Genomic DNA, 54,294 nt, shown 5'->3' with positions numbered 1-54,294 from the left:
GTAGTTCGTGAAGAGCACGAAGTTCTGGAAGTGCTCGGGCGAGGTGCCGGTGTAGTGGCGCAGCCGGTGCAGTGAGTAATCCACCCGCGGCGCCGTGAACAGCGCCAGCGGTTTGGAGGCGCCGGCCTTGACGTTGTGCGTGCCGTTGGCGATGCCGTCGTCCATCGAGGCCAGATCCGGCAGGTCGAACAGGTCGCTGAGCATCACGCGGCGCTCGGGCGTGAGGCTGCCCTCGATGTAGTCGTTCTCGGCCAGCGAGAAGTGCACCGGGATGGGCTCGCTGCTCAGGCCCACTTCGAGGGTGACGTTGTGGTTGTTGAGCAGCAGGCTGAACTGCTCGCGGTAGTAGTCCTCGAACAGGTCGGGCCGCGTCAGCGTGGTCTCGTAGGTGCCCGGCCCCGCCACGAAGCCGTAGGACAGCCGTGAATCGGCGCGCGCCACCGTGTCGGTGTGGATGCGCACGAAGGGGTACTTGGCGCGCACCGGCTCGTCGAAATGCTCGCCGGCCACGAAGCGCTTGAGCGCTTCACGCAGGTAGGCGATCTGCCCGTTGTAGAGCGCCAGCACCTGGTCGTAGGCGGCCTGCGCGTTGTCGAATCGTTGCGAGGCGCTCTTGGGCGCCTCCGGAGAACCTGCACTCATCCGAGCTTTCCGGGCGTCTGTGATGGTTCATTGTCCACCCGGCGGTGGCGCCGCGCCACGCCCTGCGCGCTTTGTGGCCAACGCCCGACAGCGCCGTGCGCAGAAATCCCCCTAGGATGACAATCAATGATTCCCATGCCGTGCAATATGCCCGCCCATTGGGCCGGCAGGGAGGGTGACAAGCGCGGCGGTTTACGCTGAAATGCTGGAACGCTGTCTCACGGTGTGAAGCCCGGTCGATTTCGGGCAGCGTGCCCCGGCCCGGCTCAGAGGCCGCCCGTCGTCAAAGGCGCTCGGCCGACACCCCATTACAGATCCAGGTGGACTTGAAGTGATGTTGTCGTGATGAGCGAGCGCCCCTCCCGCGCGGGAGGGGCAGCCGCCACAACGGCCATCCCATCAGGGGGCCGATGCGGCCCGCCCCGCCCCTGAAATGCCCTGCTGCGCGCCCACCGGATCGGCCATGAAGGCCACACGGTGCAGTTCAGCCTTCTGCAGCGCCCCCAGCACCTCGGCCACGCGGCCATACGGCACGGCCTTGTCGGCGCGCAGGTGCACCTGGGTGTCGCCCCCGCGCAGGGGTTCGAGCCGTGCACCCAATGCTTCCAGCGCCACCGCCTCGTCGTCCACGAACACCTCGCCCGAGGCCGACAGATCCAGGCGCACGGACTGCGGCACGGGCTCCTGCGGCGTCGTGCCTTCGGTCTGCGGCAGGTCGAGCTTGAGGCTGGAGGTGAGCAGCGGCGCCGTGAGCATGAAGATCACCAGCAGCACCAGCATGACGTCGATCAGCGGCGTCATGTTGATCTCGCTCATCGGCTGCGAGCCGCGGGGGCGTTCGAGTCGTCCGAAAGCCATGATGGCGCCGCTACCCTGGGGGCTTACTCGTTGTCGAGCGCCGGGCGCTCGCGCCGGCTGCCGAGCAGGGTCTCGCGCAGGTCGTGGGCGAAGCCTTCCAGATCGGCCTCGCAGGAGGACACCAGCAGGCCGAACACGTTGTAGGCCAGCACGGCCGGGATGGCCACGGCCAGGCCCACGGCGGTCATGATCAGGGCCTCGCCCACGGGGCCGGCCACCTTGTCGAGCGTGGCGGCGCCTTCGGCGCTGATGGCCATCATGGCGTGGTAGATGCCCCAGACGGTGCCCAGCAGGCCCACGAAGGGCGCCACCGCACCGACGGAAGCCAGCAGCACCTGCCCGGCGCGCAGGCGCGAGAGCACACGGTGCAGGCTGTCGCGCAGGGCGCGCGTGAGGCGTGCCTCGGGGTCGGCACCCGCGCCGATGGAGCCTGGTGACGGCGGCTGGGCCGCGGCATCGACCAGCGGCAGCAGCACGCGCTCACGGTCATTGGCCAACAGTTGCTGGCGAGCGGCCTGCATGTCGGCGGCATCCCAGAAGCGGGTCATGCCGGCGGTCAGATCACGGCGGGCACGGCTGAGCACCAGGCCCTTCCAGACGATGGCCACCCAGGAGGCCACCGACATCGCCAGCAGCACGATGGCCACGGCCCGCGACACCGCGTCGCCCTGCGTCCACAGGTGCTGCAAGCGGTCCATGGAACTGCCGCTCCGGCTCAGCGCAGGCCGAGCACGTCGTCCATGCCGAACAGGCCGTGCGGCTGGTTGGCCAGGAAGCGCACGGCGCGCAGGCTGCCCTGGGCGTAGGTGGCGCGGCTGGAGGACTTGTGCGTGATCTCGATGCGCTCACCGATGCCGGCGAACAGCACGGTGTGGTCGCCCACGACATCACCGCCACGGATGGTGGCAAAGCCGATGGTGCTGGGATCACGCTCGCCGGTGACGCCTTCGCGGCCGTAGACGGCGCATTCCTTGAGGTCGCGGCCCAGGGCCTCGGCCACCACCTCGCCCATCTTGAGCGCGGTGCCGCTGGGCGCATCCACCTTGTGGCGGTGGTGGGCCTCGATGATCTCGATGTCGTAGCCCTGGTTCAGGGCCTTGGCGGCCTGGCGCAGCAGCGTCAGCACCACGTTCACGCCCACGGCCATGTTGGGCGCCATCATGATGGCGATATCGCGTGAGGCGGCCTCGATCTCGGCCTTCTGCTCGTCGCTGAAGCCCGTGGTGCCGATGACCAGCTTGATGCCGTTGTCGCGGCAGTGGCGCAGGTGCGCCAGCGTGCCTTCGGGGCGGGTGAAGTCGATCAGGAACTGGGCATTGGCCAGGCCCTGGCCCAGGTCGGAGGCGATGGTCACACCGCTGTTCTGGCCCAGGAAGGCGGTGGCGTCCAGGCCCACGGCCGGGCTGCCGGGCACATCGAGTGCGCCGGCCAGCGCGCAGTCGGGCGCGGCCAGCACGGCCTCCACCAGCATGCGGCCCATGCGGCCGGAGGCCCCGGCGATGGCCACGCGGTGGGCGGAAGGATCGGAGTTCAGCGGGTTGGGCACGGTCGGCCTCGTCTTGGATGTTGTAGCGGGGAACAGCGGCGGCGCAGGCTCAGGGGCGGCCAGCCTCGAGCGGCGGGTAATCGCGCGCGGCGCCTTGCGGCACCTTGACCTGCGCATCCACCTTCGGGGGCACGGGCAGCGCGGCGATCTGCTCGGCGGTCAGGTCCGGATCCACCTTCTTGAGCTTCTGCTCACGGGTGATGGAGGCGACGAACTCGCGCTCGGAGGGCAGCGTGTCGGCCTCGAAACGCTCAACCACGTCGTTCTTGAAGAAGATGCTGACGCGGCGCTGCTGCGGGGCGACGCCCTGGCGCGCGATGGTGAAGACGTAATCCCAGCGGTCGACGTGGAAGACATCGGTGAGCAGCGGCGTGCCCAGGATGTCGCGCACCTGGTTGCGGCCCAGGCCCGGCTGGATCTGCGCCATCACCTCTTGCGTGACCACATTGCCCTGCACGACCTCCTGGCGGTAAGGCTTGAGCAGGCCGAACAGGGTCTCGGGGCTGGACAGCGCGCCGGTCTTGATCGAGGAGCACCCCGTCAGGGCCAGCAAGGCACCGAGCACGGCCGCGCCAGCGGCTGGCCGGCGGATGAGAGAGGTCAAAGGCACAGGACGGCGTCCTTTCAGCGGAAAAAATGGAGGGTTTTGGACACGTCTACACGCAGGCAGTCGCTTGAAACGGCCAAGCCCGATATCATCTGACATTCTAGCGGGCCACCCTGGGGCTTCGCTTCGATTTGCGAGAACCGTCATGAACAACGCCGAAGAACTCAAAAACAGCGGTCTGAAGGCCACGCTGCCCCGCATCAAGATCCTGGAAGTCTTCCAGCAATCGAGCCAGCGGCACATGACAGCGGAAGATGTCTTCAAGGTCCTGCTCAATGAAGGCTCGGACATCGGTCTGGCCACGGTCTACCGTGTGCTGATGCAGTTCGAGCAGGCAGGCATCCTCAGCCGCAACCACTTCGAGGCCGGCAAGGCTGTCTTCGAGCTGAACGAAGGCAAGCACCACGACCACATGGTCTGCGTGGTGTGTGGCCGTGTCGAGGAGTTCTACGACCCCGAGATCGAACGCCGTCAGCAGGCCATCGCCAAGGAGCGGGGCTACGCACTGCAGGACCACGCCCTGGCCCTGTACGTGGTGTGCAACCGCCCCGAGTGCCAGAAGAGCCACCAGCATCACCGCTGATGGCCGCAAGGCCACCGCGGCCGCTCAGTCGAGCGTGCCGCGCTCCATGGCCTTCTGGTGGCGCTCGATGAATTCCTTGTAGGTGTCGATGCCGCGCAGCTGCAGCACCGTGTTGCGCACGGCGGCCTCCACCAGCACCGCCAGGTTGCGGCCCGCGTCCACCGCGATCACCACCTTGCGGATCTGCACGCCCAGCACCTCTTCGTACAGAGGCTCGTAGGGCAGGCGCTCGAACTCGCGCTCCATGGTTTCCTTGCGGACCAGGTGCACCATGAGCTTGAGGCGCATCTTGCGGCGCACCGCCGTCTCACCAAAGATGGACTTGATGTCCAGCAGGCCGATGCCGCGCACTTCGAGCAGGTTGGCCAGCAACTCGGGGCAGCGGCCCTCGATGGCCGAGCGCGAGACACGGTACAGGTCCACCGCGTCGTCGGCCACCAGGCCGTGGCCACGCGAGATCAGCTCCAGGCCCAGCTCGCTCTTGCCCAGGCCGGATTCACCGGTCAGCAGCACGCCCAGGCCCAGGATGTCCATGAACACGCCATGGCGCGTGATGCGCTCGGCAAAGTGCTGCGTGAGGTAGCTGCGCAGCACGTCGATCACGTGGCCGGCGGGCTCGTGCGTGACGAACAGCGGGATGCCAGCGCGGCCGCACATGGCCACCAGGCGGTCGGACGGGTTCTGGCCGTCGGCCACCACCACCACGGGCGGCTCCAGCGTCACGATGCGCTGGATGCGGCGCTCCTGGTCTTCCGACGTGGAGTTCTCGAAGTAGGCGTGCTCGCGCCGCCCCACGATCTGCACGCGGTAGGGGTGGATGTAGTTGAGGTAGCCCACCAGATCGGCGGCCGACTGGGCCGTCTGCACGGCCTCTTCGTCGAAACGGCGTTCGGGGTGGGCGTGCCCGGCGATCCATTCCCAGCGCAAGGCGCCGCGGTTGGCTTCGAACAGGACTTCGGCGCTGACGATGGCGAGGTCTTGGGCGCTCACGTTGGCCTGGGGTGGGGTTGTGTTCGCTGGGCGCCGCCGGGCTTGTTCACGCCACGGACTTCAGGGGCTGCCAGCGCTCGATCAGGTCGTGCACCGTCTTGGCCTCTGACTCGGTCTTGAGGCGTTCGCGCAGGTCACGGTCCGACAGCAGCTCGGCGATCTCGGAGAGAATCTCGAGGTGTCGCTGCGTGGCGGCCTCGGGCACGAGCAAAAAGATCAGCAGGTTGACGGGCTCGTCGTCGGGCGCGTCGAAGGGGATGGGCTGGCTCAGGCGGATCACCGCGGCCAGCGGGTTCTTGAGGCCCTTGATACGGCCGTGGGGAATGGCCACGCCGTGGCCGAGCCCGGTCGAGCCCAGGCGCTCGCGGGCGAACAGGTTGTCCGTCACGGTGGCGCGTGCGATGGCATGCTGATTCTCGAACAGCAGACCGGCGTGCTCGAACACGCGTTTTTTACTGCTCGCATCCACATCCACCAGCACTTGGGGGGCAGGCAGGATGGCGGAAAGTCTGTTCATCTTGTTTCAGCGGGGGCGACGGTGATGACCTTGTCCCCCACTCCCGAGACGGCTGAGCGGCGGATTATAGGAAGCCACAGGTAGAACCGACAGTACCGTGGTACCACCGGGTTGGGGGATTCTGCACCCATTGCTGCACCGCAGCAAGTGTAAGAAGTTCCATTGTGAGCACAAATTCGCCTATCTCTGCAACGCAGCTGCAGTATGCCGGGATGACAAGAGGGATGGCGCCATGAAAAACGGCCCCTAAGGGGCCGTTGTCAATCGCTCGGTGCCTCGCTGTGCGGGCGACCCACTACCAGGTCACACCAAGCAGTAGCTTGTTCGTATGCGGCTTGTGTGACTCATCTTCATTGCGTGGCATCCCAGGCTTCTCCCTGACGCTTTAGCGAGGTGTGGTGGTGGTCTTGCACGCGGTCCTTGTGGCGGCAGACTTGGCGGTCGAGCTTGTCCATCAACTGGTCAATGGCGGCGTAGAGGTCTTCGTGAGCAGTCTCGACGAAGATGTCTTTGCCCTTGACGTGAAGGTTGACTTCAGCACGCTGGCGGCGCTCCTTCTCCTTCTGCTTTTCAACCGTGAGTAGCACCGTCACGTCCACCACCTGGTCGAAGTGTCTGGTGACGCGATCCAGCTTGGTGAGAACGTACTCACGCAGGGCGGGGGTCACTTCCAGATGATGGCCACTGATCGTCAGATTCATACTGCGCCTCCTTCATGGGAGCAGGGGTTGATACAGACCCGGTGACCGTCTGAGCAGTTGTCAGAAAGCGCTTTCTGGCGCTGCTGAAAACCGTCAACCGGAAGGTCAGTGTGCCCCCTAAATCGGTGGGAGACAAGCCCATGCCATCAGTGTTTGTATCGACTCGTTGACCCCTGTGAAGGAACGACGAAATGCCGCGTTTTGGCGTGATTTCGCGGGGTTTCCCGATGAGGCCGGGCAAAGAAAAAGCCCCCGAGCTGTGCTAGGGGGCTTTCAATCAGCGCGAGGGTGACATACGAACCTCATTGCTACACCATGCTTAGTGGGCAATTTGGCTTTTTCGTACCCCCATACGCGCCCCCAACCGCTGTGGATGTCGTGGGACGACTTGAAACGGCAAGCGTCATCAGCGCCGCTCAATCCTGCGTCCCAATTCGAATCCCATGACATCGCCCGCGCTCTTGGTACACCGACTCGATCGCCATCAGCGCTCACTCCAAAGAAGGGCATGGCGCCACAAAGCGGAGTTCCTGATCGACTTACTGAGGACGCACGATCATCGTGTCGCAATCGAGCGTGTGCAACAGGTTTTCCGCTGTGCTGCCAAGCAGGGCTTTGAGCAAGCCGCTGCGGCCGTTCGTGCCCAGAATCACCAGATCCACATCTGCGAAGCGCACGTAGTCAGGCAGCAAGACCTCGGGGTGCCCCCGCTCAAGGATGAGCGAGATGCCTTGCGACACCTCTGCACTGACCCCGGATTCGCTGAGGAAGGTGTCGCATTGGCTGGCTGCGACGGCGCGCCAAGCGTCGGCAATGGCATGCCCACCATCAAAAGTGGAACCGGTGGATGGGTAGGCATGAAACAGTGAAAGCTTGCCATCGCCGAACCAGCGAACGGCGGTTTCCAGTGCGGCACGCGAGGCTGGTGAGAAATCCGTGGCCACCACCACGTGACGATAAGGACCTTGGACCCGGCGACGTACCGTCAGAACCGGTGCCTCTGCTTCGCGTGCCAGTCTGTCTACCGTGCTGCCCAACTGGATGCGTCCAATCGGGTCATCTTTGGCAATGCCGCCGATGATCAGGGCGACATCGTGCTGCTTCGCCGCGCCGAGCACCGCGCTGGCGGGTGTGTCATCCACCACCAAGACGCTCGCCGAGATGCCTTCATCCTGAAGATCGGATTGCAGGCGGCGGGTCACGGTGGCGGTCCATTGTTCGGGCTGACGCCACGACGGCAATGCACCTGCAAATCGACTGGCTTTTGCCGCTTCCGATGGATCGATGGCATGCACGACGAGCAACTCGCCACCCCATTGCTTGGCCAGTTGGCTCGCTCGATCCAGCGCACGGTCGCAACGCGCGCTCATGTCTGAGGCCAGCAGCAACCGAATCGTCTCGTTACCTTGTGTCATATGGACCCTCCACGCCAATGGCCGAATGATGGCATGGGCAGTTGTAGCGCGGCCACATTTGTCGGACTTGCTGTGCGTCAAGTTTTCGAGCGATGCGCCCAAGCCATCGACAGGGCAACGCATCTGCCATTTGGCTGCGGAGTAGACTGAGGCGAGCTCGGTTTGTCTCGCCAAATGAAAGCGTCAAAGGATCTGACCGCACATGAAAGACTCGCCTGAAGGGACTGCATGGCACCAGTGTGAGACCCATGAGGTTGCGCGCGAGCACGGGGTCGATCCGGCCGTGGGGCTGCCGCTGGCGCAAACGCAAGAGCGAACCGAACGCTATGGCGCCAACGCCTTGCAAACCCACGAGCGCCGAGGGTGGGTCGCCTTGCTGGCTGACCAGTTCAAGGACTTCATGGTGCTGGTCCTCATGGCCGCCGCCGTCATCGCAGGCGTGATTGGCGAGTTGACTGACACCCTGGCCATCGCGGTCATCGTCTTGCTCAATGCGGTCATCGGCTTTGTGCAGTCGTGGCGGGCCGACAAGGCGATGGCGGCCTTGCGCCAGCTCGCGGCAGCGCAAGCCACGGTGCTGCGCGGGGGTGAAGTTCAGGTGGTGGCCGCCAGCACCCTGGTGCCTGGCGATGTGGTCTTGCTGGAGGCGGGCAACCAGATCCCTGCCGACCTTCGCCTCATCGAATTGGCTCGGCTGCAGGTGGACGAGTCGGCCCTGACCGGCGAGTCCGTGCCCGTGGACAAACAAACCGATGCACTGCCCCAGACGGATGGTGCCGCCTTGGGCGACCGCCTCAACATGGTGTTCAAAGGCACCACTGCCACGCATGGGCGTGCACGCGGCCTGGTGGTGGCCATCGGCATGGACACCGAGCTGGGCAAGGTGGCTCGACTGCTCGACAGTGAAGACCGCAGCACCCCGCTGCAACGGCGCCTGGCCGCGTTTGGCAAGCGGCTGGCACTGGGCGTGATCGGCATCTGCCTGGTGATCTTTGCCGTCGGGGTGCTGCGTGGCGAGGCGCCTTTGCTGATGGCCTTGACCGCGATCAGCCTGGCCGTGGCGGCCATCCCCGAGGCCCTGCCTGCGGTGGTGACGGTGTTGCTGGCGCTGGGCGCGCGCCGCATGGTGTCCCAGCACGCCCTGGTGCGACGCTTGCCATCGGTGGAGACCTTGGGCTCGGTCACGGTCATTTGCTCCGACAAAACGGGCACGCTGACGCAGAACCAGATGCATGCCGAGTTGCTGCTGGCGGGCGGGCTGCCCTGGGTGCCGGGCGATGCGCTGCCAGGCCCGGTTCACCGCGAGGCCTTGCAGGCCGCCGCACTGTGCAATGACGCCCGCCAGGGGCATGCGCCCCCGGCGGACTGGGAGGGCGACCCGACAGAAACCGCGCTGGTGCTGGCCGCCTTGAGCGCCCAGATCGACAAGGCGGCGCTGGATCTGGCCATGCCGCGGGTGCAAGAGCAGCCCTTCGATTCCGAGCGCAAGCGCATGACCACCTTCCACCGTAGCGCGGATGGGTTGGTGGCTTACACCAAGGGCGCGCCGGAATCAGTGTTGCCGTGCTGTACCAGCCGGTGGACACCTGATGGCCCCACCGCCATGGACGGTGCGACCGTGCTGGCCAGCGCCACTGAGCTGGCTGCAAAAGGGTTGCGCGTGCTGGCTCTGGCGCGACGCGACCATGCCCGCTTGCCGGACACGAACGCGCTGGCCTCGGTCGAGAGCGAATTGCAGTTCCTGGGCCTCATCGCCCTGATCGACCCGCCACGCCCCGAAGCCGCCGCCGCTGTGCGCGACTGCATCGCAGCGGGCATCACCCCAATCATGATCACGGGCGATCACCCGGCCACAGCGCGGGCCATCGCGCACCGCCTGGGGATCGTGGCCGACGCACAGGCCGATGTGCTGACCGGCCAGGACCTGCGCACGCTGGACGAGGCAACCCTGCAGCAACGTGTCGCCCATGTGCGTGTTTATGCCCGTGTGGACCCGGCGCAGAAGATCCGCATCGTCGAAGCACTCCAGTCGCTGGGGCACTTTGTGGCCATGACGGGCGATGGCGTGAACGATGCGCCGGCCCTCAAGCGGGCGGACATCGGCGTGTCCATGGGCAAGGGCGGCACCGACGTGGCACGTGAAGCCTCCAGCCTCGTGCTGCTCGATGACAACTTCGCCACCATCGTGGCGGCGGTTCGGGAGGGGCGCCGCATTTACGACAACATCCGCAAGTTCGTGCGTTACGCCATGACGGGTAATTCAGGCGAAATCTGGACCCTCTTTCTGGCGCCCATGTTGCTGCTGCCCATTCCCCTGCAGCCAATTCACATCCTGTGGGTCAACCTGGTCACCGATGGCCTGCCAGGCCTGGCGTTGGCCGCCGAGCCTGCCGAGCGCGGCGTCATGCAGCGCCCACCTCGCGCACCGAACGAAAGCCTGTTTGCGCATGGCATGTGGCAACACATTCTGGGCATTGGGCTGCTGATTGGCGGGCTGTGCCTGGGCCTGCAGGCCTGGGCCTTGCACAACGGCAACACGCACTGGCAGACCATGGTGTTCACGGCACTCACGCTGTCGCAGATGGTTCATGTGCTGACGATCCGCTCGGAAACACAATCCTTGTTGCGCCTTGGTCTGGGCAGCAACCGCCCCTTGTTGGGGGCGGTGCTGCTGACCTTCTTGCTGCAGATGGCCACGATCTACATCCCCATCTTGCAACCCATCTTCAAGACCCAGGCCCTGAGCCTGACCGAGTTGGCCATCTGCCTGGGGGCCGCTTTGGTCGTGGGTGTGGTCGTTGAGCTGGAGAAAGCCTGGCGTCGCCGGAAAGCCCAAACATGCCCCCCATCCTTTTGATCTGGCTGAAGTTTGCCGCCTGTGTCTGCGTGATCGGCGTGGCCGGTGTGCGCCTGAGCCGCTATGGCGATGCCCTGGCCACGCTCACGGGGCTCTCACGCAACTGGGTTGGCTTGATCCTGGTGGCCACGGTCACATCCCTGCCTGAGTTGGTGACCGGCATGAGCGCTGTCACGGTCGCCGCAGCACCCGATATCGCTGTGGGCGATGTGCTGGGCAGTTGTGTGTTCAACCTGGCGATCCTGGCTTTGATTGACCTGGTCTACCGCGAGAAGGTGATGTACTGCGTGGCGGCCAGTGAGCATGTGCTGTCGGCGGGCTTCGGCGTCATCTTGCTGGCCGGTGTGGCCTTGGTGCTCATGTTGGCGACGCAGGGCCAGATACCGACCATTGGGCATGTCAGCCTGGCCAGTGTGGTCATCCTGGGGCTCTATCTGGTGGCCATGCGAGCGATTTACAAGGCGGAGCAACGCCATGCCAGCAGCCAGGTGACAGCGCGGCGGTCAGAGATGACGCTCAAAGCGGCCTTGTTGGGTTATGGGGTGACCTCGGCCGTCATCGTGGGCGCAGGCATCTGGCTGCCCTTCATTGGCGTCGAACTGGCGCAGATCATGGGTTGGTCCAACTCCTTTGTGGGGACGCTGTTTGTGGCTTTTGCCACCTCGGTCCCGGAGCTGGCCACCACCTGGGGGGCGCTGCGCATCGGCGCCATTGACATGGCCCTGGGCAGTCTGCTGGGCAGCAATTTGTTTGATGTGGTGATTCTGGCTCTGGATGATTTCGCCTACTTGCCGGGCGCCATCTATCAACAGGTGTCACCCATCCACGCTGTCACGGCGATCACGGCGTGCATGATGAGCGGTGCGGTTGTGGTGGCCTTGGCATACCGGCCTGTATCGAGGGTATGGCACACGGCGAGTTGGGCCAGCCTGTCCTTGCTGGCCATGTACCTGCTCAATGCCGTGATCCAGTATCGGCACGGGTTGTAGGATCGCCTGTAACAAGCGCATTGGGCGGCCATCATTTTGTTTGCCCCGCGCGGCAGCGCATGACCTGAATCCACATGACACGTTCAAAAAGTACCTCGATCCTGTCCGCTGCCACGCTCAGGGCCTTCCTGCAAAGCCAGAGCGCTGGCGGCATCTTGTTGATGGCTGCTGCGGCATTGGCGATGGTGGTCGCCAACACGGGCTGGGCAGATGTTTACTTCAGCGTGCTGGAGCAGCATGTAGCCGGTCTGAGCGTGCTGCACTGGATCAACGACGGGCTCATGGCCATTTTCTTCCTGCTGGTTGGGCTGGAGATCAAGCGGGAGTTCGTGGACGGTGAATTGTCGACATGGGATCAGCGCATCCTTCCTGGATTGGCCGCATTCGGCGGGGTGCTGGTGCCCGCACTGGTCTACGTTGGCTTCAATCTGCAAGGGCAGCAAGCGCTGCGCGGCTGGGCTGTCCCGACCGCCACCGACATTGCCTTTGCCCTGGGCGTCCTGTCCATCTTGGGCTCTCGGGTTCCGGCGTCGCTCAAGGTCTTTCTGGCGGCGCTCGCCATCATCGACGACCTGGTGGCTGTGCTCGTCATCGCGTTCTTTTACACCGCGCAAATCAACGCCCTGTTCCTGGGCCTGGCAGGTGTGACCCTGGTCGCGCTGGCTTTGTGCAACCGCGTGGGTGTTCGCAGCCTCGCCGTGTATGTGGTGCTCGGAGCTTTGCTCTGGTTCCTGGTGCTACGCTCTGGCGTGCACGCGACGCTGGCCGGTGTGGCGCTGGCCATGATGGTGCCCATGCGCACGGGGCCTGCGCCAGCAGGGTTCTCGCCATTGCATCGGCTTGAACACGGCATAGCCCCTTGGACGGCTTTTGCCGTGGTGCCGCTCTTTGGCTTCGCCAATGCTGGCGTGTCGCTTCACGGCATGACCCTGGAGACGCTCGCCCAACCCGTGACGCTGGGGGTTGCTGCCGGGCTGTTCATTGGCAAGCAAATTGGTGTCATGGGCGCGGTGGCCGTGGCACGCATGACAGGTGTCGCGCCATTGCCGGTGGGCGCCTCCTGGGTTCAGGTGTACGGCGTGGCCCTACTCTGCGGCATTGGGTTCACCATGAGCCTGTTCATTGGGTTGCTCGCTTTTGACGGGCCTGAACTGCAGCAAGCGACAAAGTTGGGCGTGTTGGTCGGGTCCTTGCTGTCGGGGGTTGCTGGGTGGCTTGTCCTTCGGCTTTCCCATGCGAAAACGGCGTAACGTCCCGAGTCGGCGGCTTGATTGGATGCCCTCATCATGAATGCGCAATAATGCATACCGATGGAGCGACCATCACCCAGCGGTCTGACCAAACGCAACAGCGCTACAAGACGAACGCTTTTGCCGCCTGAATTGCTCAGGCGGTTTTTTTATGTCGGGGTGCAGAACATCGGTTGAAAGCCACCCGAAACTGAACGCATACCAGGATGTTTTCGGAGCGCGGCTTGACCCCGTGCAACGATGCCTGTTGACACTGACTTGAGTCCGATGTCAACTGAAGGCTCTCCAAGGGCTCCTTGTCCCATCCATCGCGGATGAAAAGGCGTTGCGGTCGTTACCCGCCTTTAAAGCCACCCATGCGGCCCTGCCGCATAGTGTTCAGATGGCTTGCCGCCCGTTGACCAGATCAACAGCGCCGCCATGTCGCATGTCACCTTGATGACATACCAATGCAGCACCAACATGCTTGGCCGTGGAAGCGCAGCGACCGCCACCCACCTTGACTGCATCAGACACCTCGCGGTGTTTGCATGCAGCAAAGCGGGCCAGCCGGTGCGCTGCATCAGAGCAGGTTCGTCGCCAGCGTCGTTACTGGCAGCTTGCTGACAGTGACGACGCCAGTAGCACGACCGAGCGCCTTGTCAACCACAGTGACGTGCGCCAGTGATGCTGCGCAGTGATGCCAGCAAAACGATCAACGTCAAGGCGCTGATCGAAGTGGATCGAAGGATGGCCAGACCACCTTCAGTGATCCGGTGGGCCCCGAGCCCATTCATCAGGCACAGCATGCCGACATTGGGCTGCAAGCCTAGTGTCAGTTGCTGAATGCAATGGGCCCTGAGCCTGTTTGTACTGACAGCATGAATCCACTGGGCTGCAAGCCCATTGACATTCAACTGTGCCGTGCCTTAGCGGCCCGACCGCAAGGCACCGTCAGGCTACCCGTCAGATGGCCACCCCGGACGTGTGTGAGACGCACACCCCTTGGACCCTGGGTCAATGGTCCCTGCGCATCGCGCTATGCCAACAGGCAAGCCAGCGCAGTGCCACAGCGACGTGCAACGCAGGCAAGCAGTCAACAACCTTGCACAAAACGGGAGTGGTGTCCCGCGTCCCTTGTAGTCCCCATCGCGCTGCGGCGTGAGGGGCGGACAGAAACACTTACCAGACCTCTTCACACCCACACACAAGTCCGTGCTTTCACTGACACCGAAGCCCGGCCAGCGGATCGATGAACAGTCTTTAAAGGCCTCGCCCATGCGCACCCTCAACCGCGATTTCAAGCTCATGTGCCAACGCAATCGCGATGGTTCTTTCGCTACCCAGCATGACCGCGAACGGCTGCTGACCATGGTGGCGAACCAGCTTCATGAGGATGGCTTCAAGAACCTGCGGGCTCAGGGCATCCGCACCAAGCACATCGAGCACCTGGTGAACCGCTGGCAAGCCGAAGGCGCAAGTACCGGCACGATGAAGAACCGCATGTCGGCACTGCGCTGGATGGCCGAGAAGATCGGCAAGGAAAACATCGTGGCCCGCGACAACGCGGCCTATGGCATCGCCGACCGGCGTTTCGTAACGAATGAGTCCAAAGCGAAAGAGCTGGACCAGGGCAAGCTAGACAAGGTCTCCGATCCATACACGGCCATGTCATTGCGGCTTCAAGAGGCCTTTGGCCTGCGCCGTGAAGAAAGCATCAAGTTCCAGCCAGGCTGGGCCGACCGTGGCGACATGCTCGTGCTCAAGTCCACATGGACCAAGGGCGGCAAGGAGCGGGAAATTCCGATCATCAAGGAGACGCAGCGGGAGCTACTGAACCAGGCCAAGGCGCTGGCTGACAAGGGCAGCTTGATCCCGGTCGAGATGTCCTACATAGACCAGCTCAACCGTTTCAAGGCTCAGACTGCCTTCGCCGGAATCGACCGGGTACACGGCTTCCGCCATGCGTATGCACAGGCGCGATACGCTGAGTTGACCGGCTGGAAGGCACCGGCTGCTGGCGGGCCCACATCGAAGCAATTGGGCCCCGAACAAAAGGCCATCGACAGGCAGGCTAGGCTGACCGTCTCACGTGAGCTGGGGCACGAACGAGAACAGATCACGGCGGTCTACATAGGACGTTGAGCGTTGCTACCGCTCACCAAATCGGGTCATTCGCCGCCCGCATCTTCAATAGCTGGTTCAGCCGACTAAGCAGCTTTGCCGGCACGTCGTTACGCCTTCCGTTTGTACGCAAGGGATGCGCGAACTGCTCGTGAAGGTAACGCTTCTCGCCTGTGCCTCGCACAGGCTCAATGCGGCCTCCAAGTAGAAGCCATATACGGTCGGCTTGATGTGGGTTCGAGGTGTGGATAGAGGTATGGTTCATTTCTTTGTCCTCCGAGCCTTGCTCGGGCTCTTTGCAGGGATGTCTTCCAGCATGGCCAGCAGTTCATTGCCCAGCTTTTGCTGACGGCGGTAGGCAGCAGTGCCTGGGATGTCCTCGTCCGCGAGATAGCAAGCAGCCCAGTCCAATTGGCGAGGCAGCGGCACCCTGTATATGCCCACCTCATGGACGGCCTCCACGTGGAAGCGCACGTAAAAGAGCGGGTCGTCACGAACCGCCTCCATGGCGCTTAGCGGGCTGGCTGGCATCTCTTCGAGGTACGCATCCGTTCCTCGACTGGAAGCGATGCGGGGTACATCCAGATACTTTAAGAACGCGTCTGTACTGCGAAGGAAGATGAGCAACCGGGTCATGAACGCGTCTCGCACGAGGTTGTGTACCTGCATCGCCTCGCGAAGTGCCGCAGCGGTTTCTGGCCGTACATCAATGTTCACTGAAGTCGGCCCCTGTCTCTTCATGGCACCAGCGATATGGCGCTTGGCCCGCAGTGAGAGCTTGAGTCCATCCAGTTCATTCCGAAGGTGCGGGAGCTCATTGGCAATCATGTAGTCGAGGAACGGTGCCCGCGACAGGAAAAGGCCGTCTGCCTGTGCTTTGAACGCCTCCCAGAGCACGGGGGGCACGTTGAAGCTGATAGCTGTCTTGGGCATTTCGTCTATCCGTTTTCGTTGCGATGCCCAAACTATGACCCAGAGTGTTTCCTCTGTGAAGATGCGATTTTCAGAGGACTAGCCCCGTAATTCGAATGCTATCGACACCCTGCTATTTGGCGCAACACTGCGAGTGATCTCGACGCCCACTTTCGACAGAGCGGATAACCGCTTCGGTGGTCCCGCCATCTGGATGCGTTGATCGCCGGGCTCGACGCGTGGTCGTAGTGAGCTGGAATCTGCTATGCCGTGCTTGCAGCCTTAAGCGGCAGCACCTTGGCACCCACGAGCATCACATCCAGCTTGTCAGCCCAGGCTTGCATCATCTCGGCGCGTCGTTCAAGGTGGACGCCGCGCAGGTAGGCCGCATCGGTCAGGTTGTCTTTGGCGTGCGACAGCTGCGTCTTGATGATCTCAACGGGATAGCCCATCTCTTCAAGCCCGGTCGAGACCGCAGCGCGCAAACCATGGCCGGTGAGTTGCCCCCCGTAGCCCATCCTCTTGATGGCCTGCAAGACGATGTTTTCACTGGCCATCGACTGGTGCATGGGCGACGGGAACATGTAGCGCGAATCAGCGTTCAGCGTCAGCAGTTCGCGCAACAGGAGCACGGCCTGGCGGGGCAATGGCACAACGTGTACCCGGCGTTTCTTCATTCGCTCGGCAGGAATGCGCCACACCCCGGCATCCAAATCAAATTCATCCGGCGTGGCGCCACGAACCTCGCCCGTGCGGCTGCCGGTCCAGAGAATCATGCGGATGATGCCAAGGGTGTTGGGGTGGCCTGCGTAGGCCTCCAGCGCGTCCAAAAAGGCAGGCAAGCCCTTCGGGCCAATGCTGGCAAAGTGTTCGCGTGTGGGGGCCTGGAAGGCGCCCTGCGTGTCACGGATCGGGTTATCCGTGCGTCGGCCTGTTTGCACCGCATATGTCAACACCGAGCCGATGCGCTGGCGCACCCGCCGCAATGTCTCCAGCTTGCCTGCGGCCTCCAATGGCTCCAGCACACGCATGATGTCTTGCGCGGTCAAGCTGGCTACGGCGCGCGTGCCGATCTTGGGCAACACGTAGTCGCGCAGGCTTTGAAGGTTTTGTTCGAGGTGGCCTTCGGTCCATTTTTTGGCCTTCTTGCCCAGCCACTCTTCAGCGATCACGGCAAAGGTCTGCTGCGCCGCGTTCACGCGCAAGGCCTTCTGCTCGCGGCCATTTTGGATGGGATCGACGCCCTCGCGGATCAGGTTGCGGGCCTCGCCTGCCTTTTGCCGCGCACGGGCCAGCGTCACATCGGGGTACTCGCCCAGCGCCAGCAAGCGTTCGCGCCCTGCCAGGTAGAACTTCAAGCGCCAGTGCCTGGCACCGTTGGCCCGCACCAGCAGGTACAAGCCCCGGCCATCGTGCAACTTCCGGTCAACAGGCTCGCCATCACGCAATGCGGACTTGGCGCCTCGCACGCCAACATCGCTCAGGGCATCAATGAGTTTCTTGGGCATGGAAACCTCCAGGAATCCGTACCCCTAAACGTACCCCCAAGGATTTGGGCTGTCAAGAAACCGCATGGGACGCCAAAACGCAAAAAGCCCCGTATCGACGGGGCTTTCGCGTGGTTTTTGAGTCTCAGTGAGACGCCATGAAACCTAGTTCTGGCGGAGAGGGTGGGATTCGAACCCACGGTACGTTATTCACGTACGCCTGATTTCGAGTCAGGTACATTCGACCACTCTGCCACCTCTCCAATTCGGTGCACCGTGGTCAACGGCGTAGCCCGCGAGTATAGCAGCGTTTTCAGGTACTTCCGTTGGTGTGATCAGGCCTTGAGCACTTCGGCACCGCCAACATAGGGGCGCAGTGCGGCGGGCACCTTGATGCTGCCATCGGCCTGCTGGTGGTTCTCCAGCACCGCCACCAGCGCACGGCCCACGGCCAGGCCGGAGCCGTTGAGCGTGTGCACCAGCTCGTTCTTGCCTTGGGCCGTCTTGTAGCGGGCCTGCATGCGGCGGGCCTGGAAGGCCTCGCAGTTGGAGACGGAGCTGATCTCGCGGTAGGTGTTCTGCGCAGGCAGCCACACCTCCAGGTCGTAGGTCTTGGCGGCGCCGAAGCCCATGTCACCGGTGCACAGCGAGACCACGCGGTAAGGCAGTTCGAGCTTTTGCAGCACGGCCTCGGCATGGCCCACCATCTCTTCGAGCGCGGCGTTGCTCTGCTCGGGCGTGGTGATCTGCACCATCTCGACCTTGTCGAACTGGTGCTGGCGGATCATGCCGCGCGTGTCGCGGCCGGCGCTGCCCGCCTCGGAGCGGAAGCACGGTGTGTGGCCGGTGAGCTTGAGCGGCAGTTGCTCCAGCGGCACGATGGTGTCGGCCACGGTGTTGGTGAGCGTGACCTCCGACGTGGGAATCAGGTACCACTTGCTGTCGGCGGCTTCGCCATCACCCGAGGTGACGTGGAAGAGATCCTGCTCGAACTTGGGCAACTGGCCCGTGCCGTGCAGCGCAGGTGCCTTCACCAGGTAGGGCGTGTAGCACTCGATGTAGCCGTGCTCCTGCGTCTGCACGTCGAGCATGAACTGCGCGAGGGCACGGTGCAGGCGGGCGATGGGGCCCTTCATGAAGGTGAAGCGCGCGCCCGAGAGCTTGGCACCGGTCTCGAAATCGAGGCCCAGCGCTTCGCCCAGGTCCACGTGGTCCTTCACGGCGAAGTCGTAGGTGCCGGGCGTACCCCAGCGGCGCACCTCGACGTTGCCGGATTCGTCGCTGCCCACGGGCACCGATTCCTGCGGCAGGTTGGGCACGGCGAGCAGCAGGCCTTGCAGGTCGGCCTGGATGCCTTCGAGGCGCTCGGCGCTGGTCTTGAGCTCGTCGCCGATGCCGGCCACCTGCGCCATCACGGCATTCACCTCGGCCGTGGTGTCCTCGCCCTTGGCGGCCTTGCCCTTGAGTTGGCCGATCTGCTTGGACAGGCTGTTGCGCAGGGCTTGCAGCTCCTCGGTGCGGGTCTGGATCTGCTTGCGTTCGGCTTCGAGCGAACGGTAGCGGGCTTCATCCAGGAAGGGCTGGGGGGTCTTGCGCAGGGCCAGGCGGGCCAGCACGCTGTCGAGGTCTTTGCGCAGCAGGGCGATGTCGAGCATGGTGTGTTTCTCTGGGTTCGAGCAGCGATTGTAGGGAATGGGCCGCGAGGCACGGCTGCGCCTGCGCGGCCCGCGCTCATCGGCAGGTGCGCGCGATGAGGCGATCGGGCCAGGTCAGGGTGCGGATCGCTCGGTGGGCAGGGGCCGGTCCAAGCCCGTGCCGCCCAGGCCCTTGGGCAGCGGGAAGCGCACGTGCTCCTCCACGCCCTGCATGCGGCGCACGGCCACGGCGCCCAGCTGTTTGAGCTGCTGGATCACGCGCTGCACCAGCACATCTGGCGCGGAGGCGCCGGCCGTGAGGCCCACGCGGGGGCGGCCTTCGAACCAGGCGGCCTGCAAGTCCTCAGCGCAATCGACCATGTAGGCCGGCGTGCCCAGGCGCTCGGCCAGCTCGCGCAGGCGGTTGCTGTTGGAGCTGGTGGGGCTGCCCACCACCACGACCACATCGACCTGTGGCGCCATCACCTTGATGGCGTCCTGCCGGTTCTGCGTGGCGTAGCAGATGTCCTGCTGCTTGGGCTGGCGGATCTGCGGGAAGCGCGCCTTGATGGCGGCCATGATGGCGGCGGCATCATCGACCGACAGCGTGGTCTGCGTGACCACGGCCAGCTTGGCCGGATCGCTCACCTGCACGCGGGCCACATCGGCTTCATCCTCGACCAGGTAGATGCCATCGGAGAGCTGCCCCATGGTGCCTTCGACCTCGGGGTGGCCCTTGTGGCCGATCATGATGAACTCGTAACCCTCGCGGCGCAGCTTGGCCACCTCGATGTGCACCTTGGTGACCAGCGGGCAGGTGGCATCGAACACCTGGAAGCCGCGGCGGTCGGCCTCGCGGCGCACTTCCTGGCTCACGCCGTGGGCGCTGAAGATCAGAGTGGCGCCGGGCGGCACGTCGGCCAGGTCCTCGATGAAGATGGCGCCCTTGCCCTTGAGGTCGTTGACCACGTAGGTGTTGTGCACGATCTCGTGGCGCACGTAGATGGGCGCGCCGAACTGGGCCAGCGCGCGCTCGACGATCTCGATGGCGCGGTCCACACCGGCGCAGAAGCCGCGCGGCTCGGCCAGCAGCACGTCCTGCACCTGGTGCGGCGTGGCGGCGGCAGTGGTCGCTTGGTTCATGGCCGGGGTCACAGCACGCCGATGAGCTGCACCTCGAAGGTGACGCTCTGCCCGGCCAGCGGGTGGTTGAAATCGAACAGGGCCCAGGCACCAGCCGGGTCCAGCTCACGCAGCACGCCGGCGAACTGGCCCTGGCCATCCGGCGTGGGGAACTGCACCACATCGCCCACGTTCCAGGTCTCGTCCGGATCACCCAACTCGCGCATCAGGCCCATGCCCACGCGCTGCAGCAGCTCGGGGTTGCGGGGGCCGAAGGCCTCGCCTGCGGCCAGCTCGATGGTGGTGCGCGTACCTTCGGCCAGGCCGATCAGGCGAGCCTCCAGATCGGGCGACAGCTCGCCCGAACCCAGCGACAGCGTGGCGGGCTTGTCGTTGAAGGTGTTGACCAGGTCAGCGCCATCCGGCCCGGCCAGGCGGTAGTGCAGGGTCAGGAAGGATCCGGGCTGGACGGTAGGGACGGCAGTGGTCATGAAGGCACACCCACCCCCTTCGGGAGGATGGGCTGAAAAGAAAAGCGAAAGCACAATTTTAGGTTTACATCATCAACCAGGGATACCGCCTCATGAAAGACCTGCCTGCCGCGATGCGGCCACGCGAAAAATTGCTGGCCATGGGCGCCTCGGCGCTGGCCGATGCCGAGCTGCTGGCCCTGCTGCTGCGCACCGGCATCCAGGGCCGTGGGGTGCTGCAGATGGCGCAGGGCATGCTGGATGATCTGGGCGGCATGGCCGGGCTGCTGCACGCGCCGCCTGCCAGCCTGAACCGCATCCGCGGCCTGGGCCCCGCCAAGCGGGCCGAACTGCTGGCCGTGGCCGAGATGGCGCGGCGCGGCCTGAACGGGCAACTGCGTGAGGCGCCGGTGTTCGAATCCCCGCAGGCCGTGCGCGACTACCTGCAGTGGCGCATCGGCAGCCTGCCCCACGAGGTGTTCTCGGTGCTGTTCCTCGATGCGCAACACCGCCTGGTGGCCGACGAGGAAATGTTCAGAGGCACCTTGAATCAAACGAGCGTTTACCCAAGAGAGGTCGTCAAGCGCGCTCTGGCCCACAACGCGGCCGCCGTGATCCTGGCGCACAACCACCCCTCGGGCGTGCTGGAGCCTTCGCGCGCCGACGAACTGCTCACGCAGACGCTCAAGAGCAGCCTGTCATTGGTGGATGTGCGTGTACTGGATCACTTCGTGGTGGGGCACACCGGCGTCGTTTCATTCGCCGAGCGCGGATTGCTCTGAAGGTGTTGTAGGCTTGGGGTCGTGAGCCCACCTCGTTCCAAGCCCGCATCACCGACCACGCTGAACGACTTTGCCGACTTGAAGAAGGCATTGCGTTCGGCTGCGCGTGAAGCAGCGGCACGGGCCGAGGCCGAACGGGTAGCGCGCGCCGAGCGCGAGAAGGCCCAGGCGCAGCGCGTGCAGGACCAGGCCTTGTTCCAGCAGTCCGTGGGCACGGTGCACCGGCTGCCTGACAAGAACCGCGCCGAGGCCCGGCGCACGCCCCCTGCCCCCATCCCGCAGCACCGTCAGCAGGATGAACAGGCCGTGCTGCAGGAATCACTGTCCGACGAGTTCGATGTCGAGACGCTGCTGGAGACGGACGAATCCCTGGCCTTCCGCCGCCCCGAGCTGGGCCCGGATGTGCTGCGCAAGCTGCGCCGTGGTGTGTGGGCCCTGCAAGGCCAGGTCGATCTGCACGGCCTGCGCAGCGAAGAGGCCCGCCAGGAGCTGGGCCGCTTCCTGCGTGATGCACAGGTGCGCGGCTGGCGCTGCGTGCGCGTGGTCCACGGCAAGGGCCTGGGCTCGCCCGGGCGCATCCCCGTCATCAAGGACAAGGTCAAGCGCTGGCTGGTGCAGAGCGACCGGGTGCTGGCCTTCGTGCAGGCCCGGGGCGATGAAGGCGGGGCCGGCGCGTTGATCGTGCTGCTGCAATCGGGCACCACGCCGCTGCAGGCCGCGCAGGAAGCCTGAGCGCGCTCAGGCCGCCGTCACAGGAGCGATCAGACGCCCTTGTTGCGCATCCAGTCGGCCGTCTGGAAGAAGGCCTTGCTCAGGCGCTCCTGCAGCACCGGATCCAGCGCCAGCTCCTTCATGGCCTGGGCCATGCAGGCCAGCCACTGATCACGCTCCAGGATGCCGATGGAAAACGGCATGTGGCGCATGCGCAGGCGCGGGTGGCCGAAGCGTTCGATGTAGTGGTTGGGGCCGCCCAGCCAGCCGCTGAGGAACCAGTAGAGCTTGTCGCGGGCCGAGGCCAGATCCGGCGGGTGCGTGGCGCGCAACTCGGCGTAGGCCGGCTCCAGGTCCATCAGGTCGTAGAAGCGGTCGACCAGGGCGCGCACGGCGCTGTCGCCGCCCACCCAGTCGTAGGCTGTGGCCGGTTGCTGGCCGTCGCCGGTGGCGGTGTCGTCGTCAGGGGAAGTCATGGCCGGCACTGTAGCCGCAAGCGCGCCTGTCTATGGCCTGTCTTGGCCCATCTGCGAACAAGGACGCCGGGGCGCCCTGCTCGCCAGAGGGAATCAGCCGCGGCTGTTCAGCTTGGTCGCGATCTGCACCACCCCCTGCGAGGCGGGGCAGCCGGGATGCAGCTCCAGCAGCAGCGAACGGCGCTGCACGGCACCGCGCACGCTGACATCCAGGGGGATGTCGCCGATGTAGTTGAGCTTGGGCGAGGTGCCCGAGGGCGTCAGCACGAAGCGCTCGACCACCTGCTGCAGTTGCTGGCAGATCGTGCGGCCTTCGCCTGCCCGGTTCACCTGGTTGATCACCATGTGCAATTGCTCGCGGCCCTGCTGGGCGGCCAGCACCTTGATGGTGGCGTAGGCATCGGTCATGGACGTCGGCTCGGGCGTGGCGACCACGATGATCTCGTGCGCGAGCGACAGCGCGAACAGCACGACATCGGAAATGCCGGCGCCGGTGTCCAGCAGCAGCACATCGAAGCGCGGCGACACCGTGGCGATGATGTCCATCAGCTGCTCGCGCACCTCGGGCGTCAGGCGGGAATACTCCACCAGGCCGGAACCGGCCAGCAGCACCGAGAAGCCGCCGGGCGCCGGCAGGATGGCTTCTTCCAGCTGGGCCTTGCCGGTGAACACGTCATGCAGCGTGATCTTGGGATACAGGTTCAGGACCACGTCCAGATTGGCCAAGCCCAGGTCGGCGTCCAGCACCAGCACCTTCAGGCCCTGCCTGCTGAGGGCGGCCGCCAGGTTCGCACTGAAGAAGGTCTTGCCTACACCACCCTTGCCACTGGTCACGGCCAGCGTGCGCGCCAGTCGCACAGTCGGCGGGGCGGAAGTCAGCTCGGGTTCGGTCATGGTCGCAGTCATGGAAAGGTATTCGGCAGTTCTTCGGCCGAACCTAAGCCCTCTTGCGCACCAGAGAGTGCGTCAGATTGCCCAAATGCGCCGAACAGCAAGCCTTTTTCTTCGGCGCTGACGACGGTGAGCGGGGGCATTTCCAGACAGGTAAGGTTGCGCCCTTCGGCCTTGGCGCGGTACAGCTGCTGATCGGCCCGTTCGGTCCACAGGGCCGCTGACGAGCGCACCCACTGTGGCGCAAACGCGCCGCCAACGCTGACGGTGATGTTCAAAGCCTGACCGCCGATGAGGGCGACCGGCTGGGCAGCCACTTTCGTGCGGATCCGCTCGGCCACGGCCTGCCCGAAGGCGGGGGGGCAGTTGGGCAGGATGATGGCGAATTCTTCGCCGCCGACACGGGCCACGGTGTCCATGGGGCGCACGCATTCGAGCAGGGTGCGCGCCACGCTCTGGATCACGACATCGCCGGCCGCGTGGCCATGGGTGTCGTTGACCTTCTTGAAGTGGTCGATGTCCAGCACCAGCAGCAGGGCGGGCTCGCCAGCGCGGGCCACGCGATCGACCTCGCGGCCAATGGCGACCTCGAACTGACGGCGGTTGACCAAGCCCGTCAGGGCATCGCGGCTGGAGACATCGCACAGGCCATCGATGATCGCCTGCAGCCACTCGACGGAGTCCGGCTGCAAGCCTTCGGGAAGCGCCCACCCCGCCTGCTGAAGCAGGTTGAGGGCCAGATCAAGCCTCAGGACGCGATCTTGCGCGGCAACCTGGAGCAGATCGGCTTCTGGAGAGGGAACAACTGGAGGCATGGAGGCAATGGCGCTCCGGGCGAGGGGCGGAAAATGAAAGAAAGTCTAACAGTGCCCGGAAAACTCAAGGCGCGAAATAACGGAGTAAATGTCTTTTGTTGATGCAATGTGGTCACCATCGCACACGGCGCTCAAGGGTTCGTCCGATTTGTCGATATGTGAACACGTGCAGGAATCGCCCTGCCTTTCTCCCCTGCCGAGAGCCTGTTCCCATAATGATGAACGCCCAGCAACGAGACCCGATCGGCGCCGCCCAGGACCGCGAGTTCAGCTTCAGCACGCGCGATTTCGACCGGGTTCGCTCCTTGATCTACCAGCGTGCGGGCATCCATTTGCACGAAGGCAAGCAGGCCATGGTCTACAGCCGGCTGTCGCGCCGCCTGCGTGACACCCAGCACCAGTCCTTCGACAGCTACCTTCAGTGGCTGGAGCAGACCTCGGGCGACACGGCCCAGCGGGAGTGGCAGGAGTTCGTCAACTGCCTGACGACCAACCTGACCGCCTTCTTCCGCGAAGACCACCATTTCCACACCTTCGCCGACTGGCTCAAGGCCCACGGCACGGGCAAGAGCATCCGCATCTGGTGCTGCGCCGCATCCACCGGCGAAGAGCCCTATTCCATCGCGATGACGGTGGCCGAGACCCTGGGCCTGCACGCCAGCGTGAAGATCATGGCCAGCGACATCGACACCAATGTGCTGCAGACGGCCTCGCGCGGGGTCTACAACGCCGATTCGCGCGGCCTGTCGCCAGGGCGCCTGCGCAATTTCTTCCTCAAGGGCAAGGGTGGCAATGAAGGCCAGATCCGCGTCAAGCCCGAGCTGGCGCGCATGATCGAGTTCAAGCCCTTCAACCTGATGCAGACGCACTGGTCGATGGGCGAACCCTTTGACGTGATCTTCTGCCGTAACGTGATGATCTATTTCGACCATGCGACACAGCGCAAGGTCCTCGAGCGCATGCACGGCGTGATGCGCCCCCACGGGCTTTTGTTCGTGGGCCACTCTGAAAACTTCACCGATTCGCGCGATCTGTTCAAGCTGCGCGGCAAAACGGTGTATGACAAGGTCTAACCCCCGCCGGAGCTCGACAGCATCATGATCAGCCCATCCTCCAGCAGTTCAGCCCGCAATGGCGGGCCGGGGCTGCATCCCGGCGTGTCATCGGTCGGCAATGCCATCGCCGCGCACAAGCGCGACCGCCTGGCCCGCCTGAAGGCGCGCACGCCCAAGCCAGGCGAGGCTTCGTTCTTCTTCTACGAGGCGCATTTCCAGTCCGACGCGGTGAAGATCCTGCCGGGCGAGTACTTCGTGCACGACGAGGACCTGCTGATCATGACCACGCTGGGCTCGTGCATCGCCGTGTGCCTGTGGGACCGCCAGGCCCACGTAGGCGGCATGAACCACTTCATGCTGCCCGATGGCGGCGGCAACGGCAACGAGTCGGGCCGCTACGGCTCGTACGCGATGGAGCTGCTGATCAACGAGCTGATGAAGATGGGTGCCAACCGCATGTCGCTGGAGGCCAAGGTGTTTGGCGGCGGCGCGGTGCTGTCGGGCATGAACAGCTTGAACGTGGGCGAGCGCAATACCGCCTTCGTGATGGACTATCTGAAGACGGAGCGCATCCCCATCGTCTCCAAGGACGTGATGGACGTGTACCCCCGCAAGGTGTGCTTCTTCCCGCACAGCGGCAAGGCCATGGTCAAGCGCCTGGCCCCCAGCAACCCCGAAGCCCTGGTGGCCCAGGAGCGCGCGGCCCTGCAGAAGGCCGCCACCACGCCAGCCTCGACCGGCGGCGGCTCCGTGGACCTGTTCTGAAGAATTGAGAGGCCGACCATGGCAAAGACAAGAGTGGTGGTGGTGGACGATTCGGCACTGGTCCGAAGCCTGCTCGCCGAGATCATCAACCGCCAGCCGGACATGGAGTGCATCGGCGCGGCCGCCGACCCGCTGGCGGCGCGCGAGATGATCCGCAACCTCAACCCCGACGTGATCACGCTGGACGTGGAGATGCCCAAGATGGACGGCATCGACTTCCTGTCCAAGCTGATGCGCCTGCGGCCCATGCCGGTGGTGATGGTGTCGACGCTGACCGAGCGCGGTGCTGACGTCACGCTCAAGGCGCTGGAGCTGGGCGCGATCGACTTCGTGGCCAAGCCCAAGATCGGCGTGGCCGACGGTCTGCGCCAGCTGTCGCACGACATCACCGACAAGATCCGCGTGGCCTCCAAGGCCCGCATCCACCGCCCGCCGCCCGCACCGGCCTCGATGATGAGCACGGGCGCGCATGCGGTACCCACGGCCCACGCGCCGGGCGCCCATGGCAGCGCAGCATCGCACGCTCACCACGCACCGGCCGCACCGCGCGTGACGCTGGCCTCGCTGGGACGGCTGTCCACAGAGAAGATATTCTTCATCGGCGCCTCCACCGGCGGCACCGAGGCCACCAAGGAAGTGTTGACCGCCCTGCCCGCCGACTGCCCGGCCGTGGTCATCACCCAGCACATGCCGCCCGGCTTCACGCGCAACTACGCCGCCCGCCTGGACGGCCTGTGCAAGATCCGTGTGAAGGAGGCCGAGGACGGCGAGCGCATCCTGCCCGGCCACGCCTACATCGCCCCCGGCGGCCTGCACCTGAGCGTAGAGAAATCCGGCGCCAACTACGTGGCCCGCGTGCGCGACGGCGATCCGGTCAACCGCCACAAGCCCAGCGTGGAGGTGCTGTTCAAGTCAGCGGCCGCCACCGTGGGGCCCAATGCCATCGCCATCATGCTGACCGGCATGGGCGCGGACGGCGCCACGGCCATGCGCGAGATGCGCGATGCGGGCGCCTACTGCGTGGCGCAGGACGAAGCCACCTGCGTGGTCTTCGGCATGCCGCGCGAGGCCATCGCAGCCGGCGCCATCAACGAGGTGCTGCCGTTGACCAAGATCGCCGGCCACATCATGGACCACCTGCGCAAGACGGCCGGGGCCCTGCTCAGCCGCGTCTGAGTCGCTGAGCCGGCTGCGTCCGGCCTGGGGCTCGAGCGCCATCAAGGCCGACCGACGAACAGCATCACCACGGGGCGCACGCTCTGTGCGGCACCCACGCCCAGGAAGACCGGTCCGATGGCCGTGTCCGCGCCCAGGTACAGGCTCATGCCGTGGCGCCACTGCCCTTGCTCAGGCGCGCTCCAGCGCTGCCAGGCGTTGCCAGCCTCCACACTGGCACCCAGGTACACCCCACGCGTGAGCGGTGCCGTGGCCAGGCGAAGGGCGTAGCCGGCGCGCACCAAAGCCACCTGCTGGCCGCTGAGCTGATCGGCCGCATAGCCCGACAGCTGCTGGAAGCCACCCAGGCCATAGCGCGAAAACTCCGGCAAGGCGCCCGTGGCACCAGCCACCCGCGCGGCCACCTGGAAGATGTGCGGGCCCACGCTGGTCGCGGCCTGCGCATTGAAATCCCAGCGGCTCATGGCCCCGGTCGAGCCTTCGGCGAGGCCATCGCCATAGCGGTGGCCATTGAAGTACAGCCCTTCGAAACGCCACCCGCGGGTCGGGAAGTTGGCGCTGTCGAGCTGGTCGAAGACGGTGCGCAGGCGCCAGCCGGCCTCGGTCCAGCGCTGCGTGTCCTGCGGCCCCAACCAGCGCGAGGACACCAGATCGGGCTCGTCACGCCCGCGCTGGCCGGACCAGCCCAGGCGGATCTCGCCCAGCTCGCGCCAGGTCAGGCCCAGGTCGGCACCGAGCATGCCGGAGCGGCGTGACAGTGACAGCGCCGGTTTGTCCGCCGGATCGTTGTAGACATCGGAGGTGCGGCGCATCAGCCCGCTGCTGACCGCCACAAAGGCGCGCAGGCCATCGCTGGGCAGGGCCCAGCCGACGGGGCGGTACCACTCGGTCTGGATGGACGGCGTGGAGCCCACACGGATGAAGTTGCGCCACTCCGCGCCGCTGTCGTCCAGCCAATGGCGGTTGTGCACCAGCTTGAGGTTGAAGGCGCTGCGGCCTTCGGAGTCGGCCGAGAAATCCAGCCCCAGCTGGATGTAGTCGGGCCCCCAGGGCTTGTCCTCCAGCCGGAAGACCAGGCCTTCGCCATCCGCGCGGCGCTCGATGCCGTAGTCGGTGCGCAGGTAGTCGCCGGTGGCTGCCAGGCGGCGCACGTCACGCTCGGCCTTGGCCACATCGAAATTCTCGCCAGAGCGGGTTTCCAGCGTGCCGGCCAAGACCTCGGGGTGGGTGTTGCGCGAGCCCTCGAAGCGCACTTCACGCAGCGGGCCGGGCTTGGCCGCAGGCTGGCCCTTGCGGTGCGCCTGCCAGCGGGCGTACTCGGCCTCGCTGACCTTGAGATCCTGCATGCGCAGCACCAGCGCCTCGGCCTGGATCTCGCCCTGGTCCATGAAGTCGCGGGCGCGGTTGAAGTCAGCCGCGGTGAGGCCATCGAGCACGGGGGCGATCAAGACATCACGCGGCGTGAGCGTGGCCAGGCTGCGCTGCACGTTCTGTTCGGTGAGGATGTTGATCATCTGCGCCGTCACGCCCGTGAACGACGAGAGCGTGTCGCGCTTGGACAGCGGCGTGCCGATGTTGACCACGATCAGGCGCTCGGCGCCCATGGCGCGCGCCACGCCCACCGGCGTGTTGTCGACCAGGCCACCATCACCCAGGATGCGCCCGCCCACCTCGACCGGCGCGAACACGCCGGGCACGGACATGCTGCTGCGCAGCGCGGTGGCCAGGTCACCGTCCTTGAGGATCACGGGCTGGCCGGTTTCCATGTCGGTGGCCACGGCGCGGAACGGCGTGGGCAGGTGATCGAAATCGGTGTACTGGCGCGCCGGCAAGGTCAGGCGACGAAGATGCGCTTCCAGGCCCCGGCTGGAGACAGGCCCCAGCGGGGCACGGACCCCGTCCGCACCAAAGCCCAGCTCGAACAGCGGCGAGACCTCGAAATCCTGCTCCTTGCGCCGCTGCGACAGTTCCCGTCGCTCCACGCGCGCCGCGAACACATTGTCCCAATCCAGGCGCAGCACTTCCTGCTCGACCTCCTTGGCCGTCATGCCGGTGGCGTACAGCCCCCCCACGATGGCGCCCATGGAGGTGCCCGCGATCACGTCCACGGGGATGCGTTCGCGCTCCAGCACCTTGAGCACGCCGACGTGGGTGAGGCCCCGGGCACCGCCGCCAGAGAGCACCAGGCCGATGCGAAGGCGCTGGGGCTCAGCGCCAGCCTTGCCCTGCTGAACCTGCGCTTGAGCCTGCACAGCCGGCAAGCCCATCAGCACCACCGCACAAACAGCCCAACTCCTTTGAGCCAGGCTCACCAGCAGGTGCCGACCAAGACATGAAGATGCACGCATGGCGAGATTGTGCCGACTCGGCCCACGAAAAAGCCGCCCGAAGGCGGCTGGCGATGCGTCCATCAGACAGGGGCTCAGTGCCCGTGCCCGACCTTCTCACCGGCCTTGAGCTTGTACACCGTGCCGCAGTAGGAGCAGCGGGCCTCGCCCGTGGTGGCCACGTCCAGGTAGACCTTGGGGTGGTTGCTCCACAAGGCCTGCTTGGGGTTCGGGCAGAACACCACGCCGGGGCCTTGCAGGTCAGCGGCCGTCACTTCCACCACGGCCTTGGGGGTTTGCACGTTTGCGCTCATCGGGGGACTCCTGCAATCAAACGAGGCTCAGACCTTGGTCAGCCACTCGGCGTACTTGGGGTTGCGGCCGTTGACGATGTCGAAGAAGGCCGTCTGGATCTTCTCGGTGATGGGGCCGCGCGAACCCTGGCCGATCTCGATGCGGTCCAGTTCGCGGATGGGCGTCACTTCAGCGGCGGTGCCGGTGAAGAAGGCCTCGTCGCTGATGTAGATCTCGTCGCGGGTGATGCGCTTTTGCACGATCTCCAGGCCCAGGTCCTTGGCGATCGCGAACACGGTGTTGCGGGTGATGCCGTTGAGCGCACCGGCCGACAGGTCGGGCGTGTAGATGACACCGCCCTTGACCACGAAGATGTTCTCGCCCGCGCCTTCAGAGACGAAGCCGGCGCTGTCGAGCAACAGGGCCTCGTCGTAGCCGTCTTCCGTGGCTTCCATGTTGGCCAGGATCGAGTTGCTGTAGTTGCTGACGGCCTTGGCCTGCGTCATCGTGATGTTGACGTGGTGGCGCGTGTAGCTGGAGGTCTTGACGCGGATGCCGCGCTTGAGGCCGTCTTCACCCAGGTAGGCACCCCAGGGCCAGGCGGCGACCATCAGGTGCACCTTGGCACCCTTGGGGCTCACGCCCATCTTCTCGGAGCCCAGCCACACCAGGGGGCGCAGGTAGCCGCTGTCCAGGTTGTTGGCCTTGATCACGTCGAGCTGGGCCTGATTGACCTGCTCCTTGGTGAACGGGATCTGCATGCGCAGGATCTTGGCGCTGTTGAACAGGCGGTCGGTGTGGTCCTGCAGACGGAAGATCGCCGGGCCCTGCTGGGTGTTGTAGGCGCGTACGCCTTCGAAGGCGCCACAGCCATAGTGCAGCGTGTGGGTCAGCACGTGGATCTTGGCATCGCGCCATTCCACCATTTGGCCATCCATCCAGATCTTGCCGTCGCGGTCGTCCATCGACATGGGGTATTCCTTTCGGGAGACTGCCCAGGGTGCACCGTAGTGCCGGGGCCGGTATCGCCGCGACAAGGGCGAGAGGAACAATGCGGCCGGGGCGGTGGGTGGGCGTCAGACCGTCGATTCTAACGCCGCGGGCCGCAGGGGGCCGCCTGAGGATCTTCCCGCGCGGCCACAGTGCACAGGATCAGCCCGGCCGGTGCGCCGCGGCCAGCGCGTCCAGGAAGGCCCGCACCGGCCGCGAAGGCTCGGGCGAGCGCCGCGTGATCGCCACGAAACGCACGCCGTACATGCACTCCGGGTGCGCCACCCGCTCGATCAGCCCGCCCTGCACGAAGGCCGCCGCGTAATGGTCGGGCAGGAAGCCCACATAGCGCCCGGACAGGATCAGCAGCGCGATGGCCTCCTGGTCGCTGGCGGTGGCCTGGCGGCGCAGGTTCAGGCGGTGCGTGGCCTCCATGTTGGGCGAGTGAAAGGCCAGCGCCGCATGGTCGCAGGCCTGCAGTTCATCCCAGCCCAGGCGGGCGTGGTCACGACCGAACAGCGGGTGCTGGCGGCCGCAGTACAGGTACATGGCCTCGTCGAACAGCTCCAGGTAGTCCAGGCTGTCGGATCGGCGGTGGTCCGGCACGATACCCAGGTGCAGCCGGCCGTCGATCACGCCGGATTCGATCTCGTTGAGCGAGGCCACGGTGATGTCCAGCGACACGTTGAGCGCCGCCCCCCGGAAGTCGCGGATCGCCTGGCTGATGCGCGCCAATGGGTTGGTGACGGTCTTGTCGAACAGGCCGATGGCCAGGGTGCCGACCAGCTCGGCGTGCATCTCGCGCACGTCGTTGCGAAAGCCGTCCATCGCGTCGAGCAGGCGTTGGGCGCCGTCGTAGACGCGCTGGCCGTCCGGCGTGAGCGCGAACCCGGCCCGCCCCCGCCGGCACAGTACCAGGCCCAGGCGGGTTTCCAGGTCCTTCAAATGCCGGCTCACGGTCGAGCGGCCGATGTTGAGCTCCAGCTCCGCCGCCGACAGGCCCCCGCTCTCCACCACCACCTTGAAGATGCGCAGCAGCCGGATCTCCGAATCACTGACCTGGCCGAGCAGGGCCTTCTTGACCATGAAAGTTTCAATCCTATGCAAGCAAGCGGCGATAGATGCCTGTTTATTAGAACAGAAGTGCTCGCCACAATGCACTGAAGCACTCACCTTGCATACCAGACAGCGCACACCACCATGGACCTGAGCGACCTGCCCTCCCCCGCCCCTGTGCCCTTGAGCGCCGCCCAGCTCGACGCGCACTGGATGCCCTTCACCGCCAACCGGCAGTTCAAGCAGGATCCGCGTCTGCTGGTCAGCGCCCGGGGCTGCCACTACCGTGATGCCGATGGCCGCGAGATCTTCGACGGCCTGTCGGGCCTGTGGACCTGCGGTTTGGGCCATGGCCGCGACGAGATCGCCCAGGCCGTGGCGCAGCAAGTCAGCACACTGGATTACGCGCCGGCCTTCCAGTTCGGGCACCCGCTGTCCTTCCAGGTGGCCGAGCGCATCGTCAAGCACATGCCCGAGGGCCTGGACCACGTCTTCTTCACCGGCTCGGGCTCCGAGGCGGCTGACACGTCCCTCAAGATCGCGCGGGCCTACTGGCGCCTGAAGGGCCAGGCCAGCAAGACACGGCTGATCGGTCGGCTCAAGGGCTACCACGGCGTCAACTACGGCGGCATCAGCGTGGGTGGCATCGGCGGCAACCGCAAGCTCTATGGCGAAGGCCTGCAGGCCGATCACCTGCCGCACACACAACTGCCCGGCAATGCCTTCTCGCGCGGCCTGCCCGATGAGGGTGCGCACCTGGCCGACGAGTTGCTGGACCTGATCGCACTGCACGATGCCTCCAACATCGCGGCCGTGATCGTCGAGCCCTTCTCCGGTTCAGCGGGCGTGGTGGTGCCGCCCAAGGGCTACCTGCAGCGCCTGCGCGAGATCTGCACGGCGCACAACATCCTGCTGATCTTCGACGAGGTCATCACCGGCTTCGGCCGCACGGGCGCCTGGACAGCCGCCAAGGCCTTCGGTGTCACGCCCGACATCCTCAACTTCGCCAAGCAGGTCACCAACGGTGTGATCCCGATGGGCGGTGTGGTCGTCAAGGGCGAGATCCACGACACCTTCATGAACGCCGGCGGCGCCGAACACCTGGTGGAGTTCCCGCACGGCTACACCTACTCGGCGCACCCGGTGGCGTGCGCTGCGGCCCTGGCCACGCTGGACCTGCTGGCGCAGAGCGATGCCCCCGGCCTGGTCCGCGCGCTGGCGCCGCATTTCGAGAACGCCGTGCACAGCCTCAAGGGTCGCCGCCACGTCAAGGACATCCGCAACATCGGCCTGGCCGCCGGCTTCACGATCGATGCACTGCCGGGCGATCCGGCCTGCCGCCCTTTCGAGATCGCGATGCGCTGCTGGAAGGCCGGCTACTACGTACGCTTCGGTGGCGACACCATCCAACTGGCACCGCCCTTCGTGTCCACACCCGCGCAGATCGACGAACTGGTCGCGGTGCTGGGCGAGGCGCTGGATCAGCAAGCCTGAGCGCCTGCGCCAACGCCGCACGACAATACCCCTCAAGAACCCACGCACAGCACAACACACACCATGCAGACCGTCGGACACTTCATCAACGGCCAGACCATCGCCGACACCGCCCGCACGCAAGAGGTCGTCGACCCGGCCCAGGGCCGCGTCACCAAGCACGTCGCCCTGGCCGCCAAGGCCACGGTCGAGCAGGCCATCGCTGCCGCCGAAGCCGCCTTCCCGGCCTGGCGCGACACGCCGCCCGCCAAGCGCGCCCGCGTGATGTACCGCTTCAAGCAACTGCTCGAAGAACGTGCTGACGACATCTGCGCCCTGATCACGTCCGAGCACGGCAAGGTGCTGAGCGATGCCCTGGGCGAGCTGCAGCGCGGCATCGAGAACGTCGAGTTCGCCTGCGGTGCGCCCGAACTGCTCAAGGGCGAGCACACCAAAAATGTCGGCCCCGGCATCGACTCGTGGAGCGAGTTCCAGCCGCTGGGCGTGGTCGCCGGCATCACGCCGTTCAACTTCCCGGCCATGGTGTCTTTGTGGATGTGGCCGCTGGCCGTGGTCTGCGGCAACACCTTCGTGCTCAAGCCCTCCGAGAAGACGCCTTCGTCCACGCTGTTCCTGGCGCAACTCGCGCTGGAAGCCGGCCTGCCCCCGGGCGTGCTCAACGTGGTCAACGGCGATAAGGAAGCCGTTGACGCGCTGCTCGACAGCCCCGTGGTGCAGGCCGTGAGCTTCGTCGGCTCCACGCCCATCGCCGAATCCATCTACACGCGCGGCTGCGCCAACGGCAAGCGCGTGCAGGCCCTGGGCGGCGCCAAGAATCACGCCGTGGTCATGCCCGATGCGGACCTGGACAACGCCGTGTCAGCCCTGATGGGCGCAGCCTTCGGCTCCTGCGGTGAGCGCTGCATGGCCATCCCCGTGGTCGTGGCCGTGGGCGATGACGTGGGCGATGCGCTAGCCCAGCGGCTGAGCACGGCCCTGAGCCAGATGAAGGTCGGCCCCGGCACCGTGGCCAGCAACGACATGGGCCCGCTGGTCACGCGCGCGCATTTCGACAAGGTGCGCGGCTACGTGGACGCCGGCGTGCGCGAAGGCGCCAGCCTGGTGGTCGATGGCCGCGAGGTGCAGGTCAAGGACGGCGGCGACGGCTACTTCCTGGGCGGCTGCCTGTTCGACAAGGTCACGCCGCTGATGAGCATCTACCGCGACGAGATCTTCGGCCCCGTGCTCAGTCTGGTACGCACCGCCTCGCTGGACGAGGCCATGGCCCTGATCGACGCGCACGAATACGGCAACGGCACCTGCATCTTCACGCGTGACGGCGAAGCCGCCCGCTACTTCACCGACCGCATCAAGGTGGGCATGGTCGGCGTGAACGTGCCCCTGCCCGTGCCCGTCGCCTTCCACAGCTTCGGCGGCTGGAAGCGCTCGCTGTTCGGCGACCTGAGCGCCTACGGCCCCGATGGCGTGCGCTTCTACACCCGCCGCAAGACCATCACGCAGCGCTGGCCCTCGTCCGGCGTGCGCGAGAAGGCCGCCTTCAACTTCCCCAGCAGCCAGTGAGCCCACGCACTGGCGCATGAGATGACACAGAGGCCGCCCCATGAGCGTCATCGTCCTGGGCAGCGGCGTCATCGGGATCACCACGGCCTGGTACCTGGCGCGCGCCGGTCACGAGGTCACGGGAATCGACCGCCAGAGCGGCCCGGCGCTGGAAACCAGTTTTGCCAACGCGGGGCAGATCTCGCCGGGCTACGCCTCTCCCAGGGCATCGCCCGGCCTGCCGATCAAGGCCCTGCGCTGGATGCTGCAGGCTCACTCGCCGCTGGCCATCGGGCTGGACGGCAGCCTCGACCAATGGCGCTGGATGTGGCAACTGCTGCGCCAATGCACGCCAGAGCGCTACGCCGTCAACAAGGAGCGCATGGTGCGGCTGGCCACCTACAGCCGCGATTACCTGCGCACGCTGCGGGCCGACACCGGCATCGCCTATGAAGGCCGGCAACTGGGCACCCTGCAGGTCTTCAGCACCGCAGCCCAGTTCGACGCCAGTACCCGCGATGTCGCCGTGCTGCGTGAAGCCGGCGTGCCACACACCTTGCTCACCACCGGGCCTGCGCTGCAAGGCATCAAGCCAGCCCCGAACACCAGCGCGCTGGTCGGCGGCCTGCACCTGCCCGGCGATGAAACCGGTGACTATCAGCAGTTCAGCACCCGGCTCGCGCACATGGCGCAGGCGCTGGGCGTGCGTTTTCAGTTCGACACCGCCATCGACAGGCTGCTCACCAATCAGCAGGAGATCACCGGCGTGCGTTTGGCAGGTGGCAGCGTCCTCCAGGCCCAGGCCTACGTGATGGCGCTGGGCGTCATGTCACCCCAACTCTTGCAAGGCTTGATCAAGCTGCCGGTGTACCCCGTCAAGGGCTACTCGATCACGGCGCCCATCACCGATGCCACACGCGCGCCACGCTCCACTGTGCTGGATGAAAGCCACAAGATCGCCATCACCCGCTTCGAGCACCGCATCCGCGTGGGCGGCATGGCCGAACTGCGCGGCTTCGACCTCAGCCTGCGCGCACGCCGCCGCCTCACGCTGGAAATGAGCCTGGACGGCCTGTTCCCCGATGCTGCAGACCTGCCCGCGGCCACATTCTGGACAGGCCTGCGCCCCATGACCCCGGACGGCACGCCCATCGTCGGCCCCACACCCTGGCGCAATCTGTACCTCAACACCGGGCACGGCACCCTCGGGTGGACCATGGCCTGCGGCTCCGCCCGCGTGCTGGCCGACCAGATCTGCGGGCGCGCAACGGACATCCGTACCGATGACCTGAGCGTGCAGCGTTACATCACCTCCACCACGACCATCCCGGCCGCCCCCAGCCAAGCAAGCACTGGTTCCACCTGATTCAGGTGTATCAAACTTTCGTCAGATGATGTAACAATGTAAGCGCATGTATACGCGTATGCATGTTTTTCCACTATCTCATTTGGGCGCTCCTCGGAGCGCCCTTTTTTTGTCCTCTGTGCTGCCATAGCTTGCCAGTCCTCGGCAAGCGCCCCCATCGGGGGCTGCTGATCCGCATGCCAGGGCCCTCCTACAAACACGTAGGAGGCGCCGGACCCCGCGCGCGGGATTCATTTTGTTCAGCTACAGCTCCACACTTTTGAAACAGACAGGTGTCCGGGAGGTGTAGGCCAGCGGCTCATGTCGGATTTCAGCATCAAGAGCGGCCACCAAGCCGTCAGACGACATGGGGTGGGCCTCCAGGGGCCCAAAGCGCACCATTCCATCAACCTGTCCAAGGACAACACACCATGCAATTCACGCTTCGCAGCCTCGCTGCAGCCGCCGCCCTCGCCCTGGGCTCCGCTGGCGCCTTCGCCGCTACGGCTGGCGACCTCGGCACCAACCCGAGCTATGCTGAAATCACTGGCTACGGCACACAGTTCGGCCCTGTCACCTTCTCCTACAGCTTCACGCTGGACTCGGCCACCAACCTGTCCGACCTGTTCGGCAGCCTGAAGGCCACGGACGAGTCCTCCATCCTGGTGACGCTGAGCGGCCCCACATCGTTCTCCACGACGATCACCCCGACGCTGACGACGCCCAAGTCGTTCACCTTCTCGGGCCTGGCCGATGGCGCCTATACCCTGTCGTTCGTCGCCACGCCGATCGCGTCGACCTTTGCGGCTTATGGCGGCTTCGCCACCACCGTGGCGGCCGTGCCTGAGCCCGAATCGATGGCCCTGGTGCTGGCGGGCCTGGGTGTGATGGGCATGGTGGCTAGACGACGTACCTCTGTGCGCGCCTGAAACGCCAAGCGACATCGTCAAGAAGAAGCAAAGGGCCCTGAGGGGCCCTTTTGTTTGTCCCTCCGCCGCTGCCTCTGGCGGACAGGCCTGTCAGCATGAAACAAGCCCAGAAACGACAAACGCCGGCAAAGCCGGCGTTTGTTAAATTGGTTGCGGGGGCAGGATTTGAACCTACGACCTTTGGGTTATGAGCCCAACGAGCTACCAGACTGCTCCACCCCGCGGCAGAGACGTAAACTATAGCATGTTTTTTCTGTTGTGCGCAAGGGGTGCAGAAAAACTTCAAAAGATCTTTCAGGCAACACACATCAGCGAGCAACAAAAAAACCAGCATCACTGCTGGCTTTTTTGCATCAGTGCCGAGCATGCGCCCGGCCTGTCAGGCTGGCTTATTCAGCGGCGCCTTCGGTAGCAGCTTCTTCAGCCACTTCGGTGCGCTCGACCAGCTCCATGTAGGCCATGGGAGCGTTGTCGCCCACACGGAAACCCATCTTCAGGATGCGGGTGTAGCCACCAGGACGCTTGGCGAAGCGGGGGCCCAGCACGTCGAACAGCTTGACCACGTTGTCGCGGTTGCGCAGGCGGTCAAATGCCAGACGGCGGTTGGCCACCGTCGGCTCTTTGGCCAGGGTGATCAGCGGCTCGACGATGCGACGCAGTTCCTTGGCCTTGGGCACGGTGGTCTTGATGCCTTCGTGCTCGATCAGCGAATTGGCCATGTTGCGGAACATGGCGGCGCGGTGAGACGAAGTACGGTTGAGTTTACGGAGTCCGTTTCCGTGACGCATGGTGCTTTCCTTTCCTTATAAAACCGGCGGCCGTTTCAAGGTACCGCCGGGTGCACCGGGTGGCTCTGTGAGCCACCCACTTTCAAGATATCAACGCTTGTCCAGACCTTGCGGCGGCCAGGCTTCCAGGCGCGAGCCCAGGGCCAGACCACGCGATGCCAGCACTTCCTTGATCTCGTTGAGCGACTTGCGACCCAGGTTCGGGGTCTTGAGCAGCTCGGTCTCGGTGCGCTGGATGAGGTCGCCGATGTAGTAGATGTTCTCGGCCTTGAGGCAGTTGGCGGAACGGACCGTGAGTTCCAGCTCGTCCACGGGACGCAGCAGGATCGGGTCGAAGTTCTGCGCGGCCTTGGCGGGCGCATCGATGAAGCTGCCCAGCTCGCTGCCTTCCAACTGTGCGAACACGGCCAATTGTTCAACCAGGATCTTGGCCGAAGCACGGATGGCTTCCTCCGGCGAGATGGCGCCGTTGGTTTCGATTTCCATGACCAGCTTGTCCAGGTCGGTACGCTGTTCTACACGGGCGCTTTCAACCGTGTAGCTCACGCGCTTGACCGGCGAGAACGAAGCGTCCAGCACGATGCGGCCGATGGCCTTGGTCTCTTCGCCGTAGCGGCGCAGGGTACCCGGCACATAGCCGCGGCCCTTCTCGACCTTGATCTGCATGTCCAGCTTGCCGCCTTGCGACAGGTGGCAGATGACATGGTTGGGGTTCACGATCTCGACGTCGTGGGGGGTCTGGATGTCGGCGGCCGTGACCGGGCCTTCGCCATCCTTGCGCAGCACCAGGGTGACTTCGTCACGGTTGTGCAGACGGAACACCACGCCCTTGAGGTTCAGCATGATGTGTACGACGTCTTCCTGCACGCCGTCCAGCGTGGAGTATTCGTGCAGCACACCGGCGATGGTGACTTCCGTCGGCGCAAAACCCACCATCGACGACAGCAGCACGCGGCGAAGCGCGTTGCCCAGCGTGTGACCATAGCCACGCTCGAAAGGCTCGAGTGTGACTTTGGCGCGGTGGCCGCCCAGCGGCTCCACCTGGATGGCTTTGGGTTTCAGCAACGTGGTTTGCATGAGGCCTTCCTGTCAATACCCTCGGCTCGTTACACCGATAAGGCTGATGGACCAACCGGTCTTGCGACCGGCAACTTTTTGAAAAAACGACAGCAGGGCTACCGGGCGCAGCCAGCACGGCCAGCGCCCGAAAGCCCTGAAAGAATCAACGCGAGTACAGTTCGACGATCAACGATTCGTTGATGTCGGAGCCGAATTCGTCGCGGTCAGGGGCCTTCTTGAAGACGCCTTCCAGCTTGGTGGCGTCAACTTGCACCCAGCCCGGCATGCCGATGGACTCGGCCAGCTTCACGGACTCTTGCACGCGGGCCTGCTTCTTGGCCTTGTCGCGCACGGCGACGACATCGCCCGACTTCACGCTGTACGACGGGATGTTCACGACCTGGCCGTTCACCGTCACGCCCTTGTGGCCCACCAGCTGGCGAGCTTCAGCGCGCGTGGAGCCGAAGCCCATGCGGTACACGACGTTGTCCAGACGTGATTCCAGCAGCGACAGCAGATTCGAGCCGGTGTTGCCCTTGCGGCGCTCGGCTTCGGCGAAGTAGCGGCGGAATTGCTTCTCCAACACGCCGTACATGCGCTTGACCTTCTGCTTTTCACGCAGTTGCAGGCCGAAGTCGGAGGTGCGCGAACCGGAGGTGCGGCCGTGCTGACCAGGCTTGGTGTCGAACTTGGCCTTGTCGCTGATGGGGCGACGGGCGCTCTTCAGGAACAGGTCGGTGCCTTCGCGGCGGGCCAGTTTGGCCTTGGGTCCGAGATAACGTGCCACTTGAGTGTCCTCTCAAATCAGTCTGACGTCAGCGGCGGCATGGGCCGTCCGACGCGAGTTCGGCGGATATTGTTGTGCGCTCGAACGGTGGTCTTGAAATGGCGCAGGCCGCTCAAAAGCGGCACGCGCGCGAAAAACCTGCGATTATAGCCACAGGACAACCCTTATTACATGAATACCAGACAACTCTGAATGGATTTGTCAAGCAATGACCACGCTCGCCGGGGTTACGCGACGGTGACGCTCCTTGCTGCGTGCAAAGACTGCAAAGACCGGATCACCAAAAGGCAACGCCTCGCCGACGGACCAGCCGCGGGCGAGGCGCACAGAGCCGAATCAGATGCGACGACGCTTCTGGGGACGGCAGCCGTTGTGCGGCACGGGGGTCACGTCCGAGATCGAGTTGATCCGGATACCCAGCGAAGCCAGGGCGCGAACCGAGGACTCACGACCAGGACCGGGGCCCTTGATCTCGACGTCCAGGTTCTTGATGCCTTGCTCTTGAGCGGCACGGCCAGCCACTTCAGCAGCCACCTGGGCAGCGAAGGGGGTGGACTTGCGCGAGCCCTTGAAGCCTTGACCACCGCTCGAGGCCCACGACAGGGCGTTGCCCTGACGGTCCGTGATGGTGATGATGGTGTTGTTGAACGAGGCGTGCACGTGAGCGATGCCGTCTGCAATGTTCTTGCGGACCTTCTTGCTCACACGGCGGGCCGCGCTGTTGGCAGGTGCTTTAGCCATAAAAACCTTCTCTCTCGACGAGCCCCGACCGAGGCCGGGGGCAGTATCTTATTGATTGGCGAAGATCACTTCTTGCCAGCGATCGCCTTGCGCGGACCCTTGCGGGTACGGGCATTGGTGCGAGTGCGCTGACCGCGGCAGGGCAGGCCACGACGGTGACGGAAACCGCGGTAGCAGCCGATGTCCATGAGGCGCTTGATGTTCATGGACAGCTCGCGGCGCAGGTCACCTTCGATGGTGAGCTTGCCCACTTCGTCCCGGATCTTTTCCAGGTCACCGTCGGTCAGTTCCTTGATCTTCTTGTTGAAGGGAATACCGGCGTTCGAGCAGATCTTCTGCGCGGTGGTGCGGCCAATGCCGTAGATGTGCGTCAAGCCAATCTCAGTGTGCTTGTGCGGTGGGATGTTGATGCCAGCAATACGTGCCATAGCTGTCCTCTGATACCGTGATAGTTCGCCAGCCGGGGCTTAGCCCTGGCGCTGCTTGTGACGGGGGTCGGTGCAGATCACGCGAACCACGCCCTTGCGGCGAATGATTTTGCAATTGCGGCACATTTGCTTGACTGATGCCGAGACTTTCATGGTTTTCTCCTGGTCCGCTGATTGCTCAGCGGGGATTCACGCTTCGTAAACCGGGTCTATGAATTCGCTCACTTCGCCCGGAATACGATGCGAGCACGGGTCAATTTTCAACCGGAGGGTGTGCAGCGGATGGTTTTGATCATCTCGCCGTGTGCCGTGCACACACCCACCGGGGGTCAACTTGTTTTGAAATTCGCCTTCTTCAGCAGCGACTCGTACTGCTGGGACATCACATAAGACTGAACTTGCGCCCAGAAGTCCATCGTGACGACCACGATGATCAACAGGGAGGTTCCACCGAAGTAGAACGGCACGTTGTACTTGAGCACCAGAAACTCGGGCAGCAGGCACACCAGGGTGATGTACGCCGCGCCAACCAGCGTCAGACGGGCCAGGATCTTGTCGATGTACTTGGCCGTGTTGTCGCCAGGACGAATGCCAGGAATGAACGCGCCGCTCTTCTTCAGGTTGTCCGCCGTCTCACGGCTGTTGAACACCAGCGCCGTGTAGAAGAAGCAGAAGAACACGATGGCCGCGGTGTACAGGATCACGTAGATCGGCTGACCGGGGGACAACATGCCCGCCAGATCCTTCAACCAGCGCATGCTGTCGCCCGTGGCGAACCAGCCCACGGCAGTCGCCGGCAGCAGGATGATCGACGAGGCGAAGATCGGAGGGATCACGCCGGCCATGTTGACCTTCAGCGGCAGGTGCGACGACTGACCACCATAGACCTTGTTGCCGACCTGGCGCTTGGCGTAGTTCACCAGGATCTTGCGCTGACCACGCTCCACGTACACCACACCGAAGGTGACCAGGATCACGATGGCAATGATGAAGATGGCGGCCGGGATGCTCATCGCACCGGTGCGGATCAGCTCGAACAGACCACCGATGGCGCTGGGCAGACCCGCAGCGATACCGGCGAAGATCAGGATCGAGATGCCGTTGCCCAGACCACGCTCGGTGATCTGCTCACCCAGCCACATCAGGAACATCGTGCCGGCCGTCAGGCTCACCACCACGGTGAACACGAAGGCAGGCCCCGGGTTCAAGGCATAGGCCGCCACACCCTGCGCCGCGAAGAACGACTGGATGATGGCAATGCCCACCGTCAGGTAACGCGTGTACTGGGTGATCTTGCGACGACCCGCTTCGCCTTCCTTCTTGAGCGCCTCGAGCGTGGGCACCACGTAGCCCATCATTTGCATGATGATGGACGCCGAGATGTACGGCATGATGCCCAGCGCGAACACGGTGAACTTGGACAGCGCGCCGCCCGAGAACATGTTGAACAGGTTCAGGATGCCGCCCTGCTGGCCCTTGAAGAACTGGAGCAGTTGCGCGTTGTCGATACCGGGCACTGGGATGTGAGCCCCGATGCGGTAGACGACAAGCGCAAGCAGCAGGAACGTCAGCCGACGACGCAGGTCGCCGAACTTGCCGCTCTGTGCCAGTTGGGTCGGAGAAGTAGCCATGAGTCCTGTTCAGTCTCGAGTGATGCCGATGCCGGAGCTTACTCGCTCAGCGAGCCGCCAGCGGCTTCGATCGCAGCCTTGGCACCCACGGTCGCGCCGATGCCTTTGAGGGACACCTTCTTGCTCAGCTCGCCCGACTTGATCACCTTGACGACCTTGGCCAACTGGGGGATCAGACCGGCTTGCTTGAGCACCAGCACGTCCACGTCGGTGGCGTCCAGGGCTTGCAGCTCGCTCAAGGTGACCTCGGCGTTGTACTTCAGCAGGTGCGACTTGAAACCGCGCTTGGGCAGACGGCGCTGCAGAGGCATTTGACCGCCTTCGAAGCCCACCTTGTGGTAGCCACCCGAACGCGACTTCTGACCCTTGTGACCGCGGCCAGCGGTCTTGCCCAGGCCCGAGCCGATGCCACGGCCGACGCGGCGCTTGGCGTGCTTGGCGCCCTTGGCGGGCTTGATGCTATTGAGTTCCATGGTATTTCCCTACGTTGCGGTGGCTCAGACCACCTCAACCATGTAGCGGACCTTGTTGATCATGCCGCGCACAGCGGGCGTGTCTTCCAGGACGCGGGTGCCGTTCATACGGCGCAGGCCCAGGCCACGCACGGTGGCGCGGTGGTCGGCCTTGGTGCCGATGGGGCTGCGGACCAGCTTGACGGTCAGGGTTTTCTTTTCGCTCATGTCAGCTCTCCTGCGGATCAGTTGAAGATTTCTTCAACTGTCTTGCCGCGCTTGGCCGCCACTTCCGACGGAGTCGTCGAGCGGCTCAGGGCGTCGAACGTGGCGCGAACCAGGTTGTAGGGGTTGGTCGAACCGAAGCTCTTGGCCACGATGTCGGTCACGCCCATCACTTCGAACACGGCGCGCATCGGGCCGCCGGCGATGATGCCGGTACCAGCGGGTGCGGGAGCCAGCAGGACGCGCGAGGCGCCATGCTCACCGATCACGTTGTGGTGAACGGAGCCGTTCTTCAGCGAGACCTTCAGCATGTTGCGACGAGCCTGGTCCATGGCCTTGGACACGGCCAGCGGCACTTCACGCGCCTTGCCCTTGCCCATGCCGATGCGACCGTCGCCATCACCGACCACAGTGAGGGCGGCGAAGCCCATGATCCGACCGCCCTTGACCACTTTGGTCACGCGGTTCACCTGGATCATCTTCTCGCGGAGACCATCGTCGCGACCTTCGTCAGCCACTTTGGGTTGAAACTTAGCCATTTGGTATTCCTTCCGATGCCGGGCGCTTAGAACTGAAGGCCGGCTTCACGCGCGGCATCAGCCAAGGCCTTGATACGACCGTGGTAGGCAAAGCCCGAGCGGTCGAAAGCGACCTTCTCGACGCCAGCGGCCTTCGCCTTCTCGGCGATGCGCTTGCCAATCACGGAGGCGGCGTTCACGTTGCCACCCTTGCCAGCAGCACCCAGCTGCTCGCGGACTTCCTTCTCGGCGGTCGAGGCGGAAGCGAGCACCTTGGAGCCGTCGCCGGTGACGACGGTGGCATAGATGTGCAGGTTGGTACGGATGACCGTCAGACGCACGGCGCCTTGCAAGGCGATGCGGGCGCGCGTTTGACGCGAGCGGCGCTGGCGCTGTTCTTTCTTGGTGATAGACATGAATCAGCTCCTTACTTCTTCTTGGTCTCTTTCAAGACCACGCGCTCGTCGGCATAGCGGATGCCCTTGCCCTTGTAGGGCTCGGGCGGACGGAAGGCGCGCACTTCAGCGGCGATCTGTCCGACCACTTGACGGTCCACGCCCTTGATCAGGATCTCGGTCTGAGACGGGGTCTCGACCTTGATGCCGGCGGGCATGTCTTTGATCACGGGGTGCGAGAAACCGATCTGGAGATTCAGCTTCTGGCCTTGGGCCTGGGCACGGAAGCCCACGCCCACCAGGGTCAGCTTCTTCTCGAAACCCTTGCTCACGCCGTTGACCATGTTGTTCACCAGGGCGCGAACGGTACCGGACATCGCATTGGCGGCGGCGGTATCGTTGGCAGGGGTGACCTTGAGCACGCCAGCGTCGTTGGCCACGCGGGCCAGTTCGGACTGGGGACGGCTCAGGGTGCCCAGGGCGCCCTTGACGGTGATTTGATCTGCAGTGACCTGCACGTCCACACCTTGGGGGACGGCGATCGGCATTTTTCCTACGCGGGACATGTCGATGGCTCCTCGATCAGGCGACGTAGCAGAGCACTTCGCCGCCGATACCGGCAGCGCGCGCCTTGCGGTCGGTCATCACGCCTTGCGGGGTGGTGACGATGGCCACACCCAGGCCGTTTTGGACCTGAGGGATGCTGTGACGGCCTTTGTACACACGCAGACCAGGCTTGGACACGCGCTCGATCTTCTCGATCACGGGACGGCCTGCGTAGTACTTAAGGGCGATTTCCAGCGTGGGCTTGGCAGCCTCGCCGGTGACGTTGAATCCGTCGATGTAGCCCTCGTCCTTCAGGACCTGGGCGATCGCGACTTTCAGCTTCGACGACGGCAGCGCCACGGTGGCCTTTTCGACCATTTGGGCGTTGCGAATGCGCGTCAGCATGTCGGCGATGGGATCACTCATGCTCATGGGATAACTCCTGTTCGTTCCCTGCCGACTTACCAGCTTGCCTTGGTGACACCGGGGATGTCACCGGCAAATGCCAGTTCGCGGATCTTGCTACGGCCCAGGCCGAACTGACGGAAGGTGCCACGGGGGCGACCAGTCAGGTTGCAGCGGTTGCGCAGACGGGTGGGGTTGGCGTTGCGGGGCAGCTTTTGCAGTTCCAGGCGGGCGGCGTAACGCTCGTCGTCGGACTTGTTGGCGTCATCGATGACGGCCTTGAGTTCGGCGTACTTCTTGGCGTACTTGGCAACCAGCTTTTCGCGCTTTTCTTCGCGTTGCTTCAGAGAGACTTTAGCCACGTTCCACCTCAGTTCTTGAACGGGAATTTGAAAGCCGCCAGCAAAGCCTTGGCTTCCTCATCGGTCTTGGCGGACGTCGTGATGCTGATGTTCAGACCACGGATCGCGTCGATCTTGTCGTACTCGATTTCCGGGAAGATGATCTGCTCTTTGACGCCGACGTTGTAGTTGCCGCGGCCATCGAACGAACGACCGGAGATACCACGGAAGTCACGCACGCGGGGCAGCGAGATGGTGACGAAGCGGTCCAGGAATTCGAACATGCGCACGCCACGCAGGGTGACCATGCAGCCGATGGGCATTTGCTCGCGGATCTTGAAGCCGGCGATGGCCTTCTTCGACTTGGTGACCACGGGCTTCTGGCCGGCGATCTTGGTCAGGTCGCCAACGGCGTGTTCCATGACCTTCTTGTCGGAGACCGCTTCGGACACACCCATGTTCAGGGTGATCTTGGTCAGGCGGGGCACTTCCATCACCGACTTGTAGCCGAACTTGGCCACCAGGTCAGGCACCACTTTTTCGCGGTAGAAGTCTTGCAGACGGGCAGTTTGTTGCGTCATGGCTTACCTCTATCAAGCCTTGATTTCTTCGCCGCTGGACTTGTAGACGCGCACTTTCTTGCCGTCATCCAGGAGCTTGATACCCACGCGATCCGCCTTGCCCGACACGGCGTTGAAGATCGCCACGTTGGATTGGTGGATCGGCATGGTCTTGTCGACGATGCCGCCGGTCGTACCCTTCATGGGGTTGGGGCGCACGTGCTTCTTGGCAACGTTCACACCTTCGACCAACAGATGATCGGCATCGACGCGAGCGGAGATGGTGCCGCGCTTGCCTTTGTCACGACCGGTCAACACGATGACCTGATCGCCTTTGCGGAGTTTGTTCATGGGAGCTGTCCTTTGCCTTTGCCACCAGGTAAGCCGCTGGGCTTACAGAACCTCGGGGGCCAGCGACACGATCTTCATGAAGCGCTCGGTACGCAGTTCACGCGTGACCGGGCCGAAGATACGGGTGCCGATAGGCTCCAGCTTGGTGTTGAGCAGCACGGCGGCATTGCCGTCGAACTTGATGAGCGAGCCGTCCTGGCGACGAACGCCCTTGGCGGTACGAACCACCACGGCGCTGTAGACCTCGCCCTTCTTGACGCGACCACGAGGTGCAGCTTCTTTGATGCTGACCTTGATGATGTCGCCAATACCGGCGTAACGACGCTTGGAGCCACCGAGCACCTTGATACACATGACGCTCTTGGCACCCGTGTTGTCAGCGACATCGAGTCGCGATTGCATTTGGATCATTTTTACCCCAACTTGCACCTATCGGCTGCGCAACATCTGCGCAACAACGACTGGACAGTCTTGGGCCCGTGGATCGGGCGGATCTGACTAACGGCCGTTTGCCTGGAATCACCCACCACAGCAGCCCGACAACCCTGACCCCTGTGCATGGGGGCCCGAACCGTCTTGGCCGAGGGCATTAGGCTGGCAAACAGCCTTTTACTCAGCGAAGCCTTGCATTATGCACGAGTTTGTGCGCAGTGGTCAAGGGTATTGTGAAAAGAAGCAAATCGAGGGGCCGCGCGGGTGGCGCCCCCCCGATCAGGCTGTGCCGCCGACGGTCAGGCCGTCGATGCGCAGGGTGGGCTGGCCCACACCGACGGGCACGCTCTGGCCTTCCTTGCCGCAGGTGCCGACGCCGCTGTCGAGCTGCAGGTCGTTGCCGATCATGCTGACGCGGGTGAGCGCGTCCGGACCATTGCCGATGAGCGTGGCGCCCTTGACCGGGTACTGGATCTTGCCCTTTTCGACCCAGTAGGCCTCGCTGGCCGAGAACACGAACTTGCCGCTGGTGATGTCGACCTGGCCGCCACCGAAGTTGACGGCGTAGAGGCCCCGGTCGATCGAGGCGACGATTTCCTGCGGATCCTTGTCGCCGGCCAGCATGTAGGTGTTGGTCATGCGCGGCATGGGCAGGTGGGCATAGCTTTCGCGGCGGCCGTTGCCAGTAGGGGCCATCTTCATCAGGCGGGCGTTGGTGGCGTCCTGGATGTAGCCGCGCAGGATGCCGTCTTCGATGAGGACGGTGCGTTGCGTGGCCTGGCCTTCGTCGTCGATGTTGAGCGAGCCGCGGCGATCGGCGATGGTGCCGTCGTCCAGCACAGTGACGCCCTTGGCGGCCACACGCTGGCCCAGGCGGCCGGAGAACACGCTGGAGCCCTTGCGGTTGAAGTCGCCCTCCAGGCCGTGGCCGACGGCCTCGTGCAGGAGGATGCCAGGCCAGCCGCTGCCGAGCACCACCGTCATCTCGCCAGCGGGCGCCGGGCGGGCTTCGAGGTTGACGAGGGCGGCATGCACGGCCTGGTCAACGTACTGCTGGAGCAGGTCATCGGTGAAGTAGGCCAGGCCGTAGCGGCCACCGCCGCCGGAGGAGCCGACTTCGCGGCGACCATCTTGTTCAGCGATGACGGTGAGCGACAGGCGCACCAGGGGGCGCACGTCGGCAGCCAGGGTGCCATCGGCGCGGGCCACCAGGACCACGTCGTACTCCATGCCCAGGCCGGCCATGACCTGCACGACGCGCGGGTCTTTGGCGCGGGCCATGCCCTCGGCCTTTTCGAGCAGGGCGACCTTGGCGGCGCTGTCGAGCGTGGCGATCGGGTCCAGGCCGGGGTAGAGGCTGCGGCTGGGGGCCACGCGGTGCTCGCCCACCTTGACCTTGCGGCTCTGGCCGCTGGAAGCGATGGTGCGCACGGTGCGGGCGGCGTCGAGCAGCGCGGCCTCGGAGATGTCATCCGAATAGGCGAAGGCGGTCTTCTCGCCAGCGATGGCGCGCACGCCCACGCCCTGGTCGATACTGAAGCTGCCGGATTTGACGATGCCTTCTTCCAGGCTCCAGCCCTCACTGCGGGTGAACTGGAAGTAAAGGTCGGCGTCGTCGACGCGGTGCTCGGTGATGACCTTGAGGGCCTTGAGCAGGGTGGATTCGTCCAGGCCGTAGGGGGCGAGCAGCAGCTCACGGGCGGTCTGGAGGCGGGCGATGGTGGCGTCGACGGCGATCATGGCCCCATTCTAGGAAAAAGGCCGCGTCTGCGCGCGGCCTGGGCGTGCGGGAGACAGATATTCTCTTGAGGAAACGCCGGGGCGCCCCAAGTTAGTGGCATCTGCTGGTGGACGGGCGTGGCGTCCCGTTGTCGATCATCGTGACCGGAGCAAATGAACACGATGTCAGCAAGATTGACCAGGTGCTGGAATCGATCGTGATCAAGCGCAAGGCACCGCCCAAACAGCGCAGCAAACACCTGTGCGCAGACGCGGGATACCGTGGCAAGCCCGCTGCCAAGATCATTGCCGAGCATGGCTACATCACGCATGTGGTTAATCGGCGCAAAGAGGCCGACAACAAGCGACGTGATCGAAGAAGAAGGCGCGCCGCTGGGTTGTCGAGGTTTGCCATAGTTGGTTCAATCGGTTCCGCAAACTCCTCGTGCGATACGAGAAGCTGGAACGCAGCTTCCTTGCGCTCAACCATCTGGCTGCTGCCATCATTGCGTTCCGCAAAGTACCACTACGCGCAAATATAATTTACGGATAGATTCTTAGTACTTCAACAGGGCCTTGACGCGGATCTTGTCCTTGTCCTGGAAGTTCTCGTCGACATAGCGCTGCATCTCGGCCTGCCGCTGGCTGTCCGACAGGTTGTTGGCGGCCTTCAGGCGCTCCCATTCGCTGCGGGCGGCGGCCAGGCGGCGATCCCACTCTTCCCATTGCTTGTCGACGGCCTCGAGGCGGTCGGCAGCGTCTTCGCCGTAACGGGCCGCGCGCTCAGCACGCACGGCGGCCGGGTCTTTGCCTGCAGCCATCTGGGGCACGGGCTCACCGACATCGGGCGGCGGCGCCTGGCCGGATTCGAGCTGGTTGAAGTAGGCCAGGAAGTTCTTTTCGTCGTCTGCGTAGAAGGCCTCGGCCCAGGCCTGGCCCAGGAGCTGGCGGCGCACGGAGCGTTGCTCTTCGAAGACGGGCATCCAGGTGTTGCGGTCGTTCTGGACGAACTGGTTCTTCCAGTCGTAGGTGCGGATCTTCCAGTACTTGTCGAACAGGTCGGTGATCTCGGTGGCGAGCTTGTCGCCATGGGCGATGCGGGCTTCGTCGTGGATCAGGCCACGGATCTCGGCGATGGAGACCTCGCCCAGACCCAGGATGTAGTACTCGAAGCGCCCGCGCAGGCCCTTGCAGGGCTTGAGCAGCTTGTCGGTGCTGACGCACCATTCGCCGGAAGGCTCGGTGCCCGCGAAGGAGCCTTCGCGGAACAGGCGCTGGCGCACTTGCTCGGGCGTACGTACCTGTTCGGCTTGGGGAGCAGCTACGGCCGGCGATGCATCACCGCCACCCAGGCCCCAGCCATTGGCCTGGCCGTGTCCGGCCTCACCACCACCCAGCAGGCGAACCCCGCCCCACTCCGCGCCACCGCGCTGGACCACCCATGCACCCACCAACACCGCCACGGCGGCCAGCGAGACCACCATCCATTTGATTCGTACCTGCATCGCTTGTTTCCTGGCTCGCATCCTTGAGGCCTTGCTGAGACCTTACCCATGGTGACACCCCGCCCTGCCCGTTCACATCGGTTCCTGCCCTCACCTGGAATGGGTGGTTGACTCAAAAGCAGGAAGGGTCAACCAGATGGCCTGGTCGACCCTTCCGTGTCAGCAAACCCGGCGCAGACCGGGCACGGCGTCAGACTTGGTTCAAAGGAAGGCCCACTTCAGGCGGTTGGCATGCTGAACATAGAAGGACTTGGGATCCGGCGCGCCCTTTCCGATGGCGCCCAGCACCTGGTTGATCTCGTCGAGGTGGTTCCAGGCGTAGTTGTCCTTGATGACATTGCCCCAGTGCGAGGAGCACTTGCTGACCAGGCCGTCGTTGGGTTCGGCGCCGAAGTAGTTGGCGGTATAGGCCAGCAGCGCGTCGGAAATGTCGCCGCTGTTGGTCTTGACCGAGGTGCCCGAGAACGAGTACCAGTTGATGCTGTTGCCCGCGATCTTGGCCGTGGTCGGGCCCTTGCCGCAGCTGGTGGTGGGCTTGCCGGTGGGGAACTTGGCGTTGAAGGCGGCAGCGCCCGGGGCGCTGAGCGCGGCCAGCGCGGTCTTGAGGTCGGCGCTCTGGTAGTTGGGGTTGCCCGTGAGCCAGCCGATCAGCTTGAGGCCGGCGGTGGCGGTCTGGTCGAAGCCGCCATCCGGGGTGGTGCCGGCCAGGATGTCATCGGCCACCCTGGAGCCCAGGTGCGTACCCGCCACGGAGCTGACGCTGGCGACCATGGCCGGCACGATACCGGCGGCGTAACGCACGGTGGGGCCGCCATGGCTGTGGCCGATCAGGTTGAATTTCTTGACGCCGTCCTTGGCAGCCCACTGCTGCAGTTGCTTGACCAGTTCCTCACCACGGAACTCGGTGGTCTGCGAGGGGTTGACGGAGGCGATGTAGACAGTGGCACCTTCGTCGCGCAGCGCACCGGGGATCTGGTAGAAGTAGTTCACCACGCCCAGGATGCTGTCGAAGCCAATGAAGCCATGCACCAGCACGATGGGGTACTTGGTCTTGGCGGTGGTGCCGGCGTGGGCCGCGGGCGCGGCCACGAGGGCGAAGGTGGTGGCGGCAGCCACACAGGTGGCGCGCAGGATCTGGGTTGGGTTCATGCGTTTCTCCAGGCGTCTCGTCTCAGGACGCTCATTGAAATTGATTTTTCGCGTTAATCGATAATTGATATATCAATGCGCGGCCTGGATTGTTCATGGGGGGCCTGTGAAGCGCCCCGGGGGTTAGCCCCTGGAAGCAGGGTTTGCGATGAAGAGGCTAACCCGCCGCCCGCGATCAGCGCATGACCGGGGTGTGATCCGGGCATGAAAAAAGCCGGTGCAGAGCACCGGCTTTCCGAGGAGAGTAATACGCGCGCCGGCCAAAGCCGGCGTCAGATCACAGGCCCTTGCTCTTGAGGCGGCCCACGATGTTCACGTAGTAGGCCTTGGGATCAGGCGCACCCTTGCCGATGGTGCCCAGGACCTGGTTGATTTCGTCCAGGTGGTTCCAGGGCAGGGTCATGTCGATCTGCTTGCCCCACTTGGCTTCGTCAGGCGACACCAGACCGTCGTTGACGGTCGTGCCGTAGTACTTGCCGGTGTAGGCCAGGATGGCGTCGGAGATGTCCCAGCCATTGGTCTTGACCAGGTTGCCGGCGTAGGAATAGAAGTACTGGCCGTTGGCGTACTCGGCGTTGCGGCCGGCCGGGAATTCCTGGTTGAAGCGCTCGGCGTCGGTGCTGCTCAGGGCCTTCAGGGCGGTCTTGAGGTCGGCGCTCTTGTAGTTGGCGTTGCCGGTGAGCCAGCCGATCAGCTGCAGGCCGGCGGTGGCAGCCTTGTCGAAACCGCCGTCGGGCGTGGTGCCCTTCAGGATCTCGTCAGCGACCTTGGAGCCATAGTGCGTGCCGGACATGGTCGACACGCTGGCGATGTCGCTGCGCGTGGCGGCGGAGTAGCGAACGGTCGGGCCGCCATGGCTGTGGCCGATCAGGTTGAACTTCTGGATCTTGTTGTACCAGGGGCTGGCAGCCTTCCAGGCATCGAGTTGCTTGTTGAGCTCTTCACCACGGAACTCGGTGGTCTGCGAGGGGTTGACCGAAGCGATGTAGACGGTGGCGCCTTCATCGCGCAGCGCGCCGGGGATCTGGTAGAAGTAGTTGACAACGCCCAGGATGTTGTCGAAACCGATGAAACCATGGACCAGCACGACGGGGTGCTTGGTCTTGGCGGCGGTGCCAGCGTGAGCGGGGACGGCGGCCACGGCAACAGCGGCGACGGCTGCGGCGGCGGCAATGTGGCGGATCTTCAGAGCTTTCATGCGTTTTCTCCTCTTCGTGCACAGCGGTCTGCTGCTGCGATCAATTATTCGGATGTCGTTATTCGCCCCCCTCAAGGGGGAACCCTGGTTTCCCGGGTTTGCACGACCCCGCATTCACGTGGAGAAAAATGTCCAAGCTCTGTTTTTGTACTGCACCGCAGAAATTTTGGTGTAAGGCTGCTTAAGCGGACTCAATCCGCCTCACGCTGACGGGTCTGGCGCCGTGCCAATGCGTGGTCGTACAGACGGTTGCGCGGCTGCCCGGTGGCATCGGACAGCAAACGCGCCGCTTCCTTGAGGGGCAGGTGCTCGGCCAGGACGTTCAGCACCTCGCTGACCGGCCCGGGCAGTTCTGCATCGCCGACATCGCCCTGAGCACTGACGGCATGCCACACCAGCGCGAATTCACCGCGCTGGCGATTGGGCTCGCCCACCCACGCAGGCAAGGCCTGGGCCGGCAGGGTATTGATCTCTTCGAACTGCTTGGTGAGTTCCCGCCCGACAGTGACAAGCCGCTCCGGGTCGATGCCGGCCAGATCATGCGCCAGTTCTGCAATGCGGTACGGCGATTCAAACAAAACGACCGCGCCGGGCAACTGCCGCAGGCCCAGCAGCGCCTCGCGCCGGGCCGCGCCCTTGGGCGGCAGGAAGCCCACGAAGGTGAAGCCCTGGGCCTGCACATCCCCCGCGGCGGACACCAGGGTGACGGGCGCGCTGGCCCCTGGCAGAGGCACCACGCGCAGACCGGCGGCCCGCACAGCGCGCACCAGGCGCGCGCCTGGATCCGACACGCCGGGCGTGCCCGCATCGCTCACGTAGACCAGGCGCTGGCCGCCCTGCAGGGCCTGCACCACGGATTGGGCGGCCTCGTTCTCGTTGTGCTCGTGCACGGCCATCAGGCGCTTGTCCAGGCCCAGGTGCTGCAGCAGGCGCTGCGTCATGCGCGTGTCTTCGCAGGCCACGGCATCGGCCAGCGCCAGCACGTGGATGGCGCGCAGGGTCAGGTCGGCCAGATTGCCGATGGGCGTGGCGACAACATACAGCGCGCCTGCGGGATACTGCTGGCTGCCGGCGGCCATGGCCGCGGTCTGGAGGAGCAAGGTGGCATCGACCGTCACGACGAAATCCCGGGGAGATGAGGCGGAAGGCCAGGCGCTGGCCCATCTGCAGGCACAGGGCCTGACGCTGGTGGAGCGCAATTATCGGTTGGCGCGCGGCCCCCGTGCGCGCGGCGCAGAGGTAGACCTGATCATGCGCGATACCGACGGCACCTTGGTGTTCGTGGAAGTGCGCGCGCGCCGCGATGCAGGCCATGGCGGTGCCGCCGCCTCGGTATCGCGCGGCAAGCAGCGCCGCTGCATCCTGGGCGCACGCCACTACCTGATGACGCTGAACACGCTGCCGCCCTGCCGCTTCGACGTGGTCGCCATCGAGGGCGACACGCTGAACTGGATCCGTGGGGCCTTCCTGGCCGATGACTGATCAGCGCTGACTTATGATCGGAGGGCATGTCTGATCCCTTGTTGACTCCCCCCTTCCTGTCCCAGTCCATCGCGCAGGCCGCCGACGGCCTGTACCAGTCCTCGGAGCGGCTGGCGCAACACCTGCACGCCGCGGCCCTGGCCATCGTGCACGGCCTGACCAGCGGCAGCCGCGTGCTGTGCGCCGGCGAGCGCGAAGGCGTGTGGCTGGCCCAGCAGGCCGCCCACCTGCTGGTGCAGGGCACGGGCCGGCCG

At 64.6% G+C, this 54,294-nt stretch carries 58 protein-coding genes, 2 tRNA genes and 2 pseudogenes (1 of these 62 only partly in view); 17 read left to right on the top strand and 45 right to left on the bottom strand.

Going from position 1 to position 54,294, the window contains the following annotated elements:
- From WAQ08_RS05265 to WAQ08_RS05245, 5 genes are all read right to left on the bottom strand, one after another.
- Window positions 1-642 carry the beginning of an AMP nucleosidase gene (locus WAQ08_RS05265; RefSeq protein ID WP_422189688.1) on the bottom strand. 873 nt of this gene lie to the left of the window's left edge, so the window shows 642 of its 1,515 coding nt (coding positions 1-642); the start codon lies at window positions 640-642; its stop codon lies off the left edge, out of view.
- Between the two features lie 399 nt (window positions 643-1,041).
- The gene (locus tag WAQ08_RS05260; protein WP_422189686.1) at window positions 1,042-1,500 is read right to left on the bottom strand and encodes an ExbD/TolR family protein; all 459 of its coding nucleotides are present in this window, start codon (window positions 1,498-1,500) and stop codon (window positions 1,042-1,044) included.
- 23 nt (window positions 1,501-1,523) lie between these two features.
- Window positions 1,524-2,198, bottom strand: a complete 675-nt coding sequence (locus tag WAQ08_RS05255) for a MotA/TolQ/ExbB proton channel family protein (protein ID WP_422189684.1) — start codon at window positions 2,196-2,198, stop codon at window positions 1,524-1,526.
- A gap of 17 nt (window positions 2,199-2,215) precedes the next feature.
- Entirely contained in the window at window positions 2,216-3,046 is an 831-nt protein-coding gene (dapB, locus tag WAQ08_RS05250) for a 4-hydroxy-tetrahydrodipicolinate reductase (RefSeq protein ID WP_422189682.1), read from the bottom strand.
- A 49-nt stretch (window positions 3,047-3,095) separates the two neighbouring features.
- Entirely contained in the window at window positions 3,096-3,656 is a 561-nt protein-coding gene (locus tag WAQ08_RS05245) for an outer membrane protein assembly factor BamE (protein WP_422189680.1), read from the bottom strand.
- A 142-nt stretch (window positions 3,657-3,798) separates the two neighbouring features.
- On the opposite strand from WAQ08_RS05245, the gene fur reads away from it, so the two are divergent.
- Window positions 3,799-4,236, top strand: coding sequence for a ferric iron uptake transcriptional regulator (gene fur / locus WAQ08_RS05240; RefSeq protein ID WP_422189678.1), 438 nt, complete (start codon window positions 3,799-3,801; stop codon window positions 4,234-4,236).
- Window positions 4,237-4,260: 24 nt separating this feature from the next.
- Here fur and hprK read toward each other — a convergent pair whose 3' ends face one another.
- From hprK to WAQ08_RS05220, 4 genes are all read right to left on the bottom strand, one after another.
- On the bottom strand, window positions 4,261-5,226 hold the full coding sequence (gene hprK, locus WAQ08_RS05235) for an HPr(Ser) kinase/phosphatase (protein ID WP_422189676.1): 966 nt from the start codon (window positions 5,224-5,226) through the stop codon (window positions 4,261-4,263).
- A 46-nt stretch (window positions 5,227-5,272) separates the two neighbouring features.
- Complete coding sequence (locus WAQ08_RS05230) at window positions 5,273-5,743, bottom strand: PTS sugar transporter subunit IIA (protein WP_422189674.1); 471 nt, start codon at window positions 5,741-5,743, stop codon at window positions 5,273-5,275.
- A gap of 350 nt (window positions 5,744-6,093) precedes the next feature.
- Window positions 6,094-6,444, bottom strand: a complete 351-nt coding sequence (gene hpf / locus WAQ08_RS05225) for a ribosome hibernation-promoting factor, HPF/YfiA family (protein ID WP_422189672.1) — start codon at window positions 6,442-6,444, stop codon at window positions 6,094-6,096.
- 539 nt (window positions 6,445-6,983) lie between these two features.
- Complete coding sequence (locus tag WAQ08_RS05220) at window positions 6,984-7,859, bottom strand: universal stress protein (protein WP_422189670.1); 876 nt, start codon at window positions 7,857-7,859, stop codon at window positions 6,984-6,986.
- A gap of 202 nt (window positions 7,860-8,061) precedes the next feature.
- Between WAQ08_RS05220 and WAQ08_RS05215 the strand changes: the two genes are divergently transcribed.
- From WAQ08_RS05215 to WAQ08_RS05200, 4 genes are all read left to right on the top strand, one after another.
- Window positions 8,062-10,716 (top strand): cation-translocating P-type ATPase, encoded by a 2,655-nt coding sequence (locus WAQ08_RS05215; protein WP_422189668.1) that lies wholly within the window; start codon window positions 8,062-8,064, stop codon window positions 10,714-10,716.
- Window positions 10,698-11,705, top strand: a complete 1,008-nt coding sequence (locus tag WAQ08_RS05210; RefSeq protein WP_422189666.1) for a sodium:calcium antiporter — start codon at window positions 10,698-10,700, stop codon at window positions 11,703-11,705. Before WAQ08_RS05215 ends, WAQ08_RS05210 begins: the two co-directional genes overlap by 19 nt.
- A 74-nt stretch (window positions 11,706-11,779) precedes the next feature.
- Window positions 11,780-12,955, top strand: a complete 1,176-nt coding sequence (gene nhaA, locus WAQ08_RS05205; RefSeq protein ID WP_422189664.1) for a Na+/H+ antiporter NhaA — start codon at window positions 11,780-11,782, stop codon at window positions 12,953-12,955.
- Between the two features lie 1,257 nt (window positions 12,956-14,212).
- Window positions 14,213-15,079, top strand: coding sequence for a phage integrase N-terminal domain-containing protein (locus WAQ08_RS05200; protein WP_422189784.1), 867 nt, complete (start codon window positions 14,213-14,215; stop codon window positions 15,077-15,079).
- Between the two features lie 240 nt (window positions 15,080-15,319).
- Here the strand turns inward: WAQ08_RS05200 and WAQ08_RS05195 are convergent, their stop codons facing one another.
- From WAQ08_RS05195 to WAQ08_RS05170, 6 genes are all read right to left on the bottom strand, one after another.
- Window positions 15,320-15,991 carry a hypothetical protein gene (locus WAQ08_RS05195; protein ID WP_422189662.1) on the bottom strand — a complete coding sequence of 224 codons (672 nt, stop codon included), beginning with the start codon at window positions 15,989-15,991 and terminating at the stop codon, window positions 15,320-15,322.
- A gap of 242 nt (window positions 15,992-16,233) precedes the next feature.
- Window positions 16,234-17,478, bottom strand: coding sequence for a tyrosine-type recombinase/integrase (locus WAQ08_RS05190; RefSeq protein WP_422189660.1), 1,245 nt, complete (start codon window positions 17,476-17,478; stop codon window positions 16,234-16,236).
- Between the two features lie 151 nt (window positions 17,479-17,629).
- Window positions 17,630-17,720 (bottom strand) — tRNA-Ser (locus tag WAQ08_RS05185).
- Between the two features lie 72 nt (window positions 17,721-17,792).
- Window positions 17,793-19,112 carry a serine--tRNA ligase gene (gene serS / locus WAQ08_RS05180; protein WP_422189658.1) on the bottom strand — a complete coding sequence of 440 codons (1,320 nt, stop codon included), beginning with the start codon at window positions 19,110-19,112 and terminating at the stop codon, window positions 17,793-17,795.
- Between the two features lie 114 nt (window positions 19,113-19,226).
- Window positions 19,227-20,234 carry a 4-hydroxy-3-methylbut-2-enyl diphosphate reductase gene (gene ispH, locus WAQ08_RS05175; RefSeq protein WP_422189656.1) on the bottom strand — a complete coding sequence of 336 codons (1,008 nt, stop codon included), beginning with the start codon at window positions 20,232-20,234 and terminating at the stop codon, window positions 19,227-19,229.
- A gap of 8 nt (window positions 20,235-20,242) precedes the next feature.
- Complete coding sequence (locus tag WAQ08_RS05170; RefSeq protein WP_422189654.1) at window positions 20,243-20,704, bottom strand: FKBP-type peptidyl-prolyl cis-trans isomerase; 462 nt, start codon at window positions 20,702-20,704, stop codon at window positions 20,243-20,245.
- A gap of 92 nt (window positions 20,705-20,796) precedes the next feature.
- Here WAQ08_RS05170 and radC point away from each other — a divergent pair, with 92 nt between their 5' ends.
- Window positions 20,797-21,465 carry a RadC family protein gene (gene radC, locus WAQ08_RS05165; protein ID WP_422189652.1) on the top strand — a complete coding sequence of 223 codons (669 nt, stop codon included), beginning with the start codon at window positions 20,797-20,799 and terminating at the stop codon, window positions 21,463-21,465.
- 21 nt (window positions 21,466-21,486) lie between these two features.
- The gene (locus WAQ08_RS05160; RefSeq protein ID WP_422189650.1) at window positions 21,487-22,197 is read left to right on the top strand and encodes a Smr/MutS family protein; all 711 of its coding nucleotides are present in this window, start codon (window positions 21,487-21,489) and stop codon (window positions 22,195-22,197) included.
- A gap of 29 nt (window positions 22,198-22,226) precedes the next feature.
- On the opposite strand, the gene WAQ08_RS05155 is transcribed toward WAQ08_RS05160, so the two are convergent.
- From WAQ08_RS05155 to WAQ08_RS05145, 3 genes are all read right to left on the bottom strand, one after another.
- A complete protein-coding gene (locus WAQ08_RS05155; RefSeq protein ID WP_422189648.1) occupies window positions 22,227-22,652 on the bottom strand; it encodes a group II truncated hemoglobin in 426 nt (141 codons plus the stop codon).
- A 93-nt stretch (window positions 22,653-22,745) separates the two neighbouring features.
- Window positions 22,746-23,546 carry a MinD/ParA family protein gene (locus tag WAQ08_RS05150; RefSeq protein ID WP_422189646.1) on the bottom strand — a complete coding sequence of 267 codons (801 nt, stop codon included), beginning with the start codon at window positions 23,544-23,546 and terminating at the stop codon, window positions 22,746-22,748.
- Between the two features lie 8 nt (window positions 23,547-23,554).
- Entirely contained in the window at window positions 23,555-24,358 is an 804-nt protein-coding gene (locus tag WAQ08_RS05145) for a GGDEF domain-containing protein (RefSeq protein ID WP_422189644.1), read from the bottom strand.
- Window positions 24,359-24,573: 215 nt separating this feature from the next.
- Here WAQ08_RS05145 and WAQ08_RS05140 point away from each other — a divergent pair, with 215 nt between their 5' ends.
- Genes WAQ08_RS05140 through WAQ08_RS05130 form a run of 3 tightly spaced genes read left to right on the top strand, consistent with a single transcriptional unit; the run spans window position 24,574 to window position 27,354 of the window.
- Complete coding sequence (locus WAQ08_RS05140; RefSeq protein ID WP_422189642.1) at window positions 24,574-25,431, top strand: CheR family methyltransferase; 858 nt, start codon at window positions 24,574-24,576, stop codon at window positions 25,429-25,431.
- A 24-nt stretch (window positions 25,432-25,455) separates the two neighbouring features.
- A complete protein-coding gene (gene cheD, locus WAQ08_RS05135) occupies window positions 25,456-26,178 on the top strand; it encodes a chemoreceptor glutamine deamidase CheD (RefSeq protein ID WP_422189640.1) in 723 nt (240 codons plus the stop codon).
- A gap of 18 nt (window positions 26,179-26,196) precedes the next feature.
- The gene (locus WAQ08_RS05130) at window positions 26,197-27,354 is read left to right on the top strand and encodes a protein-glutamate methylesterase/protein-glutamine glutaminase (RefSeq protein ID WP_422189638.1); all 1,158 of its coding nucleotides are present in this window, start codon (window positions 26,197-26,199) and stop codon (window positions 27,352-27,354) included.
- A gap of 41 nt (window positions 27,355-27,395) precedes the next feature.
- On the opposite strand, the gene WAQ08_RS05125 is transcribed toward WAQ08_RS05130, so the two are convergent.
- From WAQ08_RS05125 to WAQ08_RS05110, 4 genes are all read right to left on the bottom strand, one after another.
- Entirely contained in the window at window positions 27,396-29,702 is a 2,307-nt protein-coding gene (locus WAQ08_RS05125) for a patatin-like phospholipase family protein (RefSeq protein WP_422189636.1), read from the bottom strand.
- 74 nt (window positions 29,703-29,776) lie between these two features.
- Window positions 29,777-29,995 (bottom strand): zinc-finger domain-containing protein, encoded by a 219-nt coding sequence (locus WAQ08_RS05120; RefSeq protein WP_422189634.1) that lies wholly within the window; start codon window positions 29,993-29,995, stop codon window positions 29,777-29,779.
- A 27-nt stretch (window positions 29,996-30,022) separates the two neighbouring features.
- Complete coding sequence (locus tag WAQ08_RS05115; protein WP_422189632.1) at window positions 30,023-30,946, bottom strand: branched-chain amino acid transaminase; 924 nt, start codon at window positions 30,944-30,946, stop codon at window positions 30,023-30,025.
- 181 nt (window positions 30,947-31,127) lie between these two features.
- The gene (locus tag WAQ08_RS05110; protein WP_422189630.1) at window positions 31,128-32,051 is read right to left on the bottom strand and encodes a LysR family transcriptional regulator; all 924 of its coding nucleotides are present in this window, start codon (window positions 32,049-32,051) and stop codon (window positions 31,128-31,130) included.
- A 114-nt stretch (window positions 32,052-32,165) separates the two neighbouring features.
- On the opposite strand from WAQ08_RS05110, the gene WAQ08_RS05105 reads away from it, so the two are divergent.
- The 4 genes from WAQ08_RS05105 to WAQ08_RS05090 all read left to right on the top strand — a co-directional run bounded on the left by WAQ08_RS05105 (window position 32,166) and on the right by WAQ08_RS05090 (window position 37,328).
- The gene (locus WAQ08_RS05105; protein ID WP_422189628.1) at window positions 32,166-33,515 is read left to right on the top strand and encodes an aspartate aminotransferase family protein; all 1,350 of its coding nucleotides are present in this window, start codon (window positions 32,166-32,168) and stop codon (window positions 33,513-33,515) included.
- A 63-nt stretch (window positions 33,516-33,578) separates the two neighbouring features.
- Window positions 33,579-35,075 (top strand): CoA-acylating methylmalonate-semialdehyde dehydrogenase, encoded by a 1,497-nt coding sequence (locus WAQ08_RS05100; RefSeq protein ID WP_422189626.1) that lies wholly within the window; start codon window positions 33,579-33,581, stop codon window positions 35,073-35,075.
- A 40-nt stretch (window positions 35,076-35,115) separates the two neighbouring features.
- Window positions 35,116-36,420 carry a D-amino acid dehydrogenase gene (locus tag WAQ08_RS05095; RefSeq protein ID WP_422189624.1) on the top strand — a complete coding sequence of 435 codons (1,305 nt, stop codon included), beginning with the start codon at window positions 35,116-35,118 and terminating at the stop codon, window positions 36,418-36,420.
- A 410-nt stretch (window positions 36,421-36,830) separates the two neighbouring features.
- Window positions 36,831-37,328, top strand: a complete 498-nt coding sequence (locus tag WAQ08_RS05090; RefSeq protein ID WP_422189621.1) for an FxDxF family PEP-CTERM protein — start codon at window positions 36,831-36,833, stop codon at window positions 37,326-37,328.
- Window positions 37,329-37,475: 147 nt separating this feature from the next.
- Here WAQ08_RS05090 and WAQ08_RS05085 read toward each other — a convergent pair.
- The 19 genes from WAQ08_RS05085 to tldD all read right to left on the bottom strand — a co-directional run bounded on the left by WAQ08_RS05085 (window position 37,476) and on the right by tldD (window position 48,727).
- A tRNA-Met gene (locus tag WAQ08_RS05085) sits at window positions 37,476-37,552 on the bottom strand.
- A gap of 165 nt (window positions 37,553-37,717) precedes the next feature.
- Window positions 37,718-38,116, bottom strand: coding sequence for a 50S ribosomal protein L17 (rplQ, locus tag WAQ08_RS05080; RefSeq protein WP_422189619.1), 399 nt, complete (start codon window positions 38,114-38,116; stop codon window positions 37,718-37,720).
- Between the two features lie 90 nt (window positions 38,117-38,206).
- Window positions 38,207-39,193: a DNA-directed RNA polymerase subunit alpha gene (locus WAQ08_RS05075; protein ID WP_422189617.1), complete on the bottom strand. Its 987-nt coding sequence runs from the start codon at window positions 39,191-39,193 to the stop codon at window positions 38,207-38,209.
- Window positions 39,194-39,338: 145 nt separating this feature from the next.
- Window positions 39,339-39,962 carry a 30S ribosomal protein S4 gene (rpsD, locus tag WAQ08_RS05070; RefSeq protein ID WP_422189615.1) on the bottom strand — a complete coding sequence of 208 codons (624 nt, stop codon included), beginning with the start codon at window positions 39,960-39,962 and terminating at the stop codon, window positions 39,339-39,341.
- A 336-nt stretch (window positions 39,963-40,298) separates the two neighbouring features.
- Window positions 40,299-40,703, bottom strand: coding sequence for a 30S ribosomal protein S11 (gene rpsK / locus WAQ08_RS05065; protein WP_035036296.1), 405 nt, complete (start codon window positions 40,701-40,703; stop codon window positions 40,299-40,301).
- A gap of 65 nt (window positions 40,704-40,768) precedes the next feature.
- Window positions 40,769-41,131, bottom strand: a complete 363-nt coding sequence (gene rpsM, locus WAQ08_RS05060) for a 30S ribosomal protein S13 (RefSeq protein ID WP_125241518.1) — start codon at window positions 41,129-41,131, stop codon at window positions 40,769-40,771.
- Between the two features lie 39 nt (window positions 41,132-41,170).
- Window positions 41,171-41,284: a 50S ribosomal protein L36 gene (gene rpmJ, locus WAQ08_RS05055; protein ID WP_056194202.1), complete on the bottom strand. Its 114-nt coding sequence runs from the start codon at window positions 41,282-41,284 to the stop codon at window positions 41,171-41,173.
- A 176-nt stretch (window positions 41,285-41,460) separates the two neighbouring features.
- Window positions 41,461-42,762, bottom strand: a complete 1,302-nt coding sequence (gene secY, locus WAQ08_RS05050; protein ID WP_422189612.1) for a preprotein translocase subunit SecY — start codon at window positions 42,760-42,762, stop codon at window positions 41,461-41,463.
- 38 nt (window positions 42,763-42,800) lie between these two features.
- Window positions 42,801-43,235, bottom strand: coding sequence for a 50S ribosomal protein L15 (rplO, locus tag WAQ08_RS05045; RefSeq protein ID WP_422189610.1), 435 nt, complete (start codon window positions 43,233-43,235; stop codon window positions 42,801-42,803).
- Between the two features lie 24 nt (window positions 43,236-43,259).
- Window positions 43,260-43,442, bottom strand: coding sequence for a 50S ribosomal protein L30 (rpmD, locus tag WAQ08_RS05040; protein WP_422189608.1), 183 nt, complete (start codon window positions 43,440-43,442; stop codon window positions 43,260-43,262).
- A gap of 17 nt (window positions 43,443-43,459) precedes the next feature.
- Window positions 43,460-43,978: a 30S ribosomal protein S5 gene (rpsE, locus tag WAQ08_RS05035; protein WP_422189606.1), complete on the bottom strand. Its 519-nt coding sequence runs from the start codon at window positions 43,976-43,978 to the stop codon at window positions 43,460-43,462.
- 26 nt (window positions 43,979-44,004) lie between these two features.
- Window positions 44,005-44,373, bottom strand: a complete 369-nt coding sequence (gene rplR, locus WAQ08_RS05030; RefSeq protein WP_422189604.1) for a 50S ribosomal protein L18 — start codon at window positions 44,371-44,373, stop codon at window positions 44,005-44,007.
- A gap of 11 nt (window positions 44,374-44,384) precedes the next feature.
- Complete coding sequence (gene rplF / locus WAQ08_RS05025; protein WP_422189602.1) at window positions 44,385-44,918, bottom strand: 50S ribosomal protein L6; 534 nt, start codon at window positions 44,916-44,918, stop codon at window positions 44,385-44,387.
- Between the two features lie 16 nt (window positions 44,919-44,934).
- Window positions 44,935-45,330, bottom strand: coding sequence for a 30S ribosomal protein S8 (gene rpsH / locus WAQ08_RS05020; protein ID WP_422189600.1), 396 nt, complete (start codon window positions 45,328-45,330; stop codon window positions 44,935-44,937).
- A 29-nt stretch (window positions 45,331-45,359) separates the two neighbouring features.
- Window positions 45,360-45,665, bottom strand: a complete 306-nt coding sequence (gene rpsN / locus WAQ08_RS05015; protein ID WP_422189598.1) for a 30S ribosomal protein S14 — start codon at window positions 45,663-45,665, stop codon at window positions 45,360-45,362.
- An 8-nt stretch (window positions 45,666-45,673) separates the two neighbouring features.
- Window positions 45,674-46,225 (bottom strand): 50S ribosomal protein L5, encoded by a 552-nt coding sequence (gene rplE / locus WAQ08_RS05010; RefSeq protein ID WP_422189596.1) that lies wholly within the window; start codon window positions 46,223-46,225, stop codon window positions 45,674-45,676.
- 12 nt (window positions 46,226-46,237) lie between these two features.
- Window positions 46,238-46,555 (bottom strand): 50S ribosomal protein L24, encoded by a 318-nt coding sequence (gene rplX / locus WAQ08_RS05005; protein WP_422189594.1) that lies wholly within the window; start codon window positions 46,553-46,555, stop codon window positions 46,238-46,240.
- A gap of 42 nt (window positions 46,556-46,597) precedes the next feature.
- The gene (gene rplN / locus WAQ08_RS05000) at window positions 46,598-46,966 is read right to left on the bottom strand and encodes a 50S ribosomal protein L14 (RefSeq protein WP_130968422.1); all 369 of its coding nucleotides are present in this window, start codon (window positions 46,964-46,966) and stop codon (window positions 46,598-46,600) included.
- 300 nt (window positions 46,967-47,266) lie between these two features.
- Window positions 47,267-48,727, bottom strand: coding sequence for a metalloprotease TldD (gene tldD, locus WAQ08_RS04995; protein WP_422189592.1), 1,461 nt, complete (start codon window positions 48,725-48,727; stop codon window positions 47,267-47,269).
- Between the two features lie 98 nt (window positions 48,728-48,825).
- Here tldD and WAQ08_RS04990 point away from each other — a divergent pair.
- Window positions 48,826-49,259: pseudogene (locus WAQ08_RS04990) on the top strand (IS5 family transposase); the annotation flags it as partial.
- Between the two features lie 4 nt (window positions 49,260-49,263).
- Here WAQ08_RS04990 and WAQ08_RS04985 read toward each other — a convergent pair.
- The 4 genes from WAQ08_RS04985 to rsmI form a co-directional block, all read right to left on the bottom strand.
- The gene (locus WAQ08_RS04985; RefSeq protein WP_422189590.1) at window positions 49,264-50,211 is read right to left on the bottom strand and encodes a lipase secretion chaperone; all 948 of its coding nucleotides are present in this window, start codon (window positions 50,209-50,211) and stop codon (window positions 49,264-49,266) included.
- Between the two features lie 201 nt (window positions 50,212-50,412).
- Window positions 50,413-51,360 (bottom strand): esterase/lipase family protein, encoded by a 948-nt coding sequence (locus WAQ08_RS04980; protein ID WP_422189588.1) that lies wholly within the window; start codon window positions 51,358-51,360, stop codon window positions 50,413-50,415.
- A gap of 277 nt (window positions 51,361-51,637) precedes the next feature.
- A complete protein-coding gene (locus WAQ08_RS04975) occupies window positions 51,638-52,558 on the bottom strand; it encodes an esterase/lipase family protein (protein ID WP_422189586.1) in 921 nt (306 codons plus the stop codon).
- Window positions 52,559-52,749: 191 nt separating this feature from the next.
- Complete coding sequence (rsmI, locus tag WAQ08_RS04970) at window positions 52,750-53,658, bottom strand: 16S rRNA (cytidine(1402)-2'-O)-methyltransferase (RefSeq protein ID WP_422189584.1); 909 nt, start codon at window positions 53,656-53,658, stop codon at window positions 52,750-52,752.
- Between rsmI and WAQ08_RS04965 the strand changes: the two genes are divergently transcribed.
- On the top strand, window positions 53,636-54,040 hold the full coding sequence (locus tag WAQ08_RS04965; RefSeq protein WP_422189582.1) for a YraN family protein: 405 nt from the start codon (window positions 53,636-53,638) through the stop codon (window positions 54,038-54,040). The two genes, rsmI and WAQ08_RS04965, sit on opposite strands and share 23 nt — an antisense overlap.
- 26 nt (window positions 54,041-54,066) lie before the next feature.
- Window positions 54,067-54,294, top strand: a pseudogene (locus WAQ08_RS04960) (hypothetical protein); the annotation flags it as partial.

It is taken from the genome of Aquabacterium sp. (assembly GCF_049274795.1).
In the GTDB taxonomy this organism is placed as follows: Bacteria; Pseudomonadota; Gammaproteobacteria; order Burkholderiales; family Burkholderiaceae_C; genus Aquabacterium.
The sequence above is the reverse complement of the archived record's forward strand: the minus strand, read 5'-3'. Positions and strand labels throughout refer to the sequence as shown.

What these genes read in the sequence shown, in the direction of transcription:
- WAQ08_RS05260 (WP_422189686.1), bottom strand. Translation starts at nt 1,500, where the DNA reads ATGGCTTTCGGACGACTCGAACGCCCCCGCGGCTCGCAGCCGATGAGC.
- WAQ08_RS05255 (WP_422189684.1), bottom strand. Translation starts at nt 2,198, where the DNA reads ATGGACCGCTTGCAGCACCTGTGGACGCAGGGCGACGCGGTGTCGCGG.
- fur (WP_422189678.1), top strand. Translation starts at nt 3,799, where the DNA reads ATGAACAACGCCGAAGAACTCAAAAACAGCGGTCTGAAGGCCACGCTG.
- WAQ08_RS05230 (WP_422189674.1), bottom strand. Translation starts at nt 5,743, where the DNA reads ATGAACAGACTTTCCGCCATCCTGCCTGCCCCCCAAGTGCTGGTGGAT.
- hpf (WP_422189672.1), bottom strand. Translation starts at nt 6,444, where the DNA reads ATGAATCTGACGATCAGTGGCCATCATCTGGAAGTGACCCCCGCCCTG.
- WAQ08_RS05220 (WP_422189670.1), bottom strand. Translation starts at nt 7,859, where the DNA reads ATGACACAAGGTAACGAGACGATTCGGTTGCTGCTGGCCTCAGACATG.
- WAQ08_RS05215 (WP_422189668.1), top strand. Translation starts at nt 8,062, where the DNA reads ATGAAAGACTCGCCTGAAGGGACTGCATGGCACCAGTGTGAGACCCAT.
- WAQ08_RS05210 (WP_422189666.1), top strand. Translation starts at nt 10,698, where the DNA reads ATGCCCCCCATCCTTTTGATCTGGCTGAAGTTTGCCGCCTGTGTCTGC.
- nhaA (WP_422189664.1), top strand. Translation starts at nt 11,780, where the DNA reads ATGACACGTTCAAAAAGTACCTCGATCCTGTCCGCTGCCACGCTCAGG.
- WAQ08_RS05200 (WP_422189784.1), top strand. Translation starts at nt 14,213, where the DNA reads ATGCGCACCCTCAACCGCGATTTCAAGCTCATGTGCCAACGCAATCGC.
- WAQ08_RS05195 (WP_422189662.1), bottom strand. Translation starts at nt 15,991, where the DNA reads ATGCCCAAGACAGCTATCAGCTTCAACGTGCCCCCCGTGCTCTGGGAG.
- WAQ08_RS05190 (WP_422189660.1), bottom strand. Translation starts at nt 17,478, where the DNA reads ATGCCCAAGAAACTCATTGATGCCCTGAGCGATGTTGGCGTGCGAGGC.
- serS (WP_422189658.1), bottom strand. Translation starts at nt 19,112, where the DNA reads ATGCTCGACATCGCCCTGCTGCGCAAAGACCTCGACAGCGTGCTGGCC.
- ispH (WP_422189656.1), bottom strand. Translation starts at nt 20,234, where the DNA reads ATGAACCAAGCGACCACTGCCGCCGCCACGCCGCACCAGGTGCAGGAC.
- WAQ08_RS05170 (WP_422189654.1), bottom strand. Translation starts at nt 20,704, where the DNA reads ATGACCACTGCCGTCCCTACCGTCCAGCCCGGATCCTTCCTGACCCTG.
- radC (WP_422189652.1), top strand. Translation starts at nt 20,797, where the DNA reads ATGAAAGACCTGCCTGCCGCGATGCGGCCACGCGAAAAATTGCTGGCC.
- WAQ08_RS05155 (WP_422189648.1), bottom strand. Translation starts at nt 22,652, where the DNA reads ATGACTTCCCCTGACGACGACACCGCCACCGGCGACGGCCAGCAACCG.
- WAQ08_RS05150 (WP_422189646.1), bottom strand. Translation starts at nt 23,546, where the DNA reads ATGACCGAACCCGAGCTGACTTCCGCCCCGCCGACTGTGCGACTGGCG.
- WAQ08_RS05145 (WP_422189644.1), bottom strand. Translation starts at nt 24,358, where the DNA reads ATGCCTCCAGTTGTTCCCTCTCCAGAAGCCGATCTGCTCCAGGTTGCC.
- WAQ08_RS05140 (WP_422189642.1), top strand. Translation starts at nt 24,574, where the DNA reads ATGATGAACGCCCAGCAACGAGACCCGATCGGCGCCGCCCAGGACCGC.
- cheD (WP_422189640.1), top strand. Translation starts at nt 25,456, where the DNA reads ATGATCAGCCCATCCTCCAGCAGTTCAGCCCGCAATGGCGGGCCGGGG.
- WAQ08_RS05130 (WP_422189638.1), top strand. Translation starts at nt 26,197, where the DNA reads ATGGCAAAGACAAGAGTGGTGGTGGTGGACGATTCGGCACTGGTCCGA.
- WAQ08_RS05125 (WP_422189636.1), bottom strand. Translation starts at nt 29,702, where the DNA reads ATGCGTGCATCTTCATGTCTTGGTCGGCACCTGCTGGTGAGCCTGGCT.
- WAQ08_RS05120 (WP_422189634.1), bottom strand. Translation starts at nt 29,995, where the DNA reads ATGAGCGCAAACGTGCAAACCCCCAAGGCCGTGGTGGAAGTGACGGCC.
- WAQ08_RS05115 (WP_422189632.1), bottom strand. Translation starts at nt 30,946, where the DNA reads ATGTCGATGGACGACCGCGACGGCAAGATCTGGATGGATGGCCAAATG.
- WAQ08_RS05110 (WP_422189630.1), bottom strand. Translation starts at nt 32,051, where the DNA reads ATGGTCAAGAAGGCCCTGCTCGGCCAGGTCAGTGATTCGGAGATCCGG.
- WAQ08_RS05105 (WP_422189628.1), top strand. Translation starts at nt 32,166, where the DNA reads ATGGACCTGAGCGACCTGCCCTCCCCCGCCCCTGTGCCCTTGAGCGCC.
- WAQ08_RS05100 (WP_422189626.1), top strand. Translation starts at nt 33,579, where the DNA reads ATGCAGACCGTCGGACACTTCATCAACGGCCAGACCATCGCCGACACC.
- WAQ08_RS05095 (WP_422189624.1), top strand. Translation starts at nt 35,116, where the DNA reads ATGAGCGTCATCGTCCTGGGCAGCGGCGTCATCGGGATCACCACGGCC.
- WAQ08_RS05090 (WP_422189621.1), top strand. Translation starts at nt 36,831, where the DNA reads ATGCAATTCACGCTTCGCAGCCTCGCTGCAGCCGCCGCCCTCGCCCTG.
- rplQ (WP_422189619.1), bottom strand. Translation starts at nt 38,116, where the DNA reads ATGCGTCACGGAAACGGACTCCGTAAACTCAACCGTACTTCGTCTCAC.
- WAQ08_RS05075 (WP_422189617.1), bottom strand. Translation starts at nt 39,193, where the DNA reads ATGCAAACCACGTTGCTGAAACCCAAAGCCATCCAGGTGGAGCCGCTG.
- rpsK (WP_035036296.1), bottom strand. Translation starts at nt 40,703, where the DNA reads ATGGCTAAAGCACCTGCCAACAGCGCGGCCCGCCGTGTGAGCAAGAAG.
- rpsM (WP_125241518.1), bottom strand. Translation starts at nt 41,131, where the DNA reads ATGGCACGTATTGCTGGCATCAACATCCCACCGCACAAGCACACTGAG.
- rpmJ (WP_056194202.1), bottom strand. Translation starts at nt 41,284, where the DNA reads ATGAAAGTCTCGGCATCAGTCAAGCAAATGTGCCGCAATTGCAAAATC.
- secY (WP_422189612.1), bottom strand. Translation starts at nt 42,762, where the DNA reads ATGGCTACTTCTCCGACCCAACTGGCACAGAGCGGCAAGTTCGGCGAC.
- rplO (WP_422189610.1), bottom strand. Translation starts at nt 43,235, where the DNA reads ATGGAACTCAATAGCATCAAGCCCGCCAAGGGCGCCAAGCACGCCAAG.
- rpmD (WP_422189608.1), bottom strand. Translation starts at nt 43,442, where the DNA reads ATGAGCGAAAAGAAAACCCTGACCGTCAAGCTGGTCCGCAGCCCCATC.
- rpsE (WP_422189606.1), bottom strand. Translation starts at nt 43,978, where the DNA reads ATGGCTAAGTTTCAACCCAAAGTGGCTGACGAAGGTCGCGACGATGGT.
- rplR (WP_422189604.1), bottom strand. Translation starts at nt 44,373, where the DNA reads ATGTCTATCACCAAGAAAGAACAGCGCCAGCGCCGCTCGCGTCAAACG.
- rplF (WP_422189602.1), bottom strand. Translation starts at nt 44,918, where the DNA reads ATGTCCCGCGTAGGAAAAATGCCGATCGCCGTCCCCCAAGGTGTGGAC.
- rpsH (WP_422189600.1), bottom strand. Translation starts at nt 45,330, where the DNA reads ATGAGCATGAGTGATCCCATCGCCGACATGCTGACGCGCATTCGCAAC.
- rplE (WP_422189596.1), bottom strand. Translation starts at nt 46,225, where the DNA reads ATGACGCAACAAACTGCCCGTCTGCAAGACTTCTACCGCGAAAAAGTG.
- rplX (WP_422189594.1), bottom strand. Translation starts at nt 46,555, where the DNA reads ATGAACAAACTCCGCAAAGGCGATCAGGTCATCGTGTTGACCGGTCGT.
- rplN (WP_130968422.1), bottom strand. Translation starts at nt 46,966, where the DNA reads ATGATCCAAATGCAATCGCGACTCGATGTCGCTGACAACACGGGTGCC.
- tldD (WP_422189592.1), bottom strand. Translation starts at nt 48,727, where the DNA reads ATGATCGCCGTCGACGCCACCATCGCCCGCCTCCAGACCGCCCGTGAG.
- WAQ08_RS04985 (WP_422189590.1), bottom strand. Translation starts at nt 50,211, where the DNA reads ATGCAGGTACGAATCAAATGGATGGTGGTCTCGCTGGCCGCCGTGGCG.
- WAQ08_RS04980 (WP_422189588.1), bottom strand. Translation starts at nt 51,360, where the DNA reads ATGAACCCAACCCAGATCCTGCGCGCCACCTGTGTGGCTGCCGCCACC.
- WAQ08_RS04975 (WP_422189586.1), bottom strand. Translation starts at nt 52,558, where the DNA reads ATGAAAGCTCTGAAGATCCGCCACATTGCCGCCGCCGCAGCCGTCGCC.
- WAQ08_RS04965 (WP_422189582.1), top strand. Translation starts at nt 53,636, where the DNA reads ATGGCCGCGGTCTGGAGGAGCAAGGTGGCATCGACCGTCACGACGAAA.